Origin of the sequence: Bacillus sp. AFS018417 (assembly GCF_002560985.1) — a bacterium.
Lineage (GTDB): Bacteria > Bacillota > Bacilli > Bacillales > Bacillaceae_G > Bacillus_A > Bacillus_A rhizoplanae.
This window is the reverse complement of the sequence record NZ_NTTM01000004.1, coordinates 89098-146768: the sequence shown is the minus strand read 5'-3', so window position 1 is coordinate 146768 and position 57671 is coordinate 89098. Positions and strand designations below refer to the sequence as shown.

General features: G+C 35.8%; 57 protein-coding genes, 3 pseudogenes and 1 riboswitch. Of the genes and pseudogenes, 18 read left to right on the top strand and 42 right to left on the bottom strand.

What is annotated here, in order from left to right:
• Nucleotides 1-222 precede the first annotated feature (222 nt).
• From hemY to CN326_RS02865, 12 genes are all read right to left on the bottom strand, one after another.
• Complete coding sequence (gene hemY, locus CN326_RS02920; protein WP_098306039.1) at nt 223-1644, bottom strand: protoporphyrinogen oxidase; 1422 nt, start codon at nt 1642-1644, stop codon at nt 223-225.
• Between the two features lie 22 nt (nt 1645-1666).
• The gene (gene hemH, locus CN326_RS02915; protein WP_098306037.1) at nt 1667-2602 is read right to left on the bottom strand and encodes a ferrochelatase; all 936 of its coding nucleotides are present in this window, start codon (nt 2600-2602) and stop codon (nt 1667-1669) included.
• A 12-nt stretch (nt 2603-2614) separates the two neighbouring features.
• On the bottom strand, nt 2615-3661 hold the full coding sequence (hemE, locus tag CN326_RS02910) for a uroporphyrinogen decarboxylase (protein WP_098306035.1): 1047 nt from the start codon (nt 3659-3661) through the stop codon (nt 2615-2617).
• 181 nt (nt 3662-3842) lie between these two features.
• Nucleotides 3843-5945, bottom strand: a complete 2103-nt coding sequence (locus CN326_RS02905; RefSeq protein ID WP_098306269.1) for a transglycosylase domain-containing protein — start codon at nt 5943-5945, stop codon at nt 3843-3845.
• A 213-nt stretch (nt 5946-6158) separates the two neighbouring features.
• Nucleotides 6159-6896: an anti-sigma factor gene (locus CN326_RS02900; RefSeq protein WP_098306033.1), complete on the bottom strand. Its 738-nt coding sequence runs from the start codon at nt 6894-6896 to the stop codon at nt 6159-6161.
• Nucleotides 6897-6906: 10 nt separating this feature from the next.
• Nucleotides 6907-7449 (bottom strand): RNA polymerase sigma factor, encoded by a 543-nt coding sequence (locus CN326_RS02895; protein ID WP_098306031.1) that lies wholly within the window; start codon nt 7447-7449, stop codon nt 6907-6909.
• 131 nt (nt 7450-7580) lie between these two features.
• Nucleotides 7581-8072, bottom strand: coding sequence for a COG4315 family predicted lipoprotein (locus CN326_RS02890; protein ID WP_098306029.1), 492 nt, complete (start codon nt 8070-8072; stop codon nt 7581-7583).
• Between the two features lie 258 nt (nt 8073-8330).
• Nucleotides 8331-9770 carry a PH domain-containing protein gene (locus CN326_RS02885; RefSeq protein ID WP_098306267.1) on the bottom strand — a complete coding sequence of 480 codons (1440 nt, stop codon included), beginning with the start codon at nt 9768-9770 and terminating at the stop codon, nt 8331-8333.
• Nucleotides 9763-10239 carry a PH domain-containing protein gene (locus tag CN326_RS02880; protein ID WP_098306027.1) on the bottom strand — a complete coding sequence of 159 codons (477 nt, stop codon included), beginning with the start codon at nt 10237-10239 and terminating at the stop codon, nt 9763-9765. Before CN326_RS02880 ends, CN326_RS02885 begins: the two co-directional genes overlap by 8 nt.
• A 180-nt stretch (nt 10240-10419) precedes the next feature.
• A complete protein-coding gene (locus tag CN326_RS02875; RefSeq protein ID WP_098306265.1) occupies nt 10420-11136 on the bottom strand; it encodes an EcsC family protein in 717 nt (238 codons plus the stop codon).
• 59 nt (nt 11137-11195) lie between these two features.
• Nucleotides 11196-12413: an ABC transporter permease gene (locus CN326_RS02870; RefSeq protein WP_098306025.1), complete on the bottom strand. Its 1218-nt coding sequence runs from the start codon at nt 12411-12413 to the stop codon at nt 11196-11198.
• Nucleotides 12406-13152 carry an ABC transporter ATP-binding protein gene (locus tag CN326_RS02865; protein ID WP_098306023.1) on the bottom strand — a complete coding sequence of 249 codons (747 nt, stop codon included), beginning with the start codon at nt 13150-13152 and terminating at the stop codon, nt 12406-12408. The genes CN326_RS02870 and CN326_RS02865 overlap by 8 nt, the downstream gene beginning before the upstream one ends.
• A gap of 553 nt (nt 13153-13705) precedes the next feature.
• Here CN326_RS02865 and CN326_RS02860 point away from each other — a divergent pair.
• Entirely contained in the window at nt 13706-14140 is a 435-nt protein-coding gene (locus tag CN326_RS02860) for an HIT family protein (RefSeq protein ID WP_098306021.1), read from the top strand.
• 107 nt (nt 14141-14247) lie between these two features.
• Here the strand turns inward: CN326_RS02860 and yhzF are convergent, their stop codons facing one another.
• Nucleotides 14248-14439 carry a membrane protein YhzF gene (yhzF, locus tag CN326_RS02855; RefSeq protein ID WP_098306019.1) on the bottom strand — a complete coding sequence of 64 codons (192 nt, stop codon included), beginning with the start codon at nt 14437-14439 and terminating at the stop codon, nt 14248-14250.
• A gap of 114 nt (nt 14440-14553) precedes the next feature.
• Here yhzF and CN326_RS02850 point away from each other — a divergent pair, with 114 nt between their 5' ends.
• Nucleotides 14554-14916: a YtxH domain-containing protein gene (locus tag CN326_RS02850; protein ID WP_098306017.1), complete on the top strand. Its 363-nt coding sequence runs from the start codon at nt 14554-14556 to the stop codon at nt 14914-14916.
• Nucleotides 14917-15213: 297 nt separating this feature from the next.
• Nucleotides 15214-15774 (top strand): HTH-type transcriptional regulator Hpr, encoded by a 561-nt coding sequence (locus tag CN326_RS02845; protein ID WP_098306015.1) that lies wholly within the window; start codon nt 15214-15216, stop codon nt 15772-15774.
• A gap of 2 nt (nt 15775-15776) precedes the next feature.
• Here CN326_RS02845 and CN326_RS02840 read toward each other — a convergent pair whose 3' ends face one another.
• Nucleotides 15777-16115, bottom strand: a complete 339-nt coding sequence (locus CN326_RS02840) for a DUF1878 family protein (RefSeq protein WP_098306013.1) — start codon at nt 16113-16115, stop codon at nt 15777-15779.
• A gap of 89 nt (nt 16116-16204) precedes the next feature.
• Here CN326_RS02840 and CN326_RS02835 point away from each other — a divergent pair, with 89 nt between their 5' ends.
• Nucleotides 16205-16420, top strand: a complete 216-nt coding sequence (locus CN326_RS02835; protein ID WP_141524955.1) for a hypothetical protein — start codon at nt 16205-16207, stop codon at nt 16418-16420.
• Between the two features lie 31 nt (nt 16421-16451).
• Here CN326_RS02835 and CN326_RS25515 read toward each other — a convergent pair.
• Nucleotides 16452-16523 (bottom strand): annotated as a pseudogene (locus CN326_RS25515) (YjcZ family sporulation protein); the annotation flags it as partial.
• A 195-nt stretch (nt 16524-16718) separates the two neighbouring features.
• Between CN326_RS25515 and prsA the strand changes: the two are divergent.
• The 3 genes from prsA (at nt 16719) to CN326_RS02810 (ending at nt 21671) form a co-directional block, all read left to right on the top strand.
• Nucleotides 16719-17582, top strand: coding sequence for a peptidylprolyl isomerase PrsA (gene prsA / locus CN326_RS02830; RefSeq protein ID WP_098306009.1), 864 nt, complete (start codon nt 16719-16721; stop codon nt 17580-17582).
• Between the two features lie 461 nt (nt 17583-18043).
• Complete coding sequence (locus tag CN326_RS02820; protein WP_098306005.1) at nt 18044-18784, top strand: GntR family transcriptional regulator; 741 nt, start codon at nt 18044-18046, stop codon at nt 18782-18784.
• 1498 nt (nt 18785-20282) lie between these two features.
• Entirely contained in the window at nt 20283-21671 is a 1389-nt protein-coding gene (locus CN326_RS02810; protein ID WP_098306003.1) for an MFS transporter, read from the top strand.
• A gap of 162 nt (nt 21672-21833) precedes the next feature.
• On the opposite strand, the gene CN326_RS02805 is transcribed toward CN326_RS02810, so the two are convergent.
• The 5 genes from CN326_RS02805 to CN326_RS25365 form a co-directional block, all read right to left on the bottom strand.
• Complete coding sequence (locus CN326_RS02805) at nt 21834-22712, bottom strand: radical SAM/SPASM domain-containing protein (protein WP_098306001.1); 879 nt, start codon at nt 22710-22712, stop codon at nt 21834-21836.
• Between the two features lie 465 nt (nt 22713-23177).
• Nucleotides 23178-23333, bottom strand: coding sequence for a hypothetical protein (locus CN326_RS02795; RefSeq protein WP_218007840.1), 156 nt, complete (start codon nt 23331-23333; stop codon nt 23178-23180).
• 418 nt (nt 23334-23751) lie between these two features.
• On the bottom strand, nt 23752-24633 hold the full coding sequence (locus CN326_RS02790) for a 5'-methylthioadenosine/S-adenosylhomocysteine nucleosidase (RefSeq protein WP_098305997.1): 882 nt from the start codon (nt 24631-24633) through the stop codon (nt 23752-23754).
• A gap of 177 nt (nt 24634-24810) precedes the next feature.
• A riboswitch (purine riboswitch) is annotated at nt 24811-24914 on the bottom strand.
• A 291-nt stretch (nt 24915-25205) separates the two neighbouring features.
• Nucleotides 25206-26651 carry a DEAD/DEAH box helicase gene (locus tag CN326_RS02785; protein WP_098305995.1) on the bottom strand — a complete coding sequence of 482 codons (1446 nt, stop codon included), beginning with the start codon at nt 26649-26651 and terminating at the stop codon, nt 25206-25208.
• Nucleotides 26652-26691: 40 nt separating this feature from the next.
• Nucleotides 26692-26982, bottom strand: coding sequence for a DUF4180 domain-containing protein (locus CN326_RS25365; protein WP_218007839.1), 291 nt, complete (start codon nt 26980-26982; stop codon nt 26692-26694).
• 183 nt (nt 26983-27165) lie between these two features.
• On the opposite strand from CN326_RS25365, the gene rluF reads away from it, so the two are divergent.
• The gene (rluF, locus tag CN326_RS02775) at nt 27166-27882 is read left to right on the top strand and encodes a 23S rRNA pseudouridine(2604) synthase RluF (protein ID WP_176524518.1); all 717 of its coding nucleotides are present in this window, start codon (nt 27166-27168) and stop codon (nt 27880-27882) included.
• A 76-nt stretch (nt 27883-27958) separates the two neighbouring features.
• On the opposite strand, the pseudogene CN326_RS02770 reads toward rluF, so the two are convergent.
• A pseudogene (locus tag CN326_RS02770) lies at nt 27959-28826 on the bottom strand (radical SAM/SPASM domain-containing protein).
• A 208-nt stretch (nt 28827-29034) separates the two neighbouring features.
• A complete protein-coding gene (locus CN326_RS02765; RefSeq protein ID WP_098305991.1) occupies nt 29035-29850 on the bottom strand; it encodes an alpha/beta fold hydrolase in 816 nt (271 codons plus the stop codon).
• A 186-nt stretch (nt 29851-30036) separates the two neighbouring features.
• Between CN326_RS02765 and CN326_RS02760 the strand changes: the two genes are divergently transcribed.
• Complete coding sequence (locus CN326_RS02760) at nt 30037-30756, top strand: DUF4386 domain-containing protein (RefSeq protein ID WP_098305989.1); 720 nt, start codon at nt 30037-30039, stop codon at nt 30754-30756.
• 7 nt (nt 30757-30763) lie between these two features.
• Here the strand turns inward: CN326_RS02760 and CN326_RS02755 are convergent, their stop codons facing one another.
• The 3 genes from CN326_RS02755 to CN326_RS02745 all read right to left on the bottom strand — a co-directional run bounded on the left by CN326_RS02755 (nt 30764) and on the right by CN326_RS02745 (nt 33479).
• Nucleotides 30764-31348, bottom strand: a complete 585-nt coding sequence (locus CN326_RS02755) for a Crp/Fnr family transcriptional regulator (protein WP_098306263.1) — start codon at nt 31346-31348, stop codon at nt 30764-30766.
• Nucleotides 31349-31578: 230 nt separating this feature from the next.
• A complete protein-coding gene (locus CN326_RS02750) occupies nt 31579-32709 on the bottom strand; it encodes an MFS transporter (RefSeq protein ID WP_098305987.1) in 1131 nt (376 codons plus the stop codon).
• 143 nt (nt 32710-32852) lie between these two features.
• Nucleotides 32853-33479, bottom strand: a complete 627-nt coding sequence (locus CN326_RS02745; RefSeq protein ID WP_098305985.1) for an FMN-dependent NADH-azoreductase — start codon at nt 33477-33479, stop codon at nt 32853-32855.
• A 177-nt stretch (nt 33480-33656) separates the two neighbouring features.
• On the opposite strand from CN326_RS02745, the gene CN326_RS02740 reads away from it, so the two are divergent.
• The 4 genes and pseudogenes from CN326_RS02740 to CN326_RS02725 all read left to right on the top strand — a co-directional run.
• On the top strand, nt 33657-34130 hold the full coding sequence (locus CN326_RS02740) for a MarR family winged helix-turn-helix transcriptional regulator (protein WP_098305983.1): 474 nt from the start codon (nt 33657-33659) through the stop codon (nt 34128-34130).
• Between the two features lie 78 nt (nt 34131-34208).
• A complete protein-coding gene (locus CN326_RS25360) occupies nt 34209-34319 on the top strand; it encodes a zinc-binding dehydrogenase (protein ID WP_098306261.1) in 111 nt (36 codons plus the stop codon).
• Between the two features lie 182 nt (nt 34320-34501).
• Entirely contained in the window at nt 34502-34999 is a 498-nt protein-coding gene (locus tag CN326_RS02730) for a quercetin 2,3-dioxygenase (protein WP_098305981.1), read from the top strand.
• Between the two features lie 77 nt (nt 35000-35076).
• Nucleotides 35077-35211: pseudogene (locus CN326_RS02725) on the top strand (DinB family protein); the annotation flags it as partial.
• Between the two features lie 184 nt (nt 35212-35395).
• Here the strand turns inward: CN326_RS02725 and CN326_RS02720 are convergent.
• The 3 genes from CN326_RS02720 to CN326_RS02710 all read right to left on the bottom strand — a co-directional run bounded on the left by CN326_RS02720 (nt 35396) and on the right by CN326_RS02710 (nt 38362).
• The gene (locus CN326_RS02720; protein WP_098305979.1) at nt 35396-35938 is read right to left on the bottom strand and encodes a GNAT family N-acetyltransferase; all 543 of its coding nucleotides are present in this window, start codon (nt 35936-35938) and stop codon (nt 35396-35398) included.
• 314 nt (nt 35939-36252) lie between these two features.
• Nucleotides 36253-37338, bottom strand: a complete 1086-nt coding sequence (locus tag CN326_RS02715; protein WP_098305977.1) for a hydroxyneurosporene dehydrogenase — start codon at nt 37336-37338, stop codon at nt 36253-36255.
• A gap of 466 nt (nt 37339-37804) precedes the next feature.
• Nucleotides 37805-38362, bottom strand: coding sequence for a cysteine hydrolase family protein (locus CN326_RS02710; protein WP_098305975.1), 558 nt, complete (start codon nt 38360-38362; stop codon nt 37805-37807).
• A gap of 270 nt (nt 38363-38632) precedes the next feature.
• Here CN326_RS02710 and gntR point away from each other — a divergent pair, with 270 nt between their 5' ends.
• From gntR to gntP, 3 genes are all read left to right on the top strand, one after another.
• On the top strand, nt 38633-39364 hold the full coding sequence (gene gntR, locus CN326_RS02705) for a gluconate operon transcriptional repressor GntR (protein ID WP_098305973.1): 732 nt from the start codon (nt 38633-38635) through the stop codon (nt 39362-39364).
• Nucleotides 39357-40892 (top strand): gluconokinase, encoded by a 1536-nt coding sequence (gntK, locus tag CN326_RS02700; protein WP_098305971.1) that lies wholly within the window; start codon nt 39357-39359, stop codon nt 40890-40892. The genes gntR and gntK overlap by 8 nt, the downstream gene beginning before the upstream one ends.
• Before the next feature lie 115 nt (nt 40893-41007).
• Nucleotides 41008-42354 (top strand): gluconate permease GntP, encoded by a 1347-nt coding sequence (gene gntP, locus CN326_RS02695; RefSeq protein WP_098305969.1) that lies wholly within the window; start codon nt 41008-41010, stop codon nt 42352-42354.
• 168 nt (nt 42355-42522) lie between these two features.
• Here the strand turns inward: gntP and CN326_RS02690 are convergent, their stop codons facing one another.
• The 13 genes from CN326_RS02690 to CN326_RS02630 all read right to left on the bottom strand — a co-directional run bounded on the left by CN326_RS02690 (nt 42523) and on the right by CN326_RS02630 (nt 54506).
• Nucleotides 42523-43584, bottom strand: coding sequence for a GH25 family lysozyme (locus CN326_RS02690; protein WP_098305967.1), 1062 nt, complete (start codon nt 43582-43584; stop codon nt 42523-42525).
• A 149-nt stretch (nt 43585-43733) separates the two neighbouring features.
• Nucleotides 43734-44291 carry a P-loop NTPase family protein gene (locus CN326_RS02685; protein WP_098305965.1) on the bottom strand — a complete coding sequence of 186 codons (558 nt, stop codon included), beginning with the start codon at nt 44289-44291 and terminating at the stop codon, nt 43734-43736.
• 48 nt (nt 44292-44339) lie between these two features.
• Complete coding sequence (locus CN326_RS02680; RefSeq protein ID WP_176524517.1) at nt 44340-44798, bottom strand: GNAT family N-acetyltransferase; 459 nt, start codon at nt 44796-44798, stop codon at nt 44340-44342.
• Between the two features lie 246 nt (nt 44799-45044).
• Nucleotides 45045-45380: a YrdB family protein gene (locus CN326_RS02675; protein ID WP_098305961.1), complete on the bottom strand. Its 336-nt coding sequence runs from the start codon at nt 45378-45380 to the stop codon at nt 45045-45047.
• 173 nt (nt 45381-45553) lie between these two features.
• Nucleotides 45554-46018, bottom strand: a complete 465-nt coding sequence (locus CN326_RS02670; RefSeq protein WP_098305959.1) for a hypothetical protein — start codon at nt 46016-46018, stop codon at nt 45554-45556.
• A 197-nt stretch (nt 46019-46215) separates the two neighbouring features.
• Nucleotides 46216-46518: a hypothetical protein gene (locus tag CN326_RS02665; RefSeq protein ID WP_098305957.1), complete on the bottom strand. Its 303-nt coding sequence runs from the start codon at nt 46516-46518 to the stop codon at nt 46216-46218.
• Between the two features lie 367 nt (nt 46519-46885).
• Entirely contained in the window at nt 46886-47863 is a 978-nt protein-coding gene (locus CN326_RS02660; protein ID WP_098305955.1) for an SDR family NAD(P)-dependent oxidoreductase, read from the bottom strand.
• A 96-nt stretch (nt 47864-47959) separates the two neighbouring features.
• Entirely contained in the window at nt 47960-48466 is a 507-nt protein-coding gene (locus CN326_RS02655) for a TetR/AcrR family transcriptional regulator (RefSeq protein ID WP_098305953.1), read from the bottom strand.
• Between the two features lie 300 nt (nt 48467-48766).
• Nucleotides 48767-50449: a glycerol-3-phosphate dehydrogenase/oxidase gene (locus CN326_RS02650; protein ID WP_098305951.1), complete on the bottom strand. Its 1683-nt coding sequence runs from the start codon at nt 50447-50449 to the stop codon at nt 48767-48769.
• 133 nt (nt 50450-50582) lie between these two features.
• Nucleotides 50583-52073, bottom strand: coding sequence for a glycerol kinase GlpK (glpK, locus tag CN326_RS02645; RefSeq protein WP_098305949.1), 1491 nt, complete (start codon nt 52071-52073; stop codon nt 50583-50585).
• Between the two features lie 13 nt (nt 52074-52086).
• On the bottom strand, nt 52087-52908 hold the full coding sequence (locus tag CN326_RS02640) for an MIP/aquaporin family protein (protein ID WP_098305947.1): 822 nt from the start codon (nt 52906-52908) through the stop codon (nt 52087-52089).
• Between the two features lie 217 nt (nt 52909-53125).
• Entirely contained in the window at nt 53126-53686 is a 561-nt protein-coding gene (locus CN326_RS02635) for a glycerol-3-phosphate responsive antiterminator (RefSeq protein ID WP_098305945.1), read from the bottom strand.
• 388 nt (nt 53687-54074) lie between these two features.
• Complete coding sequence (locus tag CN326_RS02630) at nt 54075-54506, bottom strand: VOC family protein (RefSeq protein ID WP_098305943.1); 432 nt, start codon at nt 54504-54506, stop codon at nt 54075-54077.
• A gap of 289 nt (nt 54507-54795) precedes the next feature.
• Here CN326_RS02630 and CN326_RS02625 point away from each other — a divergent pair, with 289 nt between their 5' ends.
• Both CN326_RS02625 and CN326_RS02620 read left to right on the top strand, forming a co-directional pair.
• Nucleotides 54796-55176 carry a hypothetical protein gene (locus tag CN326_RS02625; RefSeq protein ID WP_098305941.1) on the top strand — a complete coding sequence of 127 codons (381 nt, stop codon included), beginning with the start codon at nt 54796-54798 and terminating at the stop codon, nt 55174-55176.
• A gap of 97 nt (nt 55177-55273) precedes the next feature.
• On the top strand, nt 55274-55699 hold the full coding sequence (locus CN326_RS02620; protein ID WP_098305939.1) for a VOC family protein: 426 nt from the start codon (nt 55274-55276) through the stop codon (nt 55697-55699).
• 125 nt (nt 55700-55824) lie between these two features.
• On the opposite strand, the gene CN326_RS02615 is transcribed toward CN326_RS02620, so the two are convergent.
• Nucleotides 55825-57459 (bottom strand): FAD-dependent oxidoreductase, encoded by a 1635-nt coding sequence (locus tag CN326_RS02615; RefSeq protein WP_098305937.1) that lies wholly within the window; start codon nt 57457-57459, stop codon nt 55825-55827.
• Between the last annotated feature and the right edge of the window lie 212 nt (nt 57460-57671).

Genomic DNA, 57671 nt, shown 5'->3' with positions numbered 1-57671 from the left:
GATAGGTGGAGAATCACTGCCCGTAAAAGCCCGATTGGTTCAACTAACCTTCTGGGGAAAAAACGTTCCCAAAAGGAAGTTTCACTTTATATTCTGTCGAAGCGCCGATATATCACAAATAACGCCGATAAATGCACCACTTCCGCCGATATATCGGCGGACACGTAAAAAAGGGGCTGATTCTAAAAGACACCTACGTGCCTTTTAGATCAGCCCCTCCTACTATTGTGCCATTAACTCTTTTTGATGCGTTTGTTCTAAATAAGATAATACATATTTTACCGCTGCTTCGCCTTGATCAATACAATCTGGCAATCCAGCGCCAGCATAAGAGCTTCCTGCTAAATAAATGCCAGGTAATTCTTCATTCATGAACTGTTTTAAAGTTTCCATACGCTCTTTATGACCAACCGTATATTGCGGCATCGCATCTTTCCAGCGGCTGACAACAGTAAACTCTGGCTCAGTTGTTATATCCATCGTCTTTTGCAGATCTTCTAACACGACACGAACCATTTCTTCATCTGTCTGCTCCACAATTGCTTCATCACCAGGGCGTCCCACATAACAGCGCAAGAGCACTTTTCCTTCCGGCGTCGTATGCGGCCATTTTTTATGCGTCCATGTACATGCTGTAATCGTAAAATCACTATTACGAGAGACAACAAATCCTGTTCCTTCAATATCACGCTGAATCGCTTCTTCTGGGAACGCTAACGCTACATTCGCAACTGACGTAGATGGAATGTTGCGGAAAAAACGGAACTGTTTATATTGAGAAAACATCGCTGGCAACCATTTATGAGATGCAGCCATAACAATAGCATCGGCTTCTATTTCTTTACCATTACTAAGTGTAATGCTATAACAATCACCAATTTTTGTGATTTTTTCAACGCGCGTTCCTTTCATAACCGTTTCATCTTCTAATCTTTCTTCAATTGCATCTACAATGGATTGTAATCCTGTTTTCAACGTTAAAAAGATTCCTTTTGCCTTCGCGTCCTTTGGCTTTTTCGGTGCCAATGTACGCATACCGAGCGAAATACTGCGATATTTTTGTTCTACTTGATAAAACTGCGGGAACGTCGACATTAAACTCATCTGATCAATATCACCAGCATAAATGCCTGATAACAACGGCTCAATTAAATTTTCAACCACTTCATTTCCTAAACGGCGACGGAAAAAATGACCGAGTGATTGATCCGATATTGGCTTAGAACGAGGAAGCACAAAATCAAAGCTTGCTCGCACCTTGCCGATAGGAGAAAATAACCCAGAAAATACAAATGGTTTAATTTGCGTTGGAATCCCCATCATCGAACCGCTTGGAATGCCATGCAAACGATTATTTACAAGGACAAACGATTTTCCTGTTGCATTGTTGACAAGTTCATCGCCAAGATTTAATTCTCGTGCTAACCTTGCTGCACTCTCTTTTCGCTCTAGGAACGAATCTGGACCACGTTCAATTGTAAATCCGTCTTTTTGCAGTGTTTGAATTTTTCCTCCGAGCCTACCTGATGCTTCAATAAGCATCGTATCAATCGGCAGCCCTTGTTCACGAATTTCTTTTTGTAAGTAATATGCTGTTGTTAAACCGGAAATCCCGCCACCTATAATTACTACCTTCTTTTTCAAGTCTGCTTCCTCCTTCCTCGCTTTATGAAACTGCACTCCACTTTTTTATAACAACATCTGCTAAACAAGCAATAAATGCAGCACTTGCATTTGGCATTTCTGGACGATAATACTTTGCATTTATTTCTTCTGTTACAATTTTACATTCAATATCATTGTCATATAGTACTTCTAAATGATCTGCAACAAATCCAACAGGTGCATATACAAAAGAAGTGTATCCATATTTCTCATGCAATTCACGTGTTAAATCCTGCACATCTGGCCCAATCCATGGATCTGGTGTATTACCGGCACTTTGCCAGCCTACTGCATAATTTTCCACTTCAGCTCCGCGGGCAATATAATCAGCCGTTTCACTTAATTGTTCTGGATACGGATCACCAAGCGCAATGATTTTCTCTGGCAAACTATGCGCTGATACGATAAGAACAGCTTTTTCACGCTCTTCAGCTGTCATTGTTTCATATGTTGCTTTTACTTGGTTAACCCAGTAATCGATAAATTTCGGTTCTTTATACCAACTGTCAATACCATGAATTTGCAAGCTGCCAAGCTTTTCTGCTTCTTCTTGCGCTCTTCCTACATACGACTTTACGCTGAATGTAGAATAGTGCGGCGCAAGAACAAGGGCAATTGCATCTTTAATTCCATCTTCGTGCATATTCTTCACAGCATCTTCAATAAACGGCTCAATATGTTTTAAGCCGAGATACATTTTAAACTCTACTTCGTCTTGCATTTCATTTAAATGCGCTTCTAACTTTGTTGCTTGCTCAAGCGTAATCTTTGCTAGAGGAGAAATGCCACCGATTGCTCGGTAGCGTTCTGTTAGCTCTTCTAACATTTCTGCGCTTGGCTTTCTTCCTCTGCGAATATGTGTATAGTAACGTTCAATATCTTCTTCTTTATAAGGCGTTCCATATGCCATCACAAGTAAACCGATTTTCTTTTTCATGCGGCTTCTCCTTTACTTCGCCAACTGTTCTCTTGAATAGTCGTGTATGAATGCAGTCATACGTTTTAACGTCTCTGGATTTACCTCTGGGAATACACCATGTCCTAAGTTAAATACGTATCCCGGTTGTTTCATTCCTTCGTCTAAAATCGCTTTTACATGCGTTTCAATAACATCCCACGGTGCAAGTAAAATAGATGGATCTAAATTTCCTTGCACCGCCTTTTGAATACCGCGCGCACGCGCCTCTTCAATCGGCAGACGCCAGTCCAAACCGACAACATCAAGTGGCAAGTCATGCCATTCATTTGCTAAATGACTCGCTCCAACGCCGTGCATAATAAGCGGTACATTCATAGGACGAAGCTCTGTGAAAATACGCTCCATTGCTGGTTTAATATATAAGCGGTAATCCGCAACATTTACTGTGCCAACCCAAGAATCGAAAACTTGGATTGCTTTTGCACCAGCATTAATTTGCGCTTTTAAATACGTAATCGTCATATCTGCAAGCTTATCCATTAGCGCAAACCATGCTTTCGGCTCTGCATACATAAACGCTTTCGTTTTATGATAATTGCGAGACGGTCCGCCTTCAATCATATAACTTGCTAGCGTAAACGGTGCTCCTGAAAATCCGATTAGCGGAACATCAAGCATTTCCGTTGTTAATAAACGAATCGTATCTAATATATATGGAACGTCATCTTCAGGATGAATTTCTCCTAATTTTTCTACATCTTGCAGCGATTGAATAGGATTATCAATCACAGGCCCAATTCCAGATTTAATCTCTACATCCACACCAATCGCTGGAAGCGGTGACATAATATCTTTATATAAAATAGCAGCGTCAACATTATATTGATCAACAGGCAGCTTCGTTACATAAGCACAAAGCTCTGGCTGATGTGTAATTTCAAACAAAGAATACTTTTCTTTAATCTTTCTGTATTCCGGCTGAGAGCGACCCGCTTGGCGCATATACCATGCTGGTACATAATCTGTACGCTCTCCTCTGCATGCTTGTAAAAATGTTTCATTGATTTGTCGTACCAAAACCCTGTTCCCCCTTCTTTTCTAATGCAGCTAACGAACCCTATCCTTTTTATCTTTTCTTACTATACAATCTGTAAAAACAAAATGTACAACATTATGTACGATGTTCATGAAATTGACACAAACATATGTCTAAATCCCTTCTTTTTTCGGAACATTTTCATTATAGCACAAGCTGAATTTACGGCTTAACCTCTTTTGTTTTTTCTCCTTCTCGATTCGTTTGCGGATTAAATGGTACAACATAAAAACGAGGTGCTTTAAAAACGTTCATAAACTTTGCTTCATATTCACCTTTTCCTGTTACTGTACCTATATGAGTTGCTTTCCCATTGTCTATTTTGTAAATTCGATATTGAACTCTCTTATCAGGAAGTTGATTCCATGTTAGTTTTGCTGTAAATAAACCAAGCGGGGTAAACATTAACTTAGCTTCTAAACCATCCACTTTACTTAAGCGAATCGGCATCCCAATCGTTTCAACACCGCGTGGCTGTACAAATTTCTTTTCACCTTGTACATTTACTTTCGCTAAAATTGTTTTAAATAGTTTTGTTGGATAGGCACTGCTGCCACGCACATAATGTTTGTCATCAGTGCGGTCATACCCCATCCAAACAGCCCCAACTAAATCTGGTGTATAACCAACAAACCAAACATCTCTTGCTCCAGTTTCTTGATTTGGCAAAGAGGTTGTTCCTGTTTTCCCAGCAAGTGGTCCTTTATATACACCATCTTGTGCAGTTCCTTCTTTCACAACACCTTCAAGCATTTTTGTCATATACCAAGCAGTTTGCTTAGAAAAAATTTTTATTTCTTTTCCTGTTGCTTGTCCAATGATTTCTCCGTGTCGATTCAACACCTTCTCAATTACATGCGGTTCAACGATTTTTCCACCCTCTACAAATGCACGATACATTTTCACAAGTTCAAATGGGGAAACTCCTTCTTTTAAACCGCCAAGCGCAGTACTAAGACCGTGTTCAGGAATATAGATATCTCCTTTTTCTAAATATCGCATTCCTTCCTCCACGCCAATTTCATGCAGAAGAGATACAGCTGGGACATTTGTCGATTCTAATAGCGCATCATACATCGTTACTTCCTTCGAATATTGATTGTTGTAATTGTGCGGTTCATAGCCATCAAACGAACTTTGTTCATTTGTTAATAAAGAATACGGTGTATATTTTTTCGTTTCAAGTGCTGGTGCATATACGAGAAGCGGCTTTAATACAGATCCCGGCTGCCGCTTTGCGTAAATTCGATTTAACCCGCGTGCTAAGTAATGCCTTCCTCCAACTGCGGCTCTTATCCCGCCTGTTTTACTATCCATTAAGAGAACAGCACCTTGCATCTCATCGTCTTGCATTGGAAAATTACGGACATTTTGCAATTGTTCATACGCTACCTTTTGCATCTTGTCATCCATTGCAACAACAAATGTATATCCTCCGCGCAATACTTCTTGATGAGATAATCCATACGTACGAGCTGCTTCATCGACTACCATATCGATATATGGCATATAAGCAAGCTCCTGTTCATTTCGATTTGTATGAAGAGCAATCGTTTTTCCTTGATAACGAACTGTTTCTTCTGCCGATAAATATCCTTGCTTATGCATTAACGATAAAATTAAATCCCGGCGTTCCTTACTTTTTTCAGGATGCAAAAACGGAGAATAGCTATTCGGTGCTTTCGGAAGAGCAGCGAGCATCGCACCTTCTTCGACCGTTAACTGCTGTGCGTCTTTATTAAAATAAAATTTTGCAGCTGCTTGAATGCCGTATGCCCCGTGCCCAAAATAAATATGATTTAAATACATTTCTAAAAGCTGCTGCTTCGTATATTTCTGCTCCAAGTGAAACGCAATTGCAACTTCCTTCATTTTTCGAAATAACGTTTTTTCATGTGACAAAAAGACATTTTTCACAAGCTGCTGTGTAATCGTACTCCCGCCTTCTACTTTCTCTCCAGCTAAAATATCTTTATAAAGTGCTCTTATAATAGAAGAAAAATCAACACCATGATGTTTATAAAAACGTGAATCTTCAACAGCTAAAAACGATTGTTGAACAAATGTTGGGATATCTTCAATATGTACCAATTCTCGATTTTCCACGTAAAGTTTCGTGATTTCTTTACCTTTCTGATCAACGATACGTGATGAAGAGTGAAATACAAGACGCTTTTCATCCATCATATAACCACCAGCAAATATAATCAGTTTATATAGAACAATTGCAAATATAAAAATTGAAACAAAGCCAATGAGAAACATCTTTGTATTCTTCACGCCTCACCCTTCTTTCCAAATGATGGTACGTTTATTATTTGAAAAAACATATCCTTTATGTATCATCTTCGAAGGTTTTTACACGTCTTGATATAATGAAGAAAAATAAAGTGAAACTTCCATCAGTGGGGGTTTCTTCATACCCCACTGATGAAAATTTCACTTTATAAGAAAATTGAATTCACTGTAACATATGTTTTAAGTTCCTAGTACCTTTTTGCCAAGAGGTTTCGTACTATTCGAATCTGGTTCAAGTGTAATACCGATGTTATCGAAGGACTGTTTTTGTGAAATTTCATATGTCAGAAGTCCCGAACCAGTTTCATCAGGTTTAAAGATTCCAGCGTTTTTTCTTTCGCCATCTTTCAATAACCAAACTTGATACACTTCTGAATTTTTCACTTGTGGCAAATGATCCGCTTGTACAACTAATTTTTTCTTATCTCCTTGTTGTATAACAAACATATATCCCTTTGTATTTTCATGATTTTGATCGGTTGATACTAATGGACGAGTAGAAATTACTTCAATTGGATCGCTGTTTAATTCATGCTTAGCTAAAGGTTGTGTTTTTAATTGTGAATTTTCGATTGTTAATGCTACTGTAATCACTAACATTGTTACTAGTACTCCTGTTGCCAACGGTGTAAATTGTTTTTTTAGTAAAGCCGTCCATTCTTTCCATTTCGCTGTTACTCTGTTATCTTCATTCGTTTGTTCGTCTGCAAATATAAAATCAAACACTTCAGCTTTTAATGTTGCTGGTACTTCTTTCTCCTCAAAATCGAAATGCAGCGCTTCCCAAGCTGGCTGCATTGATTGATACTCAGCTTGACATTTCGGGCATACCTTTAAATGTTCTTTAAACTTTTTTTCTTCTTTATCATCAAATGTATTCGTAACGTAGGATAATAAATGCTCACATTCTCTCTCCATACTATCCCCTCTATTCTAGATATTTTTTTAATTGCTTTAAAGATTGATGAAGACGACTTTTAGTGGTTCCCAATGGTTCATCTTCCATTTTAGCAATCTCACTAAGGGAATAACCTTTCCAATAGAGCAAGTCGATTAATCTTTTTTGAGACGTAGACAAATTCTGCTTTGCCTTTTGAATTTCAACACTGTGCAGCCTTTTCTCGATTTCATTCTTTGAATCTGCTATATGTATAGGTTTTTCAGCATCATCAAACTTCCTATACATAAGTTCTTTATTTTCTTTTCGGACATAATCAATACATATATTCCTCGTAATCGTAAGTATCCAATTTACGAACTCACCTTTTGAAGGATTATACATACTTTTCGTTGTCCAAAGTTTTAAAAAAACTAATTGAACAACTTCTTTTGTTTTGTCTTCATTTCCCTGAAAAAATTTAAAAGTGAAACTATATGTCAACTTAATATATCGTTCATATAGTTCTTCTAATGCAGGACGATGGTTTCTTTTTACTAATTGCATTAACTCATAATCATTTTTTTCTTTCATTCTCACCTGCACTCCCTGTTTTTTCATTTATTTCTGATAATTTGTAATTTATTCAATTATATAATTCAGGAAGAAAAATAGGAACCACCAACAATGCTGGTCGCTCCTTTTAACAGAATATTTACCACTGTTTACTGTTTAAATGTAGTTTCACTATTCAACACAAACCATATATCTTTAACCCCTTGTCCATTTATATCTCCTTTTGATTTATCATTCGCAAAATAGTAAAGGGGATAGCCTTTATACGTTACTTGTTGTTCTTTCGTATCTTCTCTTGTTATCGTAGCAAAGTCTTTTTTATCAAATCCTTTTGGCACTTCAAAATCTTTTGCAACAAATGGCGGCCAAAGTTTTACACAGTCACCACTACAATTACTTACCTTAGATGTGTCTTTTGCAAAATAATAGAGTGTCTTTCCGTTTGCATCTGCTAAGTATTTTCCAACCTTATCGTTCTCTAATAATTGTAAACTAGAAGATTCGTCTTTATTACTAGAAACTTCACTCACGTTTTCTCCACTCGTTTTCTTACTTTGAGCCCCTTCTTCCTTATCGCTATTACACGCTGCTAATAAAAAAATGCTCGCTAATATGGATACAACACATTGCCATGCTTTCATACTGACTCCTCCTTCAATTTTTTATTTATATGTAAGGTAACGATTGAAAGATTGAATCGGTTTTATAGAAAATAAAAAAAGATGCAAGCCTTTCCTTCTGCTTACATCTCTTTCTAACTCTATCAAATTTATTCTGCTATTCGCAGGCAGTAAGCCCCCACTGCTGGAAGTCTCACTTTATGTAAACTGAAGAATTTTTATATGTTTCTATATATTGAATATCGTTATATTAACAATACTTTATACTCAAACGCTCTTTCAGTCTACAACTATTTTTTCATCTTTTTGCTTATACCAACTATGCATCTTTTCCGCATCTTCTAATCTCGTATGTTTTAATTCATAATGCCGTCCCGCACCTGATGATGCAACCGCAAACATATACGTACACAATTGATCTTTATGCTGGAAGTAAGACTGACTTTTCTTCATCGATTGAATATGTCTTTTTCTCACTAATCCCGTATATTTAGCAATGCCGCGATATACAATTATGAGCTGATTAGGTTGCAGCGCATATCCGCCTGTTGTAAATTTTCCATATCCAAGAGCTGTAAAAATCATAAACAATGGAATTAATACAAATAGCCCTATATATTGTTTAAAATATATACTTACTCCGGCAATTGGTATCGCAAATATCATACAAATGACCCAACTATAAATGAGGTAGCGACGCAGTGCAGCCTTTGGTAAATGTGTTACACGCTCCTCTACTTCGTATGGTAATTGCAAGTGCTCAAATAATTGTTGCACATCCTTTTTTTTCATAAGGGGATGCAACGTAACATTCATGTCATTTTTTCCAACGCTTTGAATCACTTCTACGTGCACCGAGCAATAACCAAACGGTTGGCGAAGCAGCGCTTCTTTAATCGTAATAGCTTGGATCCGGTGTAACTTTAACACAAGTTCCTTTTTCTCAAATAGCCCTTGCGAAATGCGAATTTCATCTCCTCTTCGATAAACAGTAAAATTCGCATGTTTAAATGCATATGAAATTGTTGAAATAATCCATGAAAATACAAGTAAAATAGCCGCCATATACATCCAGCCGTACATATCACTATTTTCCACATATTTTTCGACTGCATTGATAAGATGCTGTGGAAGATAGTCTTTTAGCTCTTGCGCAAATATGAAAAGAAACGAAAATAACAACCCAAACTGACCGGATGTAATAGATGCAAGGAGAATTTCTTTTACTGTTAGTTTATAAACAGCTGTATTCGTTTCATTCGTTTGTGTATGCTGTTCTTCTTTTAACTGTTCTTCTATTTTCGCTTCTTCATTTAGAAGAGAAATTATATGCTTTGCCTCATCATTTGTAATCCCCGCTAAGTTTACCTCTGGCTCATGGCCTCCGCCAGCCGTTTCAATTTTTAATTTCGTTAAACCTAACAATTGATAAACAACATTGGAGCTTGTATTGATTGTTTGCACACGCTCTTTATTTAAGTAGCTTTCTTTTTTCACAAATAATCCATGTTTAATATGTAGAGTATTATTTTCAATCCAATACACTTTGTAATACCATTCAATCATAGTAGAAAGAATGGTAAATGCGAAAATACCAAATGGAATCAAATACCAAAATGGAAATTTACCTTTCGTACTAAAGAGAAGTAGAAATGTTGGCAGAAGATCTTTAATCTTTAATTCAAATAAAATGGTAATTGGATGCTGCCTCTTATACATCTTCATCACTTACCTTCGCCAGTTCAGAAATTTGGCGTTTTAATTGTTCTGCTTCTCTCATCGTTAAACCAGGAATACCGTGCGTCATTGCAGCTGTAGATACTTTTAATTCTGTTAAGCCATACTTACGCATTATTGGACCTTGTTCAATCGTTATGTGCTGAATACGAATCATCGGCACTAATACGCGCTGAACAACGAACATTCCATGTTGAATTTCCATCTCTTCTTCATTTAATTGATAACTATGATAGCGTTGACGTAAATTTGGAAAAACAAGATAGCTGAGCGGCGCATACGCAAGAAGCCCTATTACAAGCGCACCAAATATCCAGCCTGTCCAATCAAATTTAATCATAAATATAAAATAAGCAATTGTAATAATAAGACCGACTCCAGATGTAATGAGCGAGCTAATTTGCCATACCCGTACCATGCTGGAATGAATTTGATTTTCTAATGGTTGCATCGTTTCACCTCTATTTCATCATCTAGTACATCTTTTCTATGAATCTATAACCTTAGTTACCAAACTGCATTAATCATATAAAAAACATAATTGGAAAACAAGTTATTTTTAGTAAATGTTTTCCTTTTTTGAAGGTATAAAAAAACTTTCGCATCTGTATAGATACGAAAGTTTTTCGCGTTACATTATTCCTTTTTGCTGTAAGAAGCGCAGCCGATAGCAGTTCATTGTCACTTCACCGAGCCGCTGTAAAAGTTGATAGTTCGCGTACGCCCCCACCGGCGCACCGATGATTGGTACAAGCTGCAGCATCTTGGCTAAGTCAATATAATCCCGGTATTCTTGCTGAAATTTCTCCCAATCAATATGATTTTCTATATTCGTATCCCACGTTTCAATAGCCTTCCATATTTCTTTTCGATGATCATCACTTGAGAAAGCGAGTTGGAATACATGAAGAATGAATAACCGCTCTTCTTTTTTACTCGTATCATAGCCGTACAATGTCGCCGCATCAAATAAAAATTTAATTTTAATGCTAAGCAAAAGCGGGAAGTCAGCAAGACCGAGCAAGAAACCTCCTGCTCCTGTTCCAGCTCCTTCCGCGGCTGCAATCTTTTTATATTCATCCATTTTCTTTAGCACTTCTTCATCTCTTCTTTGCAATGACCAATCCGTTTCTTTTAACTTCGGTTTGATGAAATTTGAACCGATGCTAATTCCTTGCACCATCGTTTTAATCGTTTCTGTTAATATGTTTTGCACTTTTGCTGGAATGAATTGCTGCACTTTCGTTTGCATTGCTTTTGAAAAACGTGTCATTGCGGAAGAGTTTTTTATAATTTTTCTTTTCCACTGCTGCAATTCTAAGATGACCTTTTGTTCATATTCAGTCATACTTTTCTTCCTTTCAATATACAGTGAACCTTCCATTCATCAGATTTTTCACCTATATTTTAAGTGCGGGATAATTTTTTTAAGCGCTTTGCGCCGTATTGATATACAAATCCAACGCTAAATAACATATTTTCAAGAAATACGATTCCTGTCATCATCATATCCTTCGTTGCAACCGCAAATAGCACGGTGAAAATTACACCACCTACGCAAAGGACAGCACATAATAATGCGAGAAAATCCTTCATCTTCGCTTCCTCTGAAATAGGATATAAATCCATCCATAACTTCAAACGATGATGCTTCCATAAGCTTAGCAACTGATAGCCAATTAAATATAAAAACACGACACTGACAATAAGACGTGCATATAGAAACGGAACAAAGTATAAAATCAAGCTGCCAATTATAAGTAGACGAACATACAATCCAAGATAATTTCCTGAACGTAAAAACGTACGAACAAATAAGAATAAATATGGTCGTTTTTCTGGTACGGTATTGAGAATAAAATCAAGCCATTTCCGGCGAGATACACGTTCCTTTAACGCCGGCACATCGACAAACATATTGGCAATGCGGTATAGCAATAACATTTTCTTTCCTTCTTCAGCAATTAAGTATTCCCAGTTCAGCGGTTTTCCTTTTACTTTTTGCTGCAAAAATACAAGATAAACCACCATTGCAAAAACGATTGCGCCTATATAAACAGCCGAAGCGCGCACTACAAGGAAATACACAAAGAAAAAATTAAGCACAAAACGGACCAACCAGTCAATGAGGTGAATACGGTTATCCGTCATATAAGACTTTTCCCAAGTGACAAATAAATTCCAAGCTTTACTTAACACAATAGCGAGCACAATTACTATGTATGTTATTCCGGATTGTTTCATCTGCTGGAAATAGAGCGGAGCAATCGCTGCACTTGCCATCGCTACCAGATACAACTGGATGAGAAACGTAAATTGAAATGCTTTTGTGAAATATGCTTTTAATTTTTCTTCTACCGGCAGTAAATATACAAGATCCGCTTCTTTTAATAACGTTTGAATCGATCCTGCAGTTAATACAAGGCCCAATAGAACTGCTATAACAAATGCTGCTGGAAATGAAGGTGTTAATGTTTGTAACCATTGCTGATAATAATATGCACCCGCACCGATGATAAATACAAAAATAAATTTTAAATGATCATTAAACACATATTTACCATATGTACGAATTTCTTTTAAAAAATGACGAAACCGTTCGCTCCATAACTTTTTACTATTCATCAGCATCTTCTTCCTTCGTTAGTGCAATGTAAATATCATCAAGCGTTGCACCCGCCATGTTAAACTGCTGTTGCAGCTCTTCAAGTGTGCCCTGTGCACGAATTTCGCCTTGATGCAAAATAATGAACGAATCACAATAACGCTCTGCTGTTGCTAAAATATGTGTACTCATTAAAATGCCAGCACCGCTTTTCTTCATTTGATCCATCATTTGCAAAAGCGATTGAATGGCTAACGGGTCTAATCCAATAAACGGTTCATCCACAATATACAGAGAAGGCTGCACTAAAAAGGCGCTCATAATCATTACTTTTTGTTTCATCCCTTTTGAAAAATGGGATGGAAACCACTTTAAACGATTTTTCATGCGAAACTCTTTTAACAGTTTTCCTACACGTTCTTCATATTCTTTTTCCTCAACGCCATATGCCATTGCTGTTAGCTTTAAATGCTCTTCTAATGTTAACTCTTCATATAACACAGGTGTTTCTGGAATAAATGAGAAACTAGAGCGATATGCTGTCATATCCTCTTTTAATGTCTTGCCGTTAATCGTAATGTGACCTTGTTTCGGCTCCATCAATCCGATAATGTGCTTAATTGTTGTACTCTTGCCTGCACCATTTAAACCAATTAAACCGACAAGTTCTCCTTTCTTAACGGAGAATGAAATATTTTGCAATACAGGCCGTTTTGTATATCCACCTGTGACATTTTCCACTCGCAATAATTGTTCCATATGACACCACTTTCTTCTTTATGTATGTGTAATCATCTTACCAAAAAATTAAGGCTTCTACATAGTACGGAACTTTTATAAAAAGAAAAAATTTCCTTTACATAACTTTTACAAAAGCGGACATCATAATTAGTGAGGAAGGAACACATTGAAAAAGCAACCATAAAAGTGATGAACACAGCATAGCGAAATCATCATGAAATGGGGTGTCTATAATGGACAAAGTGAGTGAGTTTACACGGAGCAGATAATTGTTTAATTTTAGAAACGGGGTGTCTCGAGGAGAGTAGATACTGTTTTATAAAATAAACAAGTCATTTCAGAAGGATTGCAACATCATTTCATTGTAAATGGGGTGTCGACGGCAGAGTAGATGTCGAATTACCACGCATTTCCTAATAAATGAGGTGTCTGTTAAAGGTAGATTAAACGAAAACGCTTTTTCAACCCTTCTTCAGAAGGCAGGAAGCTTAATTAGCTTCCTGCTTTTCGTGTTTTTTCTACTATGTAATTATGGTAAAATACGGCTAAGACTACTGAAAGGATGAGGAATATGAATCATACAGCAGATAATTGTATTTTTTGTAAAATTATTGAAGGGCAAATTCCTTGCGCAAAAGTATATGAAGATGAGCATGTACTTGCTTTTTTAGATATTAGCCAAGTTACAAAAGGACATACACTCGTAATTCCAAAAGTACATAAACAAGATGTATTTGCATTAACACCAGAAATTGCTGCACACATTTTCTCTGTCGTTCCAAAAATTTCGAACGCTATTAAAACCGAGTACAATCCAGTTGGCTTTAACTTACTAAATAATAATGGAGAAAAAGCAGGCCAAACTGTCTTTCACTTCCATCTTCATTTAATTCCACGCTACGGCGGGAAGGACGGATTTGGCGCTGTGTGGAAATCTCATCAAGGTGATTACACAATGGAAGAGTTACACAACATTGCAAACACAATTGCAACTAGTGTAAAGTAGTATAACACTTTCATCGGGACTGATGAGTTGAAAAGATCAGATTTTGCAGATAATCTTTCTTATATAACATATTAAGACAGACTAACCGTTTCATCTGAATAGATAACCTATTGTAGTATGTACAATAAAATTGTACATACCATACATATCCCGCCAATAAAAGCGAACCTAACGGTTTGTTGTTTCACCAAAAGTATTGGCGGATACGATCTTTTCTGTTTTAAAATGAAAAGTAATTGCATTGCTCGTACAAGAAAGAAAAGACTGACAATAAAACAAATTGTTGTAATCCATTTCACTTTTCTCCCCCCTTGTCTTATGCATATGCACGTTTTTACACATCATGAGTACAACGATAAAGTAAAACTTCCATCAACTGATGGTTAGTTGAACCAATTAAGGAGGTCCTTTTTATGTCAAAATCTAAATTCTTCCTAACTGGCGTCATTTGCGGCGGAGCTGTCGCTGGACTTGCTGTACTCTTTTCCACTCCTTCATCTGGAAAAGATATGCGAAATAAGTTAAAAGAAAAAGGAAATGATATAAAGAAAACATTATCTGATATTACAGCAGATACTAAATTATTAAAACGACAAATTGTTGAAACAGCTTCTGAAGGAAAAGAGGTAATTCAAGAATTAAGAAATGATATGCACGAAACATTCTCTGTATGGAGACAAGATATTTCTCAAAACAAGCGCCATATTGAACAAGAAATTGAAGACATTCAAAAATCAATTGAAAAATTACAACAAGCAGTTCCTGATAAAGCGTAACTTTTCGTATATAACAAATATTTTTGATTCGGCTCTTCTCTTACACGGCACATGACATACATGTGCCGTATTTTTTATACAATTACACTGTTTCCTTTTTTCATGCAAATGAGAATAAAATTACGTTAATCTTTACCCTAATCCGCAATGAAACGCTTCCAAATTAACTCGGAATTTGTATAGTTTTGTCATTTTTCCGAAAAATTTTCACAATTCTAACAAAAAGACTTTATTAATTTTTATTTTACTGGCATAATAGATACTAATGAATAAGAATTGTATAAAGTGGGTGAATAAATGAAAAGCGGGGAAAAAAGTTATTCGATAAAAGAAGCGATGATTTTCAGTCAACGCATCGCTCAACTATCAAAAGCATTATGGAAATCTGTAGAAAAAGATTGGCAGCAATGGATTAAACCATACGATTTAAACATTAATGAGCATCACATTTTATGGATTGCGTATCATTTAAAAGGGGCTTCTATTTCAGAAATTGCAAAGTTCGGCGTAATGCATGTATCCACAGCTTTTAACTTCTCTAAAAAACTAGAAGAGCGCGGTTTACTTATTTTTTCAAAAAAAGAAGATGACAAGCGAAACACGTATATCGAGATTACGGATATGGGAGAGCAATTGCTGCTGCAATTAATGGAGGAGTATGACCCTGAAAGTAATTCTGTCTTTAATGGCGCTTTGGCTCTTCGTAATTTTTATGGTAAATTCCCAGAAAATATCGAATTAATCGCCATTTTACGAAATATTTACGGGCAAGATTTTATCGACATTTTCGAGAAATCCCTGGATAATATTGAGGACAATTTTACAGAGCTCGATGAAAAACTTGTTAAAAAATTTTAAATTTATTCTTTTAATGCCATCATACGTATAAATTCTTGCATTAATGGTTGAAATAAACCTTGACGTTCAAGCGCTTCTGCGGTCTCTTTTCCTTCGAGGCTTCGTGGAAGCGCTTTTTCAAATTTATCCAACAGTGCATCAAATAAAAGTAAACCTTCTTGCTTTTCGATTATGTATTGCTCGTTCATTTCTTCACAAAGAACTAACAAACGTTCTACATCACGTCTCATTACTTTCTTCTTTATAATTAAAGAGTAAAATGGACACTTTTGTTCATCTATCATTTTAAAAAGAAGCGATACATAATATTCTGCTTGTTCTAAGCGCTTGACAACGTCCATTTTCTTCCCTCTCTTTCTAATACAAGTTTCTCTATTTCAGAATTTTATAACACGAACAAAATATCGTATGATACAATAGATTCAATTATATGTATTTTCGCCAAAGGAGGACTCTCCTCGTGACAATTATATTTATCGCTTTTGCACTTATTGTTCTAGTTTATACGAATTTCATGACGCACACACTGTGTCAACAAAAACAAATGTCTGATCGACGTAAAACGGGTGTCTTTCGATTCATTAATGTATGTATCACTATTTTATTAATTTCTAGTTATATAGAAATTATATTTCATGCAAAGTGAGGAAGGGAACCCCCTTCCTCACTTTTTTCCTTTATAAACAAATTATACCTACTATCACCAATAAAATAAATAACACAAGCAACAAAATTAATTGTCGATTCATTATAATTTCAACCCCCTCACCTTATTTTGTATGCCTATAAACCTAAAATGGTGAAATGGCCTAATCTTACAATACTCACCCACAAATGGCTAATTTTCCTTTATCAATAGGAAAACATGTTGAAATATGTTATATTAAATTTAGTACATATTGCTTATACTATAAAAAATACATAATAGTAGGAGTGTTTATTTCATGAAGAAAGCAATACTTGCTCTAGCTGTAACAAGCGTGTTCACATTATCAGCATGTGGCACTTCGGACAAAGTTGTAACGTCAAAAGCTGGCGATATAACAAAAGATGAGTTCTATGATGCAATGAAGAAACAAGGCGGTCAAAACGTCTTACGTAACATGACAATGGAAAAAGTATTCACTAAAAATTACCCAGTAAAAGACGATGCCGTTAATAAAAAATATGACGAATATAAAAAGCAATACGGTGATCAATTTGATGCTTTATTAAAGCAAAGCGGTATGACTGAGAAACAATTAAAAGATTCCGTTCGCGCTGAGCTTTCAATGAGAGAAGCTGTGAAGGCAAGTATCACGGATGAAGAAGCAAAAGCAAACTACAAACCTGAAATCAAAGCAAGCCACATTCTTGTAAAAGATGAAGAAACTGCGAAAAAAGTAGAAGCTGAACTAGCACAAGGAAAATCTTTTGAAGACTTAGCAAAACAATACTCTGAAGATACAGGTTCAAAAGATAAAGGCGGCGACTTAGGATACTTCGGACCAGGTAAAATGGTAAAAGAATTTGAAGATGCTGCATATAAATTGAAAAAAGATGAAATCAGTCAACCTGTAAAATCACAATTTGGCTACCATATCATCAAAGTAACTGACATTAAAGAATTGAAACCATTCGACCAAGAAAAAGATCGTATTAAAGAGGAACTTGTTGATAAGAAAATCCAAGATCCACAATTCATGAACGATCTTGTTACAAAAGAAATGAAAAAAGCAGATGTGAAGATTAACGATAAAGATTTAAAAGATATCTTCGAAGCTCCGAAAGCAAGTACATCTGGCGCACCTAGCTCATCTAGCAAATAATAAAAAAGCTCGGCATATGCCGAGCTTTTTTGTTTTGCGTATTAAATAAAGTGAAACTTCCATCAGTGGGAGTTTTCTTCCTCCCCACTGATGGAAATCTTTTACCAATCGAGCTTTTACGGACAGTTATCCCCCCACCTATCTTCTTTACTTTTCTCTGAACCTTGAGGTACGGATCTCTTACTGTCCACAAATAGCGAGACAAACACACCTAGTGCAAATGATAATGAATTTTTGAAAGCTTATTAATTTCCACAAAAAAGTAAGTTACAATAGAACAAAGAAAATAATCTACTATAAAGTGAAACTTCCATCAGCAGATGCTTTTTCTGCTGATGGTTAGTTGAACCAATCGGGCTCTTACGGACGGTTTTTCTTCTTGAAATAACCTACATTACCGACCGTTTGAGCGGGATAAAACGAGAAGAAACGGAATTTATAAACTATAGGGGTAAAAGAAAATGAACAATAAACTTCATGAACTCAATAAACAAAAAAAACCGCTATTCGTCACTGTGTATGACCAATTGTATAAATTAATCATGGATGGAACATTTCCTCCTGACAGCAAGCTTCCAACAGAACCCGAATTGGCCAAAATATTCGGCGTGAGCAGAATGACATTGAGACATGCTTTGGCACTTTTGCAGGAAGATGGATTGGTTAAAAATATCCATGGAAAAGGAAATTTCATTACAAAATTTCATCATAATGAAAGTAACGATGGCCTGGAGAAGTTGGGGAATCCCTTATATAAATGCTATACGAAAAAAATAGATGATATCGAACTGAATTTCCGAATTGACCTAGTAACGGACTATGCAATGCAAGTATTAAATCAAGAAATGAGTGCAGTGGTTGCGTTGGAACGCTGGTATAAAAGTAACGATAAGATAGTTGCTTTTGCTTTTACGATGATGCCAATAGAAGCCGTTTCCAAATTAAATCTTGACTTACAAAACGAGAAGCAAGTATTGGAAATGTTGGAGGAGAAAGTATATGAACTCGCTAATTCCTCTACCATTGAAATTAAACGTTCTAATTCCGTCAACACTCCGTCATTAAAATACCAAATTTTCCACGGAGAGGAATGTGATTTGATTTTAGAAAGTGTATATATCAGCGATAAATACCCTGTGGTTTATAATAAATACTATATACCAATAGAATTTAGTCAGATTAGGATTAAAACGTCTAAATAATCGAATGAGCAAGCCATTCTCTCTTAGAAACTTCCATTCGTAGAAATCTATCCGTGATAAAGTTTGATCAAAAATACTTCTTAAGCTCTCATATTACATCAAAACAAAAGAATCCATTTTGATTAATCTTTTTTCAAAATGGATTCTTTTATTAGAAATCTGAATTTAGTTTTTATAAAAAAGTTTACTTAAAACTCATTTAAAATTCGCTAAATCGATTCGGATATAATTCACTTAACATATAACTACTACCTCATTTGAAAATTTCTAACCTACAATTCTTCATAAAACGAGGTATCCCTTGTTGTTAAATTTTAAGGGAATTCCATTTTTTTGAATATTAAAAGTACATTTCATTATTGCCCAATGATATAATTATAGAAAAACAATGATTATGGACGGCTGCTTGAAATGAAGGCGCACAAAAAAAGACGACGCAAAAAGAAACGACGTAACCGGAAAACATTTAGACAATTTTTGTTTCAATGTTGGATTAATGTCAAAAAATTTTTTAAAGCATTATTTTTCTTAGTGCTTTTATTGGCATTTTTAGTACTTGGTTATTACATAGTGGATGCAATATTGAATCGAGAATTTACAGTATATCTTGCTTTATCCTTTGTAATCTGAGTTGTATTGTCCTATATTCTAGGGTATATAATCAGTAAAGAGGAGAAATTAGATTTTATCAATGCGGATGCTAGTTTCGATGGGGGTATTTTAGATTTTATTATATGTATCATTTTAGCGATGCTATTTTTCATATTATTTGGCGTAACGTATCATGGAGTGAACTATATTATTCATAAAGTAACTGGAAGTGAAAGATTTAAATCCTTCTAAAAAGAGCCCTAATATTCAGGGCTCTTTTCACAGAGAACTCTATGTTGATCAAGATACTTTGCGATATAATTTTTTTGTTCCTTTTTTCTTCTCAATGCTTGATAGACGTATCGTGCTCCCCCTATTAAGGCTTTCTAATTGAAAGTGGGATTCCCTATACGCTCATATAAGATAAGACATTTCGGTTCATCTTTTATATAAAGCGATGTATTTCATACGAAATACATCGCTTTTTTTTGTAACAAAAAAGACAAATTCCGAAAGAAAGATGGGTTGTGAGCCAATGAAAGGTATGGTATCATTTTCATTGTTAAGATGTATACAAGTTTTTAGACAACTATACAATATTGTATACTTCAAGGAGTTATCATACATTACCATGAAAGCGCAATCAGAAGGTAAGATGGTTTTGGTTATTCATGTAAGTTCCTTATAAACATCATAAGAAGGAAGTATATGATATCGTTTTCATTACCCAGATGCATACAACCATACGATATTGTATATTTTAAAGGGTTATCACGCATGATCATGAAAGCGTAATCAAAGGACAAGATATTTTTAGTCATTTATGGAAACGTTTCCTTTTTAAAAGCGAGACAATTATGACTCAGGAAGACAATTTCCTGCATAACAAAAGGAGAGGAATATAACTATGTCTACAATAACTGCAGATGTAAGCATGAAGAAAACCCAAGAATATAATGCTAAGAAAGCAGTACCTATTACCTTACTGTTATTTCTATTATGTTTAGTAATTGACAATTCGTTTAAGATTGTTTCTGTTGATATGGCAAAAGATTTTAATATTTCAGCGACAACAGTTAGCTGGCAAGCAACTCTAGCTGGCCTTGTGATTGGAATTGGAGCAGTTGTTTACGCAACTTTAGCAGATTCCGTTAGTATCAGAAAACTTTTTAGCGTTGGTATTATTTTAATCTGTGTCGGTTCCGTCATGGGATATATTTTTCAACACTCGTTTTTATTAGTTGTTATCTCACGAATGATCCAAACTGCAGGTTTAGCATCAGCTGAAACATTATATGTTATCTTTGTAACAAAACATTTACCTGCAAATGAACAAAAGAAATTTTTAGGATTAAGTACAAGTAGTTTTGCTCTTTCACAGCTTATAGGTGCATTAACTGGAGGTTATGTTTCTACATACTTCCATTGGACAACTCTATTTTTACTTTCTTTAGTAACACTTTTCACCCTTCCTTTTATTTTGAAATATCTTCCTAAGGAAGAAGCGAAAAACAGTAATGTAGATGTATTAGGATTATTTCTAGTAGGAATCATTTCAGCATCCCTACTACTATACATTACTGATTTCAATTGGATGTACCTTATCTTGTTCATTGTTGCAATTACATTGTTCCTTACTTATATCAGCAAGAACTCAAAAGCGTTTATCGGAATTTCATTCTTTAAAAATAAACAATTTATCTCATTGCTTGGAGTTGCTTTTGTAATTTACTCTGTACAGTTAGCATATATTTTCTTATTTCCATTCTTGCTTGAAAAGATTTATGGTTTGCAGCTAGATACCATTTCACTATTATTGATTCCAGGCTATATCGCAGCTGCCGTAGTTGGGGCTCTTTCTGGAAAAATCGCGAAGGTTCTAGGAAGCAAGCAATGTATTACACTCGCTATGTGTAGCATTATGATTAGCTTACTATTAGGCGGAATCTTTATAAAAACTTCTGTTGTTGTATTCGTAATATCTATGATTCTCTTCTCTAGTTCATTTGCACTCATGTATGCACCATTACTTGATTCTTGCATTTGTACAATTGAAAAAGAAAAAACAGGAACAGCAATCGGGTTTTATAACTTAACACTTAGTGTCGCTATGTCAATCGGAATTGCCTATACAGCAGCAATGATGGACCATTCCGCAATGCGACAAAGCTTCCTAGGGATTACAAGCAATGCGGATGTTTCCATGTATAGTAATATCCTATTCATTCTCGTACTCATTACCCTTTTCAGTTTATCTCTGTACTGGGTATTAGTAGGACGAAAAGCGACAAAATAGATTATTGGACAAGTTGTCTATTAGTTAACTAGTCCTATAGAATTTCTTTGTAAGAAAACTTTAAAACATAGTAGAACCCTAAGACCAAAATCTTAGGGTTCTTTTTTTATTACATTAAAAGGATAGAGTTTAGACGAATCCGTCTACCCTACTTACTCCTGACTATTTCCCAAATCGTTTACGATACCCGCATTTTCTACATAGTTCCTCTACTGCTTCTCTTCGTGAAAATCCATCTACAAGGTTTTTTGCTCGGTCCCCTTCGATAATATCCGAGAATGAGGCATCGTTAATATTTCCAAGGTTGATAATGCCCTCACCATCTAAACAACAAGGGATAACAGTTCCGTTTGCTAAAATACCTGCTTGATTTCGAAGGCCATAACAGAAGCCCTTTCCATCGTCTTCTTCTTCATGCAATGCGGGCCACTGGAATTCGTAATCTTGATTGATGAAAATACGATCAGCAATTTTTATGCCTTTTCCTGGTGTGATCTTCTCTTCAATTTTGTACGGTAAATTAAATTCTTTCTCAATAATTTCTAATAACTGTCTGTTTCGTTGTATTTCAATATTCGTCTTATTGTCTTGCGTTAAGTTCCATAATCTGAGCGAAACAATCAAATCTGATTGGCTCGTTGCTTCTTTAATAAAAGAAAGTATACTTCGTACGTATCCTTCCTTATCTTTAGAACCTTCATGACCATCAAAGCTATGAAGTGAAAAATTCATCTGTCTGAGCGCAGGTTTATTTAATAATTTGTCTCTCTTTTTATTAATCAATGTTCCATTTGTTGTAATATTAACTTTAAACCCTTTTTCATGACTTAAGTCTAACAATTGATCTATTTTAGGATGAAGCAAAGGCTCACCTTTTACATGTAAATAAATATAGTCCGTGTGAGGCTTAATTTGATCTAATCGCTTTGAAAATTCCTCCACAGAAAGAAATTGCTTCTGCCGTTCTGTTGGCGGACAAAAGCTGCATGCGAGGTTACATACACTCGTAATCTCTAAGTAAAACTTCTTAAACTTTTCCAATCTCAATTCCTCACTTCTTTGACTACTTAGAACAGGATAAAATATTGTTCTATCACTATTACAGCATAATTTTTCATAAATGGAAACATACTTATTCAAGGAAACTATTGTTACTATTTTCCCTGTTTAGAAGAATGGAATTGTATTTTGCTTATTACTTGTCCTGCTACAAGAAAGTAAGCGTCAAATATTCCCCGTCTACAAGTTGTAAATAGCCCATGAGATAATCTTCTTACATCCTACATGCGGAGGTTTTTTCATGAAAAAACAGCTTATAAAGAAAGAAATGAAGCTACGATTGAAATAGATGCACCTTTTTCATACGCAATAGTACCAAACAATTATGTAGAAGAGGTTAAAGTGTTCCTTCAAGATCATAATTTCTTATATCAATTAATCACAAAAGTAGAAGCAGAAAATATAAAGGATGATAGATACTAAAGAAATATTGTTACAAGAATCAATTTAAAATTCTCTAAATTGATAAATCCAGAGAGCCACTTTTTCTTTTCCCAATAATGGAGCAAAGAAACCTGCACGTTTAGGCCCCTCTTTACTTATTGCACTCAATAGGCCATACCTTATAAGTATAATTGGTATAACTGTCAAAAATGCATTCATTCTACCCCACCCTTTAGGTCTTTAATTTACAATTGAAGTTTATTACTACATTATTCATATTACGAATACCCCCAAATATGTAAACTTACATTTATTCCATAATTTAAAGAAATTATCTAGTGTTTGAAACATATTCATCCTCCTCACTTAAATACTTCATAAATATATTTCATATTTTCCAGAAATTATATGTTCATTTAACAAAAAAAACTTATGTTCACCAGAGATATTAAGTGGTATAGTTGATAACCGTCAGATTGTGGCTGAAGCATGGGAAGTGTCTCTAAATGGTAGGCGATGTTCATACTCCTTTATGGTTATGGAGCAGAGCAGGCTTTCCGTAACTTGTAATCTCAAAATAAAGTGAAAAAACGAAGGGGTTTATCCCTTCGTTTTTATGTTAAGAGTAGAGCTGATTTTATTTATTTGGCATCGTAGCTATATATTTCTTAACTACTTCATATACATATTCTTGATTTGCCGCTGCGGTATTGGGGTTGTATTTTCCACCATTTACTTTATTGTTAGATAATACTCGAATCCCTAAGAATGGTACATCATAAGCTTTTGCGATTTGCGCTGCAGCAGCACCTTCCATTTCTTCTACAGATGTACCGTATTTTGTATGGAACCACTTAATTCTATCAACTTCATTATTCCAAACGTCTGCTGAACCTATAGTACCTTCAACAACCTTACCCTTAGTGTATTTATCTTTTACTGCATTAGCAGCTGCAAGTAAGTCTTTATCTCCCTCATAGTAATGGATTTTTTCAGCATTAGGGTCTTCGCCTGCACTTCCTTCAGAAGCCATTAAGTCCATAGGTTTCCACGTAGTTGGATCAATTCCTTGGCTTTCATCCTTATTTCCTGTTTTTAATGAACCTAGGTTTACAGTTCTTTGTCCTAAAACAATATCAAATACGTTTAAATTAGGATCATGTCCACCTGATGTTCCTTGGTTAATAATTGCTATAGGCTTATATTTTTCAATAGCCACTGCTGTAGCGGCTGCTGTATTTTCCATTCCTTTACCTGTTTTCTCAACGATTACAGGATAGTTGTCTACAGTTCCTTTATAAAATACAAAAGTTCCGGATTTTTCCTCTTTCACATTTTTTAACCTTTTTGCAAATTTTTCAGCTTCTATTGGCATTGGGCCTTGAATTAAGATAGGTTTTTGATTGCTTTTCGCCTCAGTTACTTGTTTTGAACTAGCATTACATCCTGCAAGTATTGAGAATGACAATGCGATAGTAGTTGCTAGAGAAGCATATTTTTTTAACATGTTGTTCTTCATAAATAATCTCTCCTTTTTCTCTTGTTGTTTAATACACTCGAGGCTTTGGTCCAAAGAAAAAAGTTCTAGAAATTGTAGAAGAATCTCTACTTTCTAGAACTACGGTAGTCAAAGTTAATTAAGCAAAAAATGAGGCGAATGCTAAATTATAGAACGGTAGCGGCTCAATACACCGAACGAACGAATACTTTAACCCGTAGTCCAGTTCTTTCATTGGGAACTAGGTAGAAACGCTCGGACCATATTACCGAGTATATACGAGTGATGATATTTAAGATTATTACATTGATAATATAACAAATTTTTAGTGAATATGCAATAAAAACATGAACGTTTTTTTACTCAGGTTCAAAAACGTTCGTTTTTATCAATATGGCAGATAGAGGATTTTGTTTCTGAATGGATTCGGTCTTAAAAAACTTAAAATCCATATACTAGACTAGAATTAGTTCATTTATCAAAAAGATGGCTCCGGTAGAATACCGAAACCATCTCTTGGGTGCTTGATTTTTTATGGTCTTTTTATTAAATTGTCCATTTTATAGGATACAGTTCAAAGTGGATAGCTCCTTTTATTTAATTGCCTCATGAACTTTTAACTGCTTCCCTTTTATCGTTGTGTTTTTCATTACTTTTAAAACAAGTGGTCCTTTTCCGTTTAATATATCAACATAAGAAACATTATCCTGTATCGTAATAATCCCTATATCATCCGCTGTAACACCTGGAATTTTGGCAATTGTACCAACAAAATCCACTGCTCGGATTTTCTTTTTCTTCCCACCATTAAAGTAAAGCTTCATGATTCCCTTATTTAGACTCGCACTTTTATCTTTTTTAATCATTGGCTTAGCATTTATTTTTTCTTCAAATGCCGCCTTTCTTTTTGTAACTTCTTCTTTTAAAGGTGCATCTATTTTTAAAATTTCAAAACCGATATACTCTTCGATTTCTGCTAGAAATCTCTCTTCATACGGAGTTACAAATGTAATTGCTTTTCCGCTATTACCAGCACGCCCTGTTCTTCCTGTACGGTGTACGTAACTTTCTTTTTCTAATGGAATATCATAATTGATGACGTGGGTAATATTCTCAATATCAATTCCTCGTGCTGCTACATCTGTCGCTACTAAATAGCGGAATTTCCCTTTTTTAAAGTCATTCATTACTGCAAACCGATCTTCTTGCACCATACCACCATGAATTTTATCACAAGGATAGCCAGAACGTTTTAGCTGTCTAAATACATCATCTACATTTTCTTGCGTACGACAGAAAATAATGCAACTATCTGGATTTTCAATAGTTGTTATATCTTTCAGAAGAGAGAACTTCTCTTCTTCCCTCACTTCTAAAAGACTATGTTCAATTTTATCTGTCGTAATACCAGATGCTTTAATCTCGATGTTGATTGGTGATTCCATATATGTGCGAGACAAATTTTCAACATCTTCTGGTAATGTCGCAGAAAATAGCATCGTCATTCGGTTCGTAGGTAGTTCGTCAATAATTGCTTCTACTTGATCGATAAAGCCCATATTTAACATTTCATCTGCCTCATCAATCACCAAATACTTCAAACACTCTAACGAGAAAGTCCCTTTTTCAATATGATCTAATACACGTCCAGGAGTGCCGACAACAATATGTGTCTTTTGCTTTAGTTCTAATTTTTGACGCGCAAATGGAGATTTTCCGTAAACCGCAGTTGCTTTAATACGCTTAAATCTGCCTATATTCGTAATATCTTCTTTTACCTGCGCAGCAAGTTCCCTTGTTGGTGTAAGGATTAACGCCTGCGGCTTATTTTCTTCCCACTCAACCATTTCACAAAGCGGAATCCCAAAAGAAGCTGTCTTACCGCTTCCTGTTTGTGATTTTACAACAAGATCTTTCTTTTCTAATGCAATCGGGATGACTTTCTCTTGCACTTCTGTTGGCTTTTCATATTGTAAGCTAGCAAGTGCTCTTATAATTTCCTTACTCAATGCGTAATTGTTAAAACTTTGTGGACTCATGTACTAACCTCATTTTGTTATATATTCTTTTATGTATTTTTCACCATTGTATGAATACCATATGCATAATTCCATTTTTTCTATGGAGTTTTAATTTCTCCTTGGTATCATAAACTCGAAATCCAAGTTCCAGCATCTGCAATATTCTTAAATGTTCTAAAATAACAGCAACTCTTATATGATAGTTTATGTATTTTTGCAACATCATTCCTGCTAGACCTGTTTTCAGATTGAAGAAGTCTCCCGAAAATGCATCAACGTAGAGCATTAATAAGTATACGTCATTTTCAACACATATGCCTACAAATCTAACACATCTTTTTCTGAACAAATTTGTCTCTCAACAGAAACACATTCAATATATTTTTTGTAGCCAAAGATCTCGATCATCTACCATAAAAAGTCTACGTCATTTATGCTACCACCGATACTAATCTACATAAGATTTTAATAAGCCCTTGAAAATCTTATGTGAAACCAATATTCTAATACTATTAACTCTCTACTTAAGGTTGTGTTTAACATGCGTATTAATAAGTACATTAGTGAATCCGGAAAAGCATCTAGACGCGGTGCAGATAAATTAGTCAATGAAGGAAGAGTCACGATAAATGGAAAGGTTGCGAAAATAGGCAGCCAAGTCGAGCCTGGGGATGATGTTCGTGTAAACGGTAACCCAATACGGATGGCAAGAAATTATGTTTATATTGCCTTAAATAAACCCGTAGGTATTACAAGTACAACAGAAAAAAATGTTAAGGGTAATATTGTTGATTTAGTCAATCATCCATTAAGAGTTTTTAATATCGGGCGACTAGATAAAGATTCAGATGGCTTAATACTCCTTACGAACGACGGTGATATAGTCAATGAAATTTTACGTGCTGAAAATAAGCATGAGAAAGAATACATTGTTACAGTAGACAAGCCGATTACTCCTGAATTTTTAAAACGAATGGCTGAAGGTGTAAAAATTTTAGGTACGAAAACGCTGCCTTGTAAGATGGAACAACTTTCTAAATATGTTTTTCAAATCACTTTAACACAAGGACTAAATCGTCAAATTCGTCGCATGTGTGAAGCGCTTGGATACGATGTTTATAGACTACAGCGAACTCGAATTATGAATATTCATTTAGGTAATCTACCCGTTGGACAATGGAGAGACTTATCTAAAAAAGAGCGCAATCGATTATTCCAAGACTTGAACTATGAGCCAAAGGAATGGTAAAAAAGATGGACCAAAACANNTGTTTTGGTCCATCTTTTTTTACTGTACACGTTTTGCGTGGCACTCGTTTTCCTATCTATTTTCCAAATCGTTTGCGATATCCGCATTTTCCACATAGTTCCTCTACTGCCACTCTTCGCGAAAACCCATCTACAAGATTTTTTGCTCGCTCCCCTTCGATAATATCAGACAATGAGGCATCATTAATATTTCCAAGGTTGATAATTCCCTCACCATCTAAACAACAAGGGATAACCGTTCCGTTTGCTAAAATACCTGCTTGATTTCGAAGGCCATAACAGAAGCCCGTCCCATCGTCCTCTTCTTCATGCGGTGCAGGCCACTGAAACTCGTAATCTTGATTAATGAAGATGCGATCCGCAATGTTCACGCCACTTCCTGGTACGACCTTCTCTTCAATTTTGTAGTGTAAATCAAATTCTTTTTCAATGATTTCTAGTAATTGTCTGTTTCGTTGCTTTTCAAGATTTGTGGCATTGCTTGTGTGAGATTCCATAGTCTCAACAAAACAATCATTTCTGATTGGCTCGTTGCTTCTTTAATAAAAGGAAGTACACTCCTCACATATCCTTCCTTATCTGTAGAACCAGCATGACCATCAAAGCTATGAAGTGAAAAATTCATCTGTCTGAGTGCAGGTTTATTTAATAATTTGTCCCTCTTTTTATTAATTAATGTTCCATTGGTTGTAATATTAACTTTAAACCCTTTTTCATGACTTAAGTCTAACAATTGGTCTATTTTAGGATGGAGCCTTTTATATGTAAATAAATGTAGTCTGTGTGAGGTTTAATTTCGTCTAATCTCTTAGAAAAGTCCTCCACAGAAATGAATTGCTTCTGTCGTTCTGTTAGCGGGCAAAAGCTGCATGCAAGATTACATACACTTGTAATCTCTAAGTAAAACTTCTTAAACTTTTTCAATCTCAATTCCTCACTTCTTTAACTACTTAGAACAGGATAAAATATTGTTCTATCACTAGAACAGCATAATTTTTCATAAATGGAAATATGCTTATTCAAGGAAACTACTGTTACTATTTTCTCTGTTTGGAAGAATGGAATTGTATTTTGATTATTACTTATCCCACTGCAATAAATAAAATAATGATTTCACTTTATCTCTTTTAAGTTACTTATTTGTATACGTCACATCTTCATAAGATTGTAACGGTCGATCCCCAAGAAAATCCAATACCATCTCATTAAAGATATCTCGTCTCATCGTTGTTAACGGATCAAAAGCATTTTTAAATACGCCGAGAGTAGCTTTGGGGATATGGTTAAATATAATATTCCCGGCTTTTTCCTCCGGTCCGACGTTTTTCTTATCGCCACAAAGTACAAGGGTAGAAGCCGTAATTTTATGGAGATCATTTGTATGAGTGGGAAACTCACTTTTTTTCATGGCAAGCAGCATGCTTTTGTCAACGCTTAAGGAATTCAAAATTACTTGCTTTGTATACGTGTCCTCTCCATAAGGTATCATAATCAACTTAAGGATAATCCAGTAAGGAAGTATACTGAAAATCGCATTGGAAACAGTTAGGAGACAGCCAGCTCCCATAGTTGGTACTTCACTGTAGCTATTGCTCAGTACTAATTTTTGCACATAAGAAGGATGGGTGCAGGCCAATAAACTTGCAATGACACCTCCTTGTGACAACCCGATAACGGGAATGGACGATATACCAAGCGCATCTAAAAACTCTTTCATGTCCTCGACTATCACTTTCATAGAATACTGTCTATTTGGAAACTCTTTTGTGGAACCGCCGTGCCCTCGCATATCAACAAGTATCATTTTGTAATGTTTAGAAAAGACTTCAAATTGAGGCTCCCAAATTTTCCAGCTTGCTCCACTACCGTGTATAAATAAAATCGACTCTCCCTCCCCTCTCATCTCATAATAATAAGTTGCCCCATTTTGTAATTGTACGTGTGGCATGTAATTCCCCCTTTATGATCAATAGATCACACGCTTATAAAGTGAAACTTCCATCAGTGGTTCCCCCACCTATCACTGTAAACAATTGCAACTTTAAAAATAATTTCCACTCTTGATTTAAGTCAATGACCAGTCATAATCTTCCCCTTAAAATGAAAATAAACAATATAATATGGAGGGTATCTTATGGCTATCTCAGTAAAAGAACAATTGAGTCAGCGAAAATCCGCTCTAGCTGCTGGTACTTCACTTATCATCATGGCACTTGTTTCATTTTTTTCCTATGGCTTTGTCCATGCAACCCTCGTTGTGAAAGGCGATGCAAGTGCCACATTTCACAACATCATGTCATCAAATATCCTTTTCAAGGCCGAAATCTTTGGTTGGGTCATCATCCTAATAAGTGACATTGTGGTCGCCTGGGCTTTCTATCTCTTCCTGAAGCCTATTCATAAAAGCCTGTCATTGCTCGGTGCATGGCTCCGCCTTATCTACGCGACTATATTGGGAATTTCCATACTGAATTTAATATTTTCGTTGCTTCTAACAAAACATACAGACTATTTATCATTATTTACAACCGATCAACTTCAAGCACAGATGATGCTATTTTTAGACGCATTTCAATCTATTTGGTCTATTGGTTTAATCATTTTTGGTGGGCATCTCATGATTGTGGGCTACTTAGCTTTCAAATCAGACAGTATACCAAAAGTCATTAGCATCTTATTGTTGCTTGCTTCAATAGGCTACATTGTCATTCACTTATGCAGCACGTTTCTTCCAGAATATGATGAGGTAATTTCAATACTTACATTTGTATTTACTGTGCCAATGATTGTAGGAGAATTGGGCTTTGGTGTATGGTTGCTGTTCAAGGGAGGAAAAATCTATAAAAGTGTATGACAACTTCCTAAAAACTATCTTTATAAATTCGCCTCTTAATTCTACTTAATGACTCTGGTGTAATACCAAGATAACTCGCCAACTGATGTTGAGGTACACGGTCCACTAAATGAGGTCGTTTCTGTAATAGTGCTTTGTAGCGTTCTTCAGGTGTAGATGCAATAAATGAAGCCATTTCATCTTGCATGTCACCTAGTTTCTCCTCAATCATCTTGCGTGTCATCGTCTGCAATTGTGTATATTTGTTATACATGTCCTTTTCCGTATCAAGGTCACCAACGACCAATATACAGTCTTCTACACAAGTTAAAGAATACGCCGATGACTTGTCTTGTTTATGATGATTGAAATTCGCAATTGCTTGTTCTTCTGTGTAGAAATTAGATGTGATCTCTTTTCCCGTTTCATCTATCGAATACTGCCTAACACACCCCTTCAATACGAAATAACATGTAGTAGGAACATCTCCTTGTCTAAGGAGCATTGTTCCTTTTTTATATTCTTCAATCAGTATATCTTTAACGATTGCTTGTTGTTCCTCTTCGTTCAACGTTGTAAATTTAGTCAAATACTTCAATAATATGCTTTCCATTTTGCTTTTCATTCAACTCCTTTGATTAAGTCATTGTGATTAACAACTATCATTTGTAGCACAAAACTTCAAATGGGCTTTTACGTTTTACAAAAGCTTTCTCCTGTGCGAGTTATTAGAGAATATATGAAGATAGATATCGCTGTAGTTCTTCAGCAAACAAATAAAAAACGCCATCCTTTTCATACATTTCTACAAAAAGAATAGCGCTTTTTCCATAATTTAAAAAGTTATTTTAATGTCTTTTTTACAAACAAAATAAAAAGTAACAGACTAATAAACCCAGATACAGCACAAACAATGAATAGCATTTGATATCCCATGAGCTGTGAAACAAGTCCTAGAACCATAGATCCTAAACCAATCCCTAAATCAAAAGCAGTAAAGAATGTAGCATTCGCTACACCTCTTTTCTCCGGTGGAGCTAATCGTATCGTTGCTACTTGAAGCGCAGGTTGTGCTGATCCGAAACCAATTCCGTACAAAATAGCTGTAATAACTAGTCCAACAATCCCGTTTGTCATTGTTAGGACTAATAGTGCGATTATCAGTGTAATAAGCGCAGGAACAATAATGACCCCTTCTCCATGTTTATCGGATATTTTCCCTGCAATCGGTCTAATTACTATAAGTGTAACAGCATAAACTAAGAAAAAAGTACCGGCATTTACTTGAATTTTTGCTGCAAACAGTGGTAAAAATGTTGTAATACCACCAAAAGTAATAGTTAGGAAAAATGTAACAATAGCGATTGGCAAGACTGTTTTTTCAAAAAATGATATTGGGTTTTTTGATGTATTTTGAACCGCCGGTATTTTTGTACCAAGTGCAAGTATGAATGCAATAATTGCTAATGCTGTGCATAGAAGAAATAGATAATGAAATGAAAATGATTCCGCTACCCAAATACCTAATATTGGTCCTAAAGCCATTCCTAAAGTCATTGCAAGTCCATACCATCCCATTCCTTCCCCGCGGCGAGATGGTGGAATCACATCAGTCACAGCCGTTCCGATCGAAGTTGTAGCAATTGCCCAGCTCAGTCCATGGATGATACGTAATACCACTAAAAATATAACTCCTGTTACCCAATCATAAAAATACATTGTAATTGCAAAAAATAGTATTCCGCTTATTATAAATACTCGTCGACCATATCGATCCATTAATCCTCCAACAATAGGACGTAAAATGACTGCCGATATTGTAAACACTCCAATAATAAATCCAACTTGAGATTCACTTCCACCTAATTGTTTAATAAACATAGGTAGTGTTGGCATTAGTAAATAAAATCCACTAAATAGTAATAATGCTGTAATTGTCAGCATGATATAGTTTTTTGTCCATAAACGTTCCATTGTAATGTAATCCTTCTTTCTATCGTTTAATAAGTTAAGAATGTTCTCACTACCCAAAAGTAGCTAAATAAGCGAATAAAAAAGCAGTACCACCGCTATAAAAGTGCTGGTACTGCCATATTGAGTGACAAGTGTTTTGTGAATTAGAACGTACTTGCTACTTTAACAGCCTTTTCAAGCCCTGCAGCAATAATTTCTTCTGCCCTATCCGGGAATTTGTTGTGACCTTCAATTACTACTTTCTCCATATCTTTTACACCGAAGAAGCCCATCATGCTTTCTACATATTTAACAGCCATTTCCATTTCAGCTGCCGGCCCTTCAGAATATACACCGCCACTTGCGTTTAATAATGCAATTTTCTTATCTCCAATAAGACCTACTGGACCTTCTGGCGTATATTTAAATGTTTTGCCCGCACGGTTTAAATAATCAATATATGTGTGTAGTACAGCTGGGATTGTTAAGTTCCATAACGGGAAACCAAATACAACTTTATCAGCTGCAAGGAATTGATCTAAATATTTATCAGCAACAGCTACTGCCTTTACTTCCTTTTCTGTTAAATCAAGTCCTCTACTAGCCTTAAATGTACCGTTAATCATATCTACTCCTACATATGGCAATTCTTCATTGTATAAATCAAGCTCTACCACTGTATCATTTGGATGTGATTCTTTATAACTCGCTAGAAAAGCCTCATATAATTTCACACTAACCGCTTGGTCTGCTGGGCGGTTGTTTGCTTTTACAAATAAAACTGTTGTCATGCTCTGTTCCTCCTATTACTCACTCTTACGTTGTTATATATTTACTCATTAAAAATGGGTATCCCATTTCTTTTATGACAAAAACAATATAGTCAACTTGATTGACTATATTACGCATAGTACAATGGAATTTAAATAAAGTCAACCTAATTGACTTTATTTAAGGAGGTTTTATGTATGAATCATCAAGTATTGAGTGAATTGGATCTTACATCACTTTTGTCATTATCCTTTAGTACATTGATTGATGAACTAAATGACAAAATGAGTGAATTAGGGTTTGGAGATATTAGACCTGCACATGGTTTTATGTTTAAACGTATCATCCCTGATGGGGCAACAGGGATAGAACTAGCCGAATATTTAGGAATTACAAAGCAAGCTGTGAGTAAAATGGTGGATTCTCTTGAGAAAAGTGGTTATGTAATGCGCCAAACTCATCCAACTGATAAAAGAGGGAAAATTATTGTTTTAACCGAACGAGGTTGGTTAGCAGTGAAAGCAAAAGATAAAATACTAACTGAGATTGAACAACGGTGGATTGAAAAGATAGGTGCTGAACGAATGCAAATGCTCAAAGAAGATTTAACAAAATTAGTTTATGAAGCAAATGAAGGTAAATTATCATCGAGGGTAAGACCTGTTTGGTAAATATAGAGTTTAAAAAGAGGACTAATCGTGCGCCTATTAACTTAAGAAACAGATAATTTCTTTAAACGATATGGAAAAATTAAAACGTTTATATCAAAAACATTTGCTCTTGATGAAGCTCCAAAAGCCCACGAATTCAGTCAGCGTGGACATGGTCGTGGACGAATTGTACTTCATATTGTTGATTAATGTTGAGTTAGAATATTTTAAAGCCGATCCTTCATCAGTGTGCAGGAAATCGGCTTTTTCTGTATAAAAAATTGTTTAAATGAAATCATGTTCAGTGAATTAATGGCTGAGCATAAATATTTTAATTGTTACACCTTATATGCTACGTTTATAAATGAATACTGAGCAAGGGAGATGGTGAAATGTCTGTTGATAAACAAAACAAAGTAAAGATAATGCACCGTAACACCCATGAAAATAACACATACCTTTTTTTAAATAGTCTCGCTTCTATTCTTGTAAGTGGTGAAGATACTAATGGAGAATTTTGTGTAATTCATACTTCTAGTAAGAAAAGTGATGGTCCTCCGTTACATGTTCATGAAAAAGAAGATGAAACATTTTTCGTGTTAGAAGGAGAAATCACATTTTTCGTGGGCGATGAGATTATCTCAGCAAAAGCCGGCGATTATGTATTTGCCCCACGCGGTATTCCCCATACACTTAAAGTTACTTCAGATACAGCTAAATGCCTGGTTACTGCATACCCTTCAGGTTTTGATAGTTTTATAAAAGACTTAGGTGTACCTTATCGAGATGGAATGAAAATACCTGAAGGTCCTCCTCCTCTAGAAGTATTACAAAAGCTTATTAAGACTTCAGAAAAGTATAATATTTCTTATCCAAACTTAACTCTTTAAAAGATCGTGGCACATCCGAATGTAATAGTGTCCACTATCCTACGCTCAATCAATCTCACTTTACACATTTCGCAATTCTTTTACTATTTTTAATCCAACATCAAATACATCATCGAGGACACATGATAAAAGCGGGTTTAATGGTTCCTGGTATTTATGGTCCATCGAAAGATGAATGGGCTAACATAGGTATGGAAGCTTCTAAAATGTAATAATATCCTGAAAGGAAAAAGTGTATTTTGATCAATCTTTTTTCAAAATACACTCTTTCTGTTTCTTCTTTTATTAATGTTTATAGAGTTAATTCAATCAACCTTTATTTTAAAGATACAGTCATACAACTACCCAAATTTTTGTCGTCCGACATCAAAATGTTAGCTTGATAGTGATGTGGCGCTACCCCTTGTAATAATCAGACCTTGTCAAACCATAAAAAACAATATCTTCATAAACTCCCCGGTACAAACAGCTCTGTTTAAATGTTCCTTCATGTTTCAATCCTAATTTTTGCATGACTTTACTAGAGGCAGGATTTTTAGTGAAAGCATCAGCATAAATACGATTTAGACTTAATTCTTCAAATGCGTACTTAACAATGACTTTCCCCGCTTCTGTACAGTACCCTTTACCCCAGTATGATTTACCTACCCAATAGCCCAGTTCTCCTTTGTTGTGTTTTTTATTGATAAAAAGATATATACAGCCTATAAGCATATTTTGCTCATTAACCATTGCAAAGTGGAAACTGTCCCCTTTATCCATAGCTTTATAAGTAGATGTAATCCACTCTTCTGCCCAGCCATCGGGATATGGATGAGGAATAATTGTAGTAGTTTTTGCCACCTCTTTATCCCCTGCTAATTCTTGAACTTTCGGAGCATCATCCAATTGAAATGGGCGTATTGTTAATCTCTTAGATAAGAACATTGGATATTGCATTTCTTTTTCCCCTTTCTAACCCCATGAATAAGTTACTAAGTTTATACTACATAATTCTTTTATTGAAGCGTCACTAAATCTTGTGCACAATATTTGCTTCTTCGTTGAATAGATCCTACCTCTCTAGCAAAATGCTCTAAAGCATGCGGTGACATATATTATTGGAGAAAGTTCTAAAACAACTTCTATACCACTTAGAAAACGTGTAATCATCGGTATTTACTGATTATTGAAGGTTTTGGCCATAAAATTAATAATATAAAAAGATCCACAGTGTTAAAAAGAAAACTGTGGATCTTTTTATTTAAAACAAGTTACTGGCGAACTTTCCCAAAATACATCAGATCCCATATCGCCTTTTCGTTCAGTGTTTCCACCACTTCATCACCTTCAAATCGCTCTAGCTGAACATCACCAGTGAATCTCAGATAAGCCCCATCAAAGCCGGACTGTATAGCTGATTCTTTTATTTCACCTGTTAATTCATCTATAAATTTGTGGACTACAAGATTTTTCTCTCGTTCAAATGTAATAGTATAATGGTGTATATCATCTTTGTAGTCGTACACAGTTGTGTTTGCTACTGGTTTTCCAGTAACAGGGTCTACATACTTATTACATGCCGTGAAACGAACGTTTCTTTCGTTATCAACGATAATCTCATTCTCTTTAGCCAGCATGAAAATAGGGAATGCTTCGTATCCGTACTTTTGTTCAGCCGTAATAAATGAAGCTATCACTGTATAATCCCCAATTTGTGCACGCGCCCAATACCAGTTATTCATAAGCTCCATCATGGGAGTATTCCCCCAGTTATGATCGTGGTATCCAGTACCAGTATAATGCTGAATAGTATTATCTATTTTTATGTCTGCTTCTACGATTCCATAGGGAACAGATGGTAACCAGGCAAAATACTTCTCTTCACCGTTTCCATAGAACCAATGACCAGTTTCTGGTCTCCAAGAGGGAACCGCACCTTTAATCGTGATATCAGCTAAGACATCATCAATTTCGATATGGATTTGATAAGTATTTAAATCGCCTTTGAAGTTGTTTGGTCCAATACGGACTTCACATTGATCTTTAGAGGCGAAAAAGTCTTTTTCTGAAGTCTGATAGATTTTTTTGATGGTACGTCCATCAGAAAGATCAAGATTGAAAGTAACAAAAGGAGTAAGTGGTTTGTTACTTTCAATATATGGTTTTGTAAAGAATACAATCACCAGTTTTGAACCATCATTCAAATGAGTGTCGAAGTACCACCATTCATAAGTCCCTTCACTTCCATCCGTACGCATACCGTCTTCCCATTTTTCTATTTGTCCTTTTTTAAGACCTAATTTATTGTAATGTTCTGGTGTTGATCCTAATACAGCGTTCATGGTTTTCATGCTCATCGCTATCTCCTCCTAAAAAATCATATGATTCACATACCATAATTTAATTTTTAGAAGATAATTTTATTTGATTACTAATTAACAAATTATAAATTCTAAGCAATTCCGTTACTTCAGAATCGAGCAATGCTTCAAATATTTCATTCAGGATTTATTTGGCATGCGTATTTTTAAAATATCTGTAAAAGGTAATGACAAACTACTTAGAAAACCTTAGCTTTTATATACATGTACTTAAACAAACGGATGGTGTTCTTACTAGCAATGAAATGTATTCATTTTCCCAAGTTTATTAAAACACCATCCTCCCCTACTTTTTGTTTAAAAAGTAGGGGGGATTTTTTGAAGGTTTTGTTTTTTTCTCAAAGCACTACATTGTAAATATAAGTTGAAATCTTCGACAATCACGCCCGATTGCCAAAGATCAATCATGTTTTTCCGATCTTCTTAAGTTAAGAGAAGCGATTTACCGGTAATTATTATGGATTGGTTGAAACAAATCTTCTTGAGTAGTCCGAACAACAGAAAAATTGTCAACATTATAATGACCATGAAGTATTTCATTATGATGACTTATTATCTGTTCGGCAGATAAGGTCGAAGAATCTGTCGTCGAATGACCATCCCCAACTAAAGTAACATCAAAATGATTCACCGTTGCCGTTCTAACCGCTGTGTCAATACAGTGTTCTGTTTTACATCCCATAATAACAAGATGCTCAATCTCATTGTCCTTTAAAAAACCCATTAATGGCGTACCGTAAAACGAATTTGTAGCCGCTTTATCAAATATTTTTGCAGTGGTTGGCACCTTTAACTTTGGGTGTATTTGGAACCCTGGACCTTTGCCGTCAGCAACATCTTTATCCCTTATAAAGACGATTAAAATTTGTGATTCTAATGCTTTATTAATAACAAAATTAATATTATCTAATAATACGTCTTTATTCCGTACACTTTTGCTTTTATCATTTCCATCAACTAATTCTTGTTGAACATCAATAATAAGCAACGCTTGTTTCAATAGAAAAACTCCCTTTTATTATAATTTTTATACATGTTCCCCAAACCGTTCTTCATTTTCATGTTCATCATATCGCCCCCCTTTATCTTCTAAACCTATTTCGTTATAGAACCGTAACATCCTCTTTTTCAATCTAGTATGATTTCAAGACTTTTTCCCTTTTATTACCATCGAAAAGAATTGAAACAAAAAGTAAAAGCGCTTGCATAATTAAAAATCCGAGTTATAATACTTGTATACAAGTATACTTGATTAACATGAGGTGAAGTTATGACGGAATCAATGGAATTTCTTTATCCTGAAAAATGGCTTTCAAAAGCTTCTACTGGTGATCGTGTTGCAAGCGAACTAAGAATGCGTATTATTGCAGGTAAATTTGAAAGCGGTACCATTCTATCGGAAAATAAACTAGCTGCCGATTTTTCTGTAAGTCGGTCACCCGTTCGTGAAGCATTGAAAGTACTAGCATCTGAAAATATCATTCGCTTAGAAAGAATGGGTGCAGTTGTCATTGGTTTAACCGAAAAAGACATCGAAGAAATATATGATGTCCGTTTACTTATAGAAACGTTTATCTTTGAACGGCTTGTAAAGATGGACACGAATGAGTTAGTAAGAGAACTGAATAAAATTATGGAAATGATGAAAATTGCCATTAAATATCATGATGCTGATGAATTTTCTTATCAAGATCTCTTATTCCATGAAACGATTATTCGCACCATTGAGCATTCCTACATCCTGATGATTTGGAATAATTTAAAACCTGTTATGGAAAGCTTAATTCTTTTATCAATGCGTACCCGTTTCAAAGAAAAGTACGAAGACTTTGAACGGGTTATTAAAAATCATGAGCTTTATATAAAAGCAATCGAATCAAAAGATCGAGCCCTCATGATTAAGGCCTTACATCAAAACTTTGATGATGTTCAAGGGAAAGTTGAAGACCTCTGGATGTCACAACAAATGTTATCTAAAGGAGTAGAGCAAGAACATGAGTAGCTATATGTTAGGTATAGATATTGGTACAACAAGTACCAAAGCAGTATTATTCACTGAAAAAGGCGAAGTCATCCAAACAGAGAATATTGGTTACCCACTTCGCACACCGGATATTTCCACAGCTGAACAAGATCCAGAAGAGATTTTTCAGGCTGTTTTGCGAGCGATTTCAAATATAACGAAACATCATTCAGATAAAAAACCGTCGTTTATTTCATTTAGCAGCGCTATGCATAGTGTCATTGCCATGGATGAAAATGATCAGCCGCTGACACCTTGTATCACCTGGGCAGATAATCGCAGTGAGGCATGGGCACATAAAATCAAAGATGAACTGAATGGCCATGAAGTTTATAGACGAACAGGAACACCTATTCACCCCATGTCACCGTTAAGTAAAATTACTTGGATTGTGAATGACCATCCTGAAATCGCTGCCAAAACGAAAAAATATATCGGAATAAAAGAATATATCTTTAAGAAATTTTTTGATCAATATGTTGTCGATCATTCCCTCGCTTCATGCATGGGGATGATGAATCTACAAACGCTAGATTGGGATGAAGAAGCTTTAAAAATTGCTGGTATAACACCTGCTCAATTATCTGAGCTCGTACCAACCACTACGATATATAGCAACTGCAATCCGGATTTAGCCAAAAAGATTGGTATCGATCCACAAACACCATTTGTCATTGGTGCCAGTGATGGAGTGCTTTCTAATCTAGGTGTGAATGCAATTAGAAAAGGCGAGATTGCGGTCACAATTGGGACAAGCGGTGCTATTCGAACCATCATCGACAAGCCGCAAACGGATAAAAAAGGAAGAATATTCTGTTATGCCCTAACGGAAAAGCATTGGGTAATTGGTGGACCGGTAAACAATGGCGGAATGGTCCTTCGCTGGATTCGCGATGAACTTGCTTCATCAGAAGTAGAAACTGCAAAAAGACTAGGAATTGATCCATACGATGTATTAACGAAAATTGCTGAACGCGTGAGACCTGGTGCAGACGGATTATTATTCCATCCATATCTCGCAGGTGAACGTGCGCCATTATGGAATCCAGATGTACGTGGCTCATTCTTCGGTTTAACGATGTCACATAAGAAGGAACATATGATTCGTGCAGCCTTAGAAGGCGTTATTTATAATTTATATACTGTATTTTTAGCATTAACTGAATGCATGGACAGTCCTGTGACCCGTATTCAAGCAACAGGAGGCTTCGCAAGGTCTGACGTTTGGCGACAAATGATGTCCGATATTTTCGCATCTGAAGTCGTTGTTCCAAAAAGCTACGAAAGCTCCTGTCTAGGTGCATGTATATTAGGTCTCTATGCTACAGGAAAAATTGATTCTTTTGAAATCGTTTCCGAAATGGTTGGCAGCACCTACAAACACACACCGAAAGAAGAAGCAACAAAAGAATACAGACAATTACTGCCGATATTTATTAACTTATCTAGAGCATTAGAAGAAGATTATACACGAATTGCTAATTATCAAAGAAATTTAATAAAGTAAAACTTTCATCAGTGATCCCCCACTTCCTCGTCTCTCATTGAAATTTGAGGTTGGGGATTACTGCAAAAAAATAGGGGATAAACACAAATACAGCTAATATTAGGGGGAAATTACGATGCCATTAGTCATTGTAGCAATTGGGATTTTAGCATTACTTTTACTGATAATGCGCTTTAAATTAAACACTTTTATTTCATTAATCATTGTATCATTTGGTGTTGCTTTAGCACTTGGAATGCCGCCAGAAAAAATTGTCAAAACGATTGAAGCAGGATTAGGCGGCACACTTGGCCATTTAGCACTCGTTTTTGGACTTGGTGCGATGTTAGGCAAGTTGCTCTCAGATTCTGGGGGCGCACAACGCATTGCCATGACTCTTGTGAACAAATTTGGTAAAAAGAACATTCAATGGGCTGTCGTGACTGCCTCATTTATTATCGGTATTGCATTATTTTTTGAAGTAGGATTAGTATTATTAATTCCGATTGTATTTGCCATTTCAAGAGAATTAAAAGTTTCCATCTTGTATCTCGGTATTCCGATGGCAGCAGCTTTATCTGTAACACACGGATTTTTACCACCACACCCAGGACCAACCGCTATTGCTGGTGAATTGCATGCAAACATTGGTGAAGTATTACTTTATGGTTTTATGATAGCGGTTCCAACAGTTATTTTAGCTGGACCTGTATTTACTAAAATTGCGAAAAAGCTAGTACCTGAAGCATTCAACAAAACTGGTAATATAAAATCTCTAGGTGAACAGAAAGTATTTAAACTTGAAGACACACCTAGTTTTGGAATCAGTGTTTTTACCGCTTTACTACCTGTTATTTTAATGGCAATCGCTACGATTATTACTTTGCTGCAAAAAACAATGGGATTTAAAGATAATAGTTTACTAGCAGCGATCCAGTTTATTGGGAATGCGGATACTGCCATGTTGATTTCCTTATTAGTTGCGATCTATACAATGGGATTGGCAAGAAATATTCCAATCAAAAACGTGATGGAATCTTGTACAACAGCGATCTCAAATATTGGGATGATGCTCTTAATCATTGGTGGAGGCGGTGCCTTCAAACAAGTATTAATTGATGGCGGCGTTGGTAACTATGTAGCCGAATTATTCAAAGATACTTCATTATCACCGATCTTGCTTGCATGGATTATTGCTGCTATCTTACGTATTTCCTTAGGATCTGCTACAGTTGCTTCATTAACAACTGTCGGTTTAGTAATTCCGATGTTAGGTAACACAGACGTTAACCTTGCTTTAGTTGTCCTTGCAACAGGAGCTGGTAGTTTAATTGCTTCACACGTGAACGATGCTGGTTTCTGGATGTTCAAAGAATATTTTGGTTTAAGCATGAAAGAAACATTTGCAACATGGACCTTACTTGAAACTATTATTTCCGTATCGGGATTAGGATTTACGTTATTACTAAGCTTATTTGTATAAACCTTGCTAGATATAACAAAACCCTCACTTCAGTGAGGGTTTTGTTATCTATTAAACTAAGAAAAAGTCTAGTCAAGGGCTAGCCTAATGGGCATGTGTTGTACCCTCTATTCTATTACTAGAGATTTTCACAATCGTAGCGTATACTCTTTTAAGCTTGTCCATTGTTTAACAATCAGAACATATAGAAAGTAATTTATAATCTATATAACTAGGGTCATAGTAAATGAATTGATTTCCCCCTAAGTTTAACCATCCATTTTGTTCGTAAAATACTTTATAGGACTCATTATGATGTAATTTACGAATCACATTGCCATTCATAGAAGGCTGATCCCTTAAGTTCACATTATCACCTGTAATAGTAGCAATCCCTATATAGTTACAGTAACAAATATAACTAGGGTCGTAATAAATAAATTGATTTCCCCCTAAATTTAACCATCCATTTTGTTCGTAAAATACTTTATACGACTCATTATGATGTAATTTACGAATCACATTGCCACTCATAGAAGGTTGATCCCTTACATTCACATTATCACCTGTGATTGTAGTAATTCCTATAATGGTGCTACTAGCTCCATTATTATTACTGATACCCAAATCAATATAGGTGCTACCAGCTCCATTATTACTGATATTCAAATCTATATAGGATGTATTACAATCGACATTCCCATTAATCCCTTGTACTTTTCCACCATCTGTGTATTGCCAGATATCACAATTAATTCCTGCACCTCTTTCATTATAACGCGCAATCCACAATAACGTATTTTGTAAACGCGAAGGATTTAGACTATTTTTAAAGAAATATAGATTGCTATAAACTCCGTTATTTGTATATCCTGCATTTTTTAATTCCGTTAAAAACGCACTCACAGCATCTGTTAATGTATTTGGATCTAAATTCCCATCATTGACTTCTACATCCACAAATACAGGTGCAGTTAATGTTACACTCTTTAAATTTCGAATAAAGAGAGCAGCCTCTTTTTTTGCATCATCAATAGAGATTGCTCGAAAAAAGTGGTAAGCTCCTGTAAGTATGCCAACATTATTAGCACCACTTATATTGTATTGAAAGGTTGGATCTACATAATTGGTACCTTGCTCAGAGCCCTCTGTTACTTTTGCAAACATAAAGTTTACTTGGTTACGATCATTCTTTACTTGATTCCAATCAATTGTCCCATTATGGTGACTGACATCAATTCCAAATGACATGATATAACACTCCTAAATCGTTTATTTAATCTTGTTTGATATTAATTTATATTCTCAATAGGGGGTCGACCGCATGTCCATCAAGCTAAGGTTTTGAAGTACCCCCTAAATGAAAGTTTTCTTTCTCTACAGTTCATTATTTTGAGAAGTCAGCTCATTTTTTCGTTTTGGAGGTATTTACTTTTCTTAAGTTGATGGGCATGTGACATATCATCTTCTCCGTTATCTTTTAGAACAAAAAGTTTATCGTTATACTGACTCAACATATACAAAATTTCAGCTCTACTCTCCCTTTCAAAGTCGTTCGTCCACTTAAACATCTTCAGAAACATTTTGAAAGTAGGTTTATAGTTCGCCTTTTCAAGTCTTAATAATTGCAAAATAAACCGTTTTATTATTCTATATATCCTTTTCGAAAGCGCTACATCTAAAAATATGATCATATCTGCATGTTGAAAACTTTGAGATACCCATTTATGATGAGCGCCTTCAACAATCCAAGCATTTGAACTAACAATATGATGAAGTTGCTTATCCCTTTCTTCAGGCGTATTTCTTATATCTCCATTTTCAGACCTTCTCCACACAACGTTATCTAGCTCGTAATATGGAATCTGTAACTCCGAAGATAACGTTCTTGCTAAAGTTGTTTTCCCGCTTCCAACAGAACCTATGATATGAATTTTATTAGGAAGTTTCCGTTTCAATACGACCACCGCTTTATGAATTTCTATATATACATTTTCTTTGCCTATCTACATCTTTTTCCCCATTCTCCAACAACGTTGATTGTAAGAATTTCGCTCTTCCCCTATTATTTCGAGTCCTTGTTTTTCATAGAATTTGATGGCCCTTACATTGGACTGTGCAACGCGGAGATGATATTCAAATACATTACGTTTTTTAAACTGATCCTCCGCATACTGAAAAAGTTCATTACCATATCCCTTCCCGCGGCCCTCGGGAATTACATACACAAAACTTACATAGCCAATCTCTCGTCCTTCATAGCTATCGTACCTAAGAACTAATTCCCCAACCGCCTGTTGATCACCTTCCAATAGAACAAATCCTTCAGGAAAATTCACTTGCTTTTGCTTCGCATACTTTATATATTCACTCTCATTAAACTCAAGTTCTTCACCTGTATCTGTAAAAAATCTAATAATAGTCTGTTTATCCTTTTCTACATCAACAAGCCGAAACGTAAGCATTGGCATCATTTCCTTTCACTTCATACTTAATTTCATCGTACAATATCTTTTATTCCGGTAAAATGATCCGAAACTTTATGATACATATAAGAGATACTTATCAATCTAACAACCTCTTATTCCATTACCCTGCCCCGTTAATTAAATAGCTCTGTTAAATTTAACTGTTGATTTTCTTATTAAAAAAACGAGAAGTAATGCGTGGCATCAACCTATTACTTGCGCTGAACTAGTTGATATTTCTAATTATTGTTTCCAAAGAATGAGTAAAATGCGGTTAATTATAAATACCATTCCAAGAATAATGGCTAAGATTGGTTTATCAACAAAATACAGAGCGGATGAGGTAACTCCGAAGATTACGAATTCCAGAAGAAACTTGTACGGTTCTGGCAATTTCAATGATGCTTTAGGTGCAATGAAAGTCCCCCATAATATCGCAAAAAGTAGTGGTGAGCCAATACCAAAAACAAATTTTGTATACACACTTTTCCCAACTTGAAATCCCCAATAACCTAGTGATGCAAGGGCGCATAACTCTAGAAGAAAGCGAATAGCTAAATTTACAGATTTTATGAACATGAAAGAACACTCCTTTGAAAAACATGTCTTTTTGATATATCCCAGTTCTTCGTCAACAACGTTTTCTTTTGATTATAAAGTGAAACTTTATAGATTATGATTTTTATTTTCTTTCCATTTCAATGTATATCTATCACACAAAAAAACGACCCGCGTTGTGGGATCGTTAAAGTCTATTTTTCTTTCAAATGTTGTTGTAATTCGTCTATGACTTTTTGTAAAACAACATGCTGTTCTCGTGCCATTTCCAATTCTTCCTTTACTAAAGTCAATTCCTCCATCACTGTACCATGAGTCTCACTTATAATCTTTTCAACTTTTTGTAAAGTATCGTACTGTTCTCGTGCTAGTGCTAATTCTTCCTTTACTAGAGCCAATTCCTCCATCACCGTATCATGAGTTTCACCTATGACCTTTTCATCTTTTTCCCCGGCAATCCTTGCCACATATCCGATGACAGGTAAGGCAATGCCTTGAAAGATCGTCTGTACTACGTACTCTACCCATTCCACAAGAGTATTTGGATGCTGAAAGAAAAGCGGCACAATTACAAGCCCAAAAATGATATAAAAGCAAGCCATTGTAGAAAACCATAGGGCCAGTTTGTCACCAAGCCATGCATTAAAGCGTCTTATCATTTATCACTCCTTATCTAAAATAAAGTTGCTCTTTTGTACATTTGAAGAAAAGAATTTGCGTTCTGTTCCATTTGTTTCGCTATTTAAATGAATTTATCCCGCACTAACGGGCAGTAAGACCCCCACCTCAAGATGCAGAGAAAACGAAGAAGCTATGTGGGGGATGAAGCCCCCACTGATGGAAGTTTCACTTTATATCAATCTTTTTTACGGTGTTCCAGTGACTTAATAAATAGAATGACAGCATTAATGAGAAGATATACAGCTGCAAATCCCCAAATGATTTGCTCAACAGGTGGAAACTTCGTCTTATAAATAAACGGTCGAACGCCCACATAAAAAAAAGCATGATATACGATTAACAAGTTCATCCACTTAAGGAATAATCTCCAATTTTTCACTGTGATTCCGGCTACAACAACAAGGATTGTAAAAAAAAAGAAGCTAAGTAGAAGTCCTGTTAAAAATCCTGTCGATTCATTAATCATTTCAATTATCAAAAAAATATCACATCCTTTCATGCATAATGTACTATCATACTATGCGCAAAAGGGACAAGCTGTTTGTACACGTGTACTTTGCAAAAAAATATCATATGTGATTCGTGTATATATCGATTTCGGCATCATTTTACCAAGAAATAAAGTGAAACTTCCATCAGTGAGGGGGCTTACTGCCCACGAATAGCGGAATAAAAACCACATCACCTCTAGAACTGTAGAGATGATGTGGTTTCACTTTTACAAATCCAAAATCCCCAAGATTTCCTTCGTATTATTAATAGCAATCTTCCATTCGTTTTTTGTTAGTGATTAATCAATAACAAAAAATCAATTTTAAATACATCATTATTCTCTGCTCATAGTTTTAGTCTAGATTTTCACCTTCTGCTTTTTTTATTTTTTCCATTAATAAAGTTAATGTTTCTTTTAACCCCTCTTTATAAGGTGTAGCTATAATTTTACCTATTCTATTTTCATATTTTTCTCCGCTTAGAGTAAATCCTTCTTCTGTAAGATACATTATTTCTACTACTTCCTTCATAACTGGATCAAACAATCCACTTATACGAATTGCATTTTTATTTAATGGAATGACTAATTTTTTATTCCCAGTAATTTCACGTGCAAATTTTATTATTTCTTTCCCTGAAATTAATCCAGCACCAGGTATATTCCAGTTCTCTCCATAAGAGTCATCTTTGTTTGCTATCTCCACAATCATCTTTGTAGCATCTGGTAAATAGACATATTCTCGTGGTGTTTTTAGATTACCAATAAAAATAGAAATTTTATTTCCTGCCAATCCGGTCAATGTAGGTTGTAAATAAGAGTTCTGCGAAGTTATACCATAATAATCCGGTAATCTAACAATTAATGCTTTTGCATTTTTCCATTTCTTATCTAATATTAAATTTTCAAATTCCACCCTAATCTTCCCTTTTTTTGTATGAGGTTGTTTTGGATGATTTTCATCTCCCTTAGCTACTTGACGACCGTAAACATATATTCCATCTATAATAACTATTTTCTTACCTAAAATATCTGCTGCCCTCATTACATTTTCTCCAAGCAAAAGGAGCTTCTCCGCCATTTCATGATATTGAACATTCGCACATTGGAATATGACATCTGCATCTTTTGCCGCCTCAATGATGGTCCTGTAATCGAAGATATCGCCCAGCTTATAAGTTAACAGTGGTGTAGAAGCATGCTCTTTCATTAATTCTTTTAATTTATTTTCTGAACGGCCGAACGCAATAACCTGTATACCCCTGGATAACAATTCTGAAACAATTGCTTGACCTGTTCCACCTGTTGCTCCTAAAACAATTACTTTTTTCATTTTATAAATCCCCCTTATATTAATTAATTAGTTATTTATCAATCAATAACTAACACTGAAATAAAAAACCGAAACGAATCGGTTATCTTATTTTGTTTAGTTATGAATGAGCTCTGGTAAATCTAAGTAATAGGAAATGTTACAAAGTATTCCTCTAGCTAAGAAAGTTGTTACCTCCCTCTCTGCATTTGGAACATTCGCTGATTGGAACCTTTCCAAAATGTAGCTTCTAATACGAGACAAACCAGCTTTTGTACAACTTCTTATTGCATCTTCTGTAACTGAAAGTCCTATCACTTGCAAGGCAATTTCATTAGGATGTGATATGGACAACTTTTCATATGCCTCAACCATTGCAATAACGATTTGCTCCGGGGTTGATTCCACATTTTTGAATGTTTCAAGGATCCTTTCGAAGGCTCTATCCAAAGCTGCGACAAACAACTCTTCCTTTGTTCTAAAAAATCTAAATATATAAGGCTGAGAAATACCCGCTTTTTCTGCAATTAATGCTGTAGTGGTATTATAATAACCTTTTTCTGCAAACACCTCTAATCCAGCTTCAAGGATCTCTTCCTTTCGATTTTCCTTTCTCTGATTCATTATATGTCAACTCCCTTAAATTTGTTATTGATTGATTACTTACTTGAATAATAACTTATTCCTATTTAAGATTCAATGCTTCAAGGATTTCTTTTTTCCAATTTTTCTCTCCTTAATTCATTGTATGTCAACTCCTTCAAATTTATTATTGATTGATTACTTACTTAAATAATCACTTATTCCTATTACTCTATTTTTCGTTTTCGAGGAAACTAAAGTAAGATATAGCTATTCAGAAACAAATGATTCAATAGGAAAAACACACCACCTCTAAAACTTTAGAAATGGTGTGTTTTCATTTTACGCTAACGCACATGCATGCTCTTGCTGATCAGCCGGAACAACCGCATCCGTTAATGCTGCTTCTAATTCAGCTGCATATTTCAGCTTCTCTTCCCCGCTCCAGTTTAATGTCGCTGCCATGAAATTGATTACAGCATCTTTCCATTTATATACCCAGTGAATGTTAAAGAACACAGCGCCCATACGGCGTACGAAGAAATCAACTGGCTTTGTTGTCATTTCGAACTCCATCGCATATACGAGTGGTAAAAGTACGTCAAGCGGCATGTTATGGCGCTCCGCATCTCCTTTATATTCCTTCGCTAATTCAAAGAGTACATCAACGTTTGAACCGTAGAACTTCGCAAATTGTTCTGCTTGCTCTGCTGTTAAACCGTATTTTTTACCTTCTTGTGCTTTTTTCGCTATGAATGTTGGGAAGTTTTTAGAACCGCCAACATGACCGCCAGAGATTGGCATATGTTTCGTTGAACTTGCTGGGTATGAACCGTGACCTTCTTTTTGTAGTAAAGATGCGACATAGTCTACAACCATCTCTGCCATTTTACGATATCCTGTTAACTTTCCGCCGGCAATTGTAATTAAACCAGATTCAGAAGTCCAAATTTCATCTTTACGAGAAATTTCAGATGCGCTCTTTCCTTCTTCATAAATTAATGGACGAACACCTGCCCAGCTTGATTCGATATCCTTCTCTGTAATGTTTACAGTTGGGAACATGTAGTTAATCGCGTTAATAATATAAGTGCGATCTTCTGTTGTCATTTTTGGTACCGCTGCGTCTTTATCATAAAATGTATCTGTTGTACCTACATACGTTTTTCCCCCGCGTGGAATCGCAAATACCATACGTCCATCTGGTGTGTCAAAATAAATTGCTTGCCCTAATGGGAAACGTTTTTGATCAATAACAAGGTGAACACCTTTTGATAACTGCAATACTTTTCCTTTTTTCGAATTATCTTTCTCACGAAGCGTATCTACCCAAGGGCCGGACGCGTTAACAATTTTTTTACCGTACACTTCATATACTTTTCCGTCTAATAAATCGATTACACGTACGCCGCATACTTTTCCATCTTTATATAAGAAGCCGTCTACTTTTGCATAGTTGACTGCTTTCGCGCCATGTTTGATCGCTTCTTTCATAACTTCAATTGTTAAACGCGCGTCATCTGTACGATATTCTACGTAGTAACCGCCGCCTCTTAATCCATCTTGTTTCACAAGCGGCTCTCTCTTCATTGTTTCTGCGCGGCTAAACATTTTTCTGCGCTCACTTTTCTTAACGCCTGCTAAAAAGTCGTATACACGAAGACCGATTGATGTACTAAATGCACCAAACGTACCGCCTTTATGGAACGGAAGCAACATCCACTCTGGTGTTGTTACATGGGGGCCGTTCTCATATACAATCGCACGTTCCTTTCCAACTTCAGCTACCATTTTCACTTCAAATTGTTTTAAATAACGTAAACCGCCGTGAACAAGCTTTGTAGAACGACTTGATGTACCTGCTGCAAAGTCTTGCATTTCAAACACAACTGTTGATAATCCGCGTTTTGCTCCGTCTAATGCAATCCCAGAACCTGTGATTCCGCCGCCGATAACAATGACGTCTAACTCTTGTTTATTTACTTCATTTAAAACATTTTGACGTTGTTTACTTGAGAATTTCATGGTAATTCCTCCTTTTAATTACGAAAAAAAGAGACCACAAACATCACCATAGAATTGCTTCTATAGCGTGTTGTGGTCTCTCCAAATCTCCTACCGAATTATTAACTTATCATCATTATAACACTGTTTATAATTATTTAAAAGCTTTCGTTGCTTCAATTGCTTTTTTCCAGCCAGCATATAGCTCTTCACTTGTACCCGCTTCCATTGCTGGTGCAAAGCTCTTATCCATATTCCACTGTGCTGCGATTTCCTCTTGATCTTTCCAATACCCAACTGCAAGACCCGCTAAATATGCTGCTCCTAAAGCTGTTGTTTCGTTTACTTCTGGACGCTCTACTGGCACGCCTAAAATATCACCTTGGAACTGCATTAAGAAGTTATTTTTCACTGCGCCGCCATCTACACGTAATGTTTTTAACTCAATACCAGAATCAGCTTCCATCGCACATAATACATCTTTTGTTTGATATGCTAACGATTCAAGCGTTGCACGTACAAAATGTTCTTTCGTCGTACCGCGTGTTAAACCGAATACAGCGCCGCGTACTTCACTATCCCAATATGGTGTTCCAAGTCCAACAAATGCCGGTACAACATATACACCTTCTGTTGACGCAACGCGAGTCGCATACGCTTCACTTTCACTTGCATCCTTGAACATACGCAGTCCATCGCGCAGCCACTGAATTGCAGAACCTGCTACGAAAATACTACCTTCTAATGCGTATTCTACTTTCCCGTTTAGGCCCCATGCAATTGTTGTTAATAAGCCATGCTCAGATGCTACTGCTTTTTCACCTGTATTCATTAACATAAAGCAGCCTGTTCCGTACGTATTTTTCGCCATACCTTCACTGAAGCAAGCTTGGCCAAATAATGCCGCTTGTTGGTCACCTGCAATACCTGCAATCGGTACATTTTGACCGAAGAAATGATAGTCAACTGTATGACCGTATACTTCAGAAGATGGACGTACTTCTGGAAGCATGCTCGCTGGCACTGTTAACATTTCAAGAAGCTCTTCGTCCCATTTTAATTCATGAATGTTATACATTAATGTACGAGATGCATTGGAATAATCTGTTACGTGAACGTTACCACCAGATAGTTTCCATACAAGCCACGTATCAATTGTTCCGAATAATAATTCACCGCGCTCTGCTTTCTCTCTTGCACCTTCTACGTTATCTAAAATCCATTTTACTTTTGTACCAGAGAAGTATGCGTCAATTAAAAGACCTGTTTTTTCACGAACCATATCGTTATAGCCTTTTTCTTTTAGCTCGTCACAAATGTCAGCTGTTTGGCGAGATTGCCATACAATTGCATTGTATACAGGTTTTCCTGTTTCTTTTTCCCATACAACTGTTGTTTCACGTTGGTTTGTAATCCCAATACTCGCAATTTGCTCTGGTTTTACGTTTGCTTCACTTAAACAACTTGCAATAACCGCTAAAATTGATCCCCAAATTTCTTGTGGATTATGCTCAACCCAGCCTGGCTTTGGAAAATGTTGTGTAAATTCTTTTTGCGCAACATGTACAATTTTACCTTCTTTATTAAAAAGAATCGCACGTGAACTTGTTGTTCCTTGGTCTAATGAAAGAATAAACTTTTCCATATGTATTTCCCCCTTATGCTACTTTTCTACTATTTGTATTTTTTCCGCTCTGTTTACTTGTCATATAAGAGATTGCTAGAACAATCACTGTTACAATTACTACATAGATAAGTGCTGAGTTTTGCTTTCCTTCAAATACAACTTGATGGAATAGTCCTGCTAATGATCCGCCTAAAATCGGTCCTACAACTGGAATCCATGCGTATTTCCAGTTCGATCCGCCTTTTCCCGGAATCGGTAGAAGGAAGTGTGCAATACGAGGTCCTAAGTCACGTGCTGGATTGATTGCGTAACCAGTTGTTCCTCCTAATGATAAACCAATACTTACAATTAAGAAACCTACGACAAATGGATTTAAACCATCCGCAAATTTATTTGCTCCAATTGCTAAAATACCAAGTACTAAAATAAAAGTTCCAATAATTTCACTTAAAAGGTTTGCAAATGTATTTGGAATTGCCGGTCCTGTTGCAAATACGCCTAACTTTGTGCCTGCATCTTCTGTTTCTTTCCAATGTGGTAAGTAATGTAAATATACAATAACTGCCCCAATCATTGCCCCCAGCATTTGTGCTGCGATATAACCTGGTACGTCACTCCAAGGAAATGCTCCTTTAAACGCAAGTCCAATTGTTACCGCTGGATTTAAATGCGCTCCGCTAATTGATCCAACTGCATAAGCAGCTATTGAAACTGCTAAGCCCCATCCCATCGTAATAACGATCCATCCTGAATTTTGCGCAAACGATTTCTTTAAGCTGACACCAGCACAAACACCGCCGCCAAGAATGATTAGTATTGCTGTCCCTATTAGCTCCCCTAAAAATGGTGACATATAACCCCTCCATAATCAAATTAAAACGCTTTCAGTGAAAGAGGAAAATTGAATGGCCATTCTTTTTTTCAAAAGAAAAAATCCACAAATACAAGTTTCTATAGAAACATAGAAACAATGAAATGTGGATCTCTTCTTTTCTCCGTCACGTTTATTAACTTGTTTATAATGTTAACCGCAAATGAAAGCGGTGTCAATTAAATTTTCCACATTTTTGTCACTTTTTATGAAAATGTTTCCATAACTCTTTTTTCGATGTTGTAATCGCTGTTGCACCAGCTTCTAAAGCTCTTTCCACATCATCAACTGTACGTATAAATCCACCTGCTAAAATAGATAATCCGGTCCGTTCTTTCATTTCTGCAATCACGTCCGTTAAAGCTCCCGGCAGCACTTCAATGTAATCCGGCTTTGTCTTTTCTAAAAGAGCACAACTTTTTTCCATTGCACTAGAGTCAATTAAGAAAACGCGTTGAATCGCAACGACACCTTTTTGCTTCGCTTTCATAATTACGCTAGATTTTGTAGATAGCACACCATATGGACGAAACTCCTGGCATACATATTCTGTTGCATACGCATCACTTTGCAAGCCATGAATTAAATCAACATGTAAAAAGACTTTCTTACCATGCTGCTTCGCTAACGCCACGACACTTTTCAACTGACCGACATGAATATCTAAAATTACAATATATTCATACGAACTATGTAACAACTTTTCTAAATCCTTAATTTGCCGAACAGCTGGTAATATTTTTTGTTCATGAAATTCCATTCAAAAATCCCCTTCTGTATATCTTTCTATCTCTTATAGTACACAAATTAAGGAAAAAGAAAAGATAGTCCACTGTCTTTTTACGTGTCCGCAAAAATATCGGCGTTATTTGCGATATATCGGCGGAAGTGGTGCATTTATCGGCGCTTCGACACAATATAAAGTGAAACTTCCATCAGTGACGCTTTTCTCACTGATGGTTAGTTGAACCAATCGGGCTTTTACGGGCAGTTTTCTTCCCCGCTCTTCTCCAGCCTATACTGCCCGTTAATGCGGGATAAAGACCTTCCGACGATGTTCGATATGCGAGTAGTCGGGCCACTAAAACTGGATAATATCAAAAAATAGAAAGAGCTGACCATTTATAGTCAGCTCTTTCTTATATAAATTATTGTTGGCAAGCAACCGTTGAAACTTGCCATTGTACACCGAATTTATCTTTCAATTGGCCGTATAATGGGCTCCAGAAAGTTTCTTGAAGCGGCATTACGACTTGACCGCCGTCTTGTAATTTTGCAAATACTTCTTTTGCTTTTTCTTCACCTTGTATATGAATTGCTATAGTCACTTGCGATCCAACAACTTCGTCCGGCTGACCTGGGAACGTATCAGAAATCATCAGATCCGTATTCCCAATTTTTAAATGTGCATGTAACACACGATCTTTTGCCTCAGCAGGAAGTGGGTATTCCGGATTTTCTGGCATTTCTCCAAACGTTTGAAGCATTTCAACCTTTGCATCCAATGCCTTTTCGTAAAACTTAACCGCTTCTTGTCCATTACCATTCGTCACTAAATACGGGTTAATACCTAAAATCATCACAAGCACCTCTTTCTAAAATATTTAGTAGTCATAAACATATGTAACCACAGAACAAAAACAGAACATATGTTTCTGTTTTATTTTATCATATATTACTTGTTTATGGAACTCTTTTACTTCATTTGTGCAATAAAAAAAATCGACACTTCCTATGAGGGATTTAGCCTTAACGCACAAAATTCGCAAAATGATTCTTGAAGTATGGCATCCTTTCGATTACACACGAAAGTGTTCTAAAGGGGGAAATGCATGAAATATAAATATAATGAAAAGGAGTGAGATGCTAATGGAAGCAAGCACCTTTTTAGGACTGTTTTGGGGATGGGTGACGGTTATCGTATCAGGAATACTTTTCATACGTCCATCAGTACTACGTGAGCTGAAAAAATTAGTAGTCGAAGACAGAGGGTTTGGGATTATGTATGGCTTTCTATCGATTTTTTTAGGGTTAGGCACTATTATCCTGCATAATGTATGGGCATTCAACTGGCAGGGATTCATCACACTCATTGGATGGCTCGCGCTATTAAAAGGAATTTACGTAATTGCATATCCTGAACCATCCAAGAAAACCGACTTCGAAGTACGGATACTATCTACGCGTATAACACTTGCTATCCTTGGTGCTTTGGCTCTATGGATGCTTATAGTAATCTATATGAAATAATCTGTAATTCGAAATAGGTCTCAGTAGATTCGTTAAAATCAGGGTAGTTGTAAATCTGCATTTCCTAACACTCCCCCGTTTAAAAGGAGATGAGTAAATGAAGCTGAATCATTTGAATTTATGTGTTGATGATTTATCGGCAGCGAAAGCTTTTTTTGAAACATTTTTTGATTTTCAATGTTTAGAAGAGAAAGGAAAAGCTCTTGTAGTCATGAGTGATAATGATGGATTTATTCTTGTATTAAGTGATCCAAAAGCGTTTAAAGGCGGAAAAGATGCGACATACCCAGAAGCTTTTCACATTGGTTTTTTAGTAGAAGAACCAAATGAAGTTGATCAAGTATATAATCGCTTAATAGAGGGCGGTATTGAAATAGATAAAGAACCTTATAAGATGAGAGGTAGTAGTTATGGCTTCTACTTTACAGTATTCAATGGATTGTTGATTGAGGTTTCTTGTCTTGATTATAAAGACGGTAAAAGAATCTCAAAACCTAATGTTACTAAAGATTCTAAACGTTAATGAACTACCGGATGCTTTATATGAAAAAAGGCTCTCTAAATTTGAAGAGCCTTTACTAGTTAATTATTATTTCTTTATCGTAATAGTAGTTCAGTACCTAAAGACTTTAAATACAGCCCTCAAAATTATTTTTCATTTAAAGATGAATTGCATAATAGGCAATTCATCACCTCTTCAAGTACTAAGTCAGGGGTTAATACTCCTTCTTCTGTACGCCAGCCAATACATCCATCTGGTCTTACGAGTACAGCCCCTTTAGGATTTATTCCATATAACATTCCAAAAATGTTGTCCTGATCAACAAAATCTCCTTTTGGACAAACACGGTACACATTAATGCTCGTTCCTAAATGGGAAGCAACAGTATGTGCCGCCGTTGACCAAGAGTTATGTTCTGAACCAGTAAATAGTACAAAGTCTCTCCCCAGTAAATCAAGTATGGAAATACGCTTTCCTTCATAAGTACCCCACATATGCGGAGCGCGTGTTCCTGGCCTTCCGCCAAGCTCTAAAAGATCCATCCTATGTGGAGTTGTATCTTGATCGATAATTGCTGCCGAACGGTATTTGTAACCTACAGTAACAGCTAGGCTATCCATGTTATTCAGATTATCATCTTCTTTATTCGCAGCACGGAGCAATATACTGCTTGCGTAATCCGTAGTTAATTGTACAACGGGATGCCTTTCCTCATGGTAAGTTTCCAGTAATTTCGGATTAGCTTGATGATGTATAACAGCAGCTAATTTCCAAGCTAAATTGTGAGCATCCTGAATACCTGTATTTGAACCAAATCCTCCCGTAGGCGGCATAAGATGAGCAGCATCACCAGCTAAAAAAACTCGATTATCCTGAAAACGTACCGCTGTACTTTCTGTCGCTTCCCAAGGTGAAATGCTTAGTATTTTCACATTAAGATTTGGTATCCCAATGGCTTTTTGAACAATTTTTTGACAACGCTCTGCAGAAAAATCTTCAGGTGTTTCTCCTTTTAAAGGATTATAGGCAACATGATAAATCCACCGATCGTTATTATTGACTGGAATAAGTGCACCTAAAACTTCAGGGTGTAAAATCATAGAGAAACCAAAGGCATCTCCTTTTATGAGATCGCTCAAATCCGCTTGAAAGTAAATGTTTATATAATGGCCTCCGATATTACCACGACCAGTAGTTGGAATGTCTGCATGTTTACGTATAGAACTTTTGGCACCATCTGCTGCAATTAAATAATCACTATGAATCATCTGTTCTTCCTTAGTTTCACGATCTCGTACAATAGCGGTTACTCCTATAGCATCCTGCTTGTAAGAAACAAGTTCATGATTAAACCACAACCTCCCGCCTAATTTTTGGGCCTCTTGCAGCAACATCGGTTCTAAATCAATTTGATAACAAGCTGTTACCTTTGACGGACTAATCTTTCTAATTATTTCGGACATACTTTCATCATTTTCGGCCTGAGCTATTCTAGCCCTTTTTAACTCTTCAGGGTCTGCTTCAGCCATTGTATTTACAGCAATCCTTCCACGGCAATTCTCTAGTGACTCTCCTGCAGCGCGAATGTTTTTTTCTAATCCTAATTCTCGGAATAATTCCATCGTACGAAAAGTAATGCCCCCTGCCTTCGGATGAATAGCAGTCGTAGCATGCCTTTCAATAAGTAAATAATCGACTTTATGACGCGCAAGAAATAATGCAGAAGTTAGACCTGTCAAACCTCCTCCAATAATTAAAACTGGAACGTGATTAGATCTCATGTATATGCCCCTTTCATATAGTACTTACATCATTTTCACTGAGCTCAGTAGTCTAAATATAATAAGGAAATTCAGAAAAATATAGACTTATTTTTCAAAATTATTTATCATATAGATAGAGTACGCCCCAAAATATATTAAGATATATGTAATAAGGGCAGTAATAAAAGTCCTTCAAGCTGGACATTCAAGAAGAAAAGCTGAAATATCTT

Bases quoted from the DNA above. Each gene is read 5' to 3' on its own strand.
- CN326_RS02640 (WP_098305947.1), bottom strand. From the start codon at position 52,908: ATGTCACCATTTTTAGGGGAGCTAATAGGGACAGCAATACTAATCATT.
- gntR (WP_098305973.1), top strand. From the start codon at position 38,633: ATGACGGAATCAATGGAATTTCTTTATCCTGAAAAATGGCTTTCAAAA.
- CN326_RS02740 (WP_098305983.1), top strand. From the start codon at position 33,657: ATGAATCATCAAGTATTGAGTGAATTGGATCTTACATCACTTTTGTCA.
- CN326_RS02845 (WP_098306015.1), top strand. From the start codon at position 15,214: ATGAAAAGCGGGGAAAAAAGTTATTCGATAAAAGAAGCGATGATTTTC.
- CN326_RS02795 (WP_218007840.1), bottom strand. From the start codon at position 23,333: ATGAATGCATTTTTGACAGTTATACCAATTATACTTATAAGGTATGGC.
- CN326_RS02870 (WP_098306025.1), bottom strand. From the start codon at position 12,413: ATGAATAGTAAAAAGTTATGGAGCGAACGGTTTCGTCATTTTTTAAAA.
- CN326_RS02860 (WP_098306021.1), top strand. From the start codon at position 13,706: ATGAATCATACAGCAGATAATTGTATTTTTTGTAAAATTATTGAAGGG.
- CN326_RS02680 (WP_176524517.1), bottom strand. From the start codon at position 44,798: ATGCTTACGTTTCGGCTTGTTGATGTAGAAAAGGATAAACAGACTATT.
- gntK (WP_098305971.1), top strand. From the start codon at position 39,357: ATGAGTAGCTATATGTTAGGTATAGATATTGGTACAACAAGTACCAAA.
- CN326_RS02690 (WP_098305967.1), bottom strand. From the start codon at position 43,584: ATGTCATTTGGAATTGATGTCAGTCACCATAATGGGACAATTGATTGG.
- CN326_RS02890 (WP_098306029.1), bottom strand. From the start codon at position 8,072: ATGAAAGCATGGCAATGTGTTGTATCCATATTAGCGAGCATTTTTTTA.
- CN326_RS02655 (WP_098305953.1), bottom strand. From the start codon at position 48,466: ATGAATCAGAGAAAGGAAAATCGAAAGGAAGAGATCCTTGAAGCTGGA.
- CN326_RS02660 (WP_098305955.1), bottom strand. From the start codon at position 47,863: ATGAAAAAAGTAATTGTTTTAGGAGCAACAGGTGGAACAGGTCAAGCA.
- CN326_RS02820 (WP_098306005.1), top strand. From the start codon at position 18,044: ATGAACAATAAACTTCATGAACTCAATAAACAAAAAAAACCGCTATTC.
- CN326_RS02880 (WP_098306027.1), bottom strand. From the start codon at position 10,239: ATGCAACCATTAGAAAATCAAATTCATTCCAGCATGGTACGGGTATGG.
- CN326_RS02785 (WP_098305995.1), bottom strand. From the start codon at position 26,651: ATGAGTCCACAAAGTTTTAACAATTACGCATTGAGTAAGGAAATTATA.
- CN326_RS02650 (WP_098305951.1), bottom strand. From the start codon at position 50,449: ATGAAATTCTCAAGTAAACAACGTCAAAATGTTTTAAATGAAGTAAAT.
- CN326_RS02675 (WP_098305961.1), bottom strand. From the start codon at position 45,380: ATGTTCATAAAATCTGTAAATTTAGCTATTCGCTTTCTTCTAGAGTTA.
- CN326_RS02745 (WP_098305985.1), bottom strand. From the start codon at position 33,479: ATGACAACAGTTTTATTTGTAAAAGCAAACAACCGCCCAGCAGACCAA.
- CN326_RS02720 (WP_098305979.1), bottom strand. From the start codon at position 35,938: ATGCAATATCCAATGTTCTTATCTAAGAGATTAACAATACGCCCATTT.
- CN326_RS02715 (WP_098305977.1), bottom strand. From the start codon at position 37,338: ATGAGCATGAAAACCATGAACGCTGTATTAGGATCAACACCAGAACAT.
- CN326_RS02850 (WP_098306017.1), top strand. From the start codon at position 14,554: ATGTCAAAATCTAAATTCTTCCTAACTGGCGTCATTTGCGGCGGAGCT.
- CN326_RS02760 (WP_098305989.1), top strand. From the start codon at position 30,037: ATGGCTATCTCAGTAAAAGAACAATTGAGTCAGCGAAAATCCGCTCTA.
- CN326_RS02905 (WP_098306269.1), bottom strand. From the start codon at position 5,945: ATGTTTCTCATTGGCTTTGTTTCAATTTTTATATTTGCAATTGTTCTA.
- CN326_RS02670 (WP_098305959.1), bottom strand. From the start codon at position 46,018: ATGATAAGACGCTTTAATGCATGGCTTGGTGACAAACTGGCCCTATGG.
- CN326_RS02730 (WP_098305981.1), top strand. From the start codon at position 34,502: ATGTCTGTTGATAAACAAAACAAAGTAAAGATAATGCACCGTAACACC.
- CN326_RS02895 (WP_098306031.1), bottom strand. From the start codon at position 7,449: ATGAAAGAAAAAAATGATTATGAGTTAATGCAATTAGTAAAAAGAAAC.
- CN326_RS02630 (WP_098305943.1), bottom strand. From the start codon at position 54,506: ATGATTTTAGGTATTAACCCGTATTTAGTGACGAATGGTAATGGACAA.
- CN326_RS02620 (WP_098305939.1), top strand. From the start codon at position 55,274: ATGAAGCTGAATCATTTGAATTTATGTGTTGATGATTTATCGGCAGCG.
- CN326_RS02865 (WP_098306023.1), bottom strand. From the start codon at position 13,152: ATGGAACAATTATTGCGAGTGGAAAATGTCACAGGTGGATATACAAAA.
- CN326_RS02625 (WP_098305941.1), top strand. From the start codon at position 54,796: ATGGAAGCAAGCACCTTTTTAGGACTGTTTTGGGGATGGGTGACGGTT.
- CN326_RS02810 (WP_098306003.1), top strand. From the start codon at position 20,283: ATGTCTACAATAACTGCAGATGTAAGCATGAAGAAAACCCAAGAATAT.
- hemH (WP_098306037.1), bottom strand. From the start codon at position 2,602: ATGAAAAAGAAAATCGGTTTACTTGTGATGGCATATGGAACGCCTTAT.
- CN326_RS02765 (WP_098305991.1), bottom strand. From the start codon at position 29,850: ATGCCACACGTACAATTACAAAATGGGGCAACTTATTATTATGAGATG.
- CN326_RS02790 (WP_098305997.1), bottom strand. From the start codon at position 24,633: ATGAAGAACAACATGTTAAAAAAATATGCTTCTCTAGCAACTACTATC.
- CN326_RS02840 (WP_098306013.1), bottom strand. From the start codon at position 16,115: ATGGACGTTGTCAAGCGCTTAGAACAAGCAGAATATTATGTATCGCTT.
- CN326_RS02875 (WP_098306265.1), bottom strand. From the start codon at position 11,136: ATGACTGAATATGAACAAAAGGTCATCTTAGAATTGCAGCAGTGGAAA.
- glpK (WP_098305949.1), bottom strand. From the start codon at position 52,073: ATGGAAAAGTTTATTCTTTCATTAGACCAAGGAACAACAAGTTCACGT.
- CN326_RS02750 (WP_098305987.1), bottom strand. From the start codon at position 32,709: ATGGAACGTTTATGGACAAAAAACTATATCATGCTGACAATTACAGCA.
- gntP (WP_098305969.1), top strand. From the start codon at position 41,008: ATGCCATTAGTCATTGTAGCAATTGGGATTTTAGCATTACTTTTACTG.
- CN326_RS02835 (WP_141524955.1), top strand. From the start codon at position 16,205: ATGTATTTTCGCCAAAGGAGGACTCTCCTCGTGACAATTATATTTATC.
- CN326_RS02635 (WP_098305945.1), bottom strand. From the start codon at position 53,686: ATGGAATTTCATGAACAAAAAATATTACCAGCTGTTCGGCAAATTAAG.
- CN326_RS02615 (WP_098305937.1), bottom strand. From the start codon at position 57,459: ATGAGATCTAATCACGTTCCAGTTTTAATTATTGGAGGAGGTTTGACA.
- prsA (WP_098306009.1), top strand. From the start codon at position 16,719: ATGAAGAAAGCAATACTTGCTCTAGCTGTAACAAGCGTGTTCACATTA.
- CN326_RS02900 (WP_098306033.1), bottom strand. From the start codon at position 6,896: ATGGAGAGAGAATGTGAGCATTTATTATCCTACGTTACGAATACATTT.
- CN326_RS02885 (WP_098306267.1), bottom strand. From the start codon at position 9,770: ATGTATAAGAGGCAGCATCCAATTACCATTTTATTTGAATTAAAGATT.
- CN326_RS02755 (WP_098306263.1), bottom strand. From the start codon at position 31,348: ATGGAAAGCATATTATTGAAGTATTTGACTAAATTTACAACGTTGAAC.